This is a genomic window from Hymenobacter sp., from assembly GCF_036388155.1.
Taxonomy (GTDB): domain Bacteria; phylum Bacteroidota; class Bacteroidia; order Cytophagales; family Hymenobacteraceae; genus Hymenobacter.
Map to the genome: position 1 here is coordinate 1 of NZ_DASVSI010000140.1, position 57671 is coordinate 57671.

At 62.2% G+C, this 57671-nt stretch carries 33 protein-coding genes and 1 riboswitch (1 of these 34 running past the window's edge); of the genes, 26 read left to right on the forward strand and 7 right to left on the reverse strand.

Annotated elements, in window-relative coordinates; genetic code table 11:
* Positions 1 to 71 precede the first annotated feature (71 nt).
* The 3 genes from VF629_RS19665 to VF629_RS19675 form a co-directional block, all read right to left on the reverse strand.
* Positions 72 to 1451 carry an O-acetylhomoserine aminocarboxypropyltransferase/cysteine synthase gene (locus VF629_RS19665; protein ID WP_331060212.1) on the reverse strand — a complete coding sequence of 460 codons (1380 nt, stop codon included), beginning with the start codon at positions 1449 to 1451 and terminating at the stop codon, positions 72 to 74.
* 84 nt (positions 1452 to 1535) lie between these two features.
* Positions 1536 to 2201: a peroxiredoxin-like family protein gene (locus VF629_RS19670; protein ID WP_331060213.1), complete on the reverse strand. Its 666-nt coding sequence runs from the start codon at positions 2199 to 2201 to the stop codon at positions 1536 to 1538.
* A gap of 357 nt (positions 2202 to 2558) precedes the next feature.
* A riboswitch (SAM riboswitch) is annotated at positions 2559 to 2675 on the reverse strand.
* A 368-nt stretch (positions 2676 to 3043) separates the two neighbouring features.
* Entirely contained in the window at positions 3044 to 3328 is a 285-nt protein-coding gene (locus VF629_RS19675; protein ID WP_331060214.1) for a LysM peptidoglycan-binding domain-containing protein, read from the reverse strand.
* A 184-nt stretch (positions 3329 to 3512) separates the two neighbouring features.
* On the opposite strand from VF629_RS19675, the gene VF629_RS19680 reads away from it, so the two are divergent.
* Together VF629_RS19680 and VF629_RS19685 are read left to right on the forward strand one after the other, a co-directional pair.
* The gene (locus VF629_RS19680; protein WP_331060215.1) at positions 3513 to 3932 is read left to right on the forward strand and encodes a hypothetical protein; all 420 of its coding nucleotides are present in this window, start codon (positions 3513 to 3515) and stop codon (positions 3930 to 3932) included.
* A 146-nt stretch (positions 3933 to 4078) separates the two neighbouring features.
* The gene (locus VF629_RS19685; protein WP_331060216.1) at positions 4079 to 6631 is read left to right on the forward strand and encodes an erythromycin esterase family protein; all 2553 of its coding nucleotides are present in this window, start codon (positions 4079 to 4081) and stop codon (positions 6629 to 6631) included.
* Positions 6632 to 6773: 142 nt separating this feature from the next.
* Here the strand turns inward: VF629_RS19685 and VF629_RS19690 are convergent, their stop codons facing one another.
* On the reverse strand, positions 6774 to 7862 hold the full coding sequence (locus VF629_RS19690) for a lysylphosphatidylglycerol synthase transmembrane domain-containing protein (RefSeq protein ID WP_331060217.1): 1089 nt from the start codon (positions 7860 to 7862) through the stop codon (positions 6774 to 6776).
* 631 nt (positions 7863 to 8493) lie between these two features.
* Here VF629_RS19690 and VF629_RS19695 point away from each other — a divergent pair.
* From VF629_RS19695 to VF629_RS19725, 7 genes are all read left to right on the forward strand, one after another.
* Positions 8494 to 9918 carry an AMP-binding protein gene (locus VF629_RS19695; RefSeq protein WP_331060218.1) on the forward strand — a complete coding sequence of 475 codons (1425 nt, stop codon included), beginning with the start codon at positions 8494 to 8496 and terminating at the stop codon, positions 9916 to 9918.
* A gap of 114 nt (positions 9919 to 10032) precedes the next feature.
* The gene (locus VF629_RS19700) at positions 10033 to 11193 is read left to right on the forward strand and encodes a DUF3419 family protein (RefSeq protein ID WP_331060219.1); all 1161 of its coding nucleotides are present in this window, start codon (positions 10033 to 10035) and stop codon (positions 11191 to 11193) included.
* Positions 11190 to 12572: an aminoglycoside phosphotransferase family protein gene (locus VF629_RS19705; protein ID WP_331060220.1), complete on the forward strand. Its 1383-nt coding sequence runs from the start codon at positions 11190 to 11192 to the stop codon at positions 12570 to 12572. Before VF629_RS19700 ends, VF629_RS19705 begins: the two co-directional genes overlap by 4 nt.
* Complete coding sequence (locus tag VF629_RS19710) at positions 12569 to 13465, forward strand: hypothetical protein (protein WP_331060221.1); 897 nt, start codon at positions 12569 to 12571, stop codon at positions 13463 to 13465. The genes VF629_RS19705 and VF629_RS19710 overlap by 4 nt, the downstream gene beginning before the upstream one ends.
* A gap of 252 nt (positions 13466 to 13717) precedes the next feature.
* Positions 13718 to 16357 (forward strand): PEP/pyruvate-binding domain-containing protein, encoded by a 2640-nt coding sequence (locus tag VF629_RS19715; protein ID WP_331060222.1) that lies wholly within the window; start codon positions 13718 to 13720, stop codon positions 16355 to 16357.
* Between the two features lie 189 nt (positions 16358 to 16546).
* Complete coding sequence (locus VF629_RS19720; protein WP_331060223.1) at positions 16547 to 17611, forward strand: hypothetical protein; 1065 nt, start codon at positions 16547 to 16549, stop codon at positions 17609 to 17611.
* Positions 17612 to 17778: 167 nt separating this feature from the next.
* Entirely contained in the window at positions 17779 to 20022 is a 2244-nt protein-coding gene (locus tag VF629_RS19725; RefSeq protein ID WP_331060224.1) for an efflux RND transporter permease subunit, read from the forward strand.
* 77 nt (positions 20023 to 20099) lie between these two features.
* On the opposite strand, the gene VF629_RS19730 is transcribed toward VF629_RS19725, so the two are convergent.
* Positions 20100 to 23123, reverse strand: coding sequence for a TonB-dependent receptor domain-containing protein (locus tag VF629_RS19730; protein ID WP_331060225.1), 3024 nt, complete (start codon positions 23121 to 23123; stop codon positions 20100 to 20102).
* 308 nt (positions 23124 to 23431) lie between these two features.
* On the opposite strand from VF629_RS19730, the gene dxs reads away from it, so the two are divergent.
* Complete coding sequence (gene dxs, locus VF629_RS19735; protein WP_331060226.1) at positions 23432 to 25378, forward strand: 1-deoxy-D-xylulose-5-phosphate synthase; 1947 nt, start codon at positions 23432 to 23434, stop codon at positions 25376 to 25378.
* Positions 25379 to 25445: 67 nt separating this feature from the next.
* Here dxs and darG read toward each other — a convergent pair whose 3' ends face one another.
* Positions 25446 to 26495, reverse strand: coding sequence for a type II toxin-antitoxin system antitoxin DNA ADP-ribosyl glycohydrolase DarG (gene darG, locus VF629_RS19740; RefSeq protein WP_331060227.1), 1050 nt, complete (start codon positions 26493 to 26495; stop codon positions 25446 to 25448).
* Positions 26492 to 27151, reverse strand: a complete 660-nt coding sequence (gene darT / locus VF629_RS19745) for a type II toxin-antitoxin system toxin DNA ADP-ribosyl transferase DarT (protein WP_331060228.1) — start codon at positions 27149 to 27151, stop codon at positions 26492 to 26494. The genes darG and darT overlap by 4 nt, the downstream gene beginning before the upstream one ends.
* A 178-nt stretch (positions 27152 to 27329) precedes the next feature.
* Here darT and VF629_RS19750 point away from each other — a divergent pair, with 178 nt between their 5' ends.
* From VF629_RS19750 to VF629_RS19825, 16 genes are all read left to right on the forward strand, one after another.
* Positions 27330 to 28196: an aldo/keto reductase gene (locus tag VF629_RS19750; RefSeq protein WP_331060229.1), complete on the forward strand. Its 867-nt coding sequence runs from the start codon at positions 27330 to 27332 to the stop codon at positions 28194 to 28196.
* 372 nt (positions 28197 to 28568) lie between these two features.
* Positions 28569 to 30779 carry a T9SS type A sorting domain-containing protein gene (locus VF629_RS19755; protein WP_331060230.1) on the forward strand — a complete coding sequence of 737 codons (2211 nt, stop codon included), beginning with the start codon at positions 28569 to 28571 and terminating at the stop codon, positions 30777 to 30779.
* A 511-nt stretch (positions 30780 to 31290) separates the two neighbouring features.
* Positions 31291 to 34461 (forward strand): TonB-dependent receptor, encoded by a 3171-nt coding sequence (locus VF629_RS19760; protein WP_331060231.1) that lies wholly within the window; start codon positions 31291 to 31293, stop codon positions 34459 to 34461.
* A 45-nt stretch (positions 34462 to 34506) separates the two neighbouring features.
* Entirely contained in the window at positions 34507 to 36033 is a 1527-nt protein-coding gene (locus tag VF629_RS19765) for a RagB/SusD family nutrient uptake outer membrane protein (protein WP_331060232.1), read from the forward strand.
* A gap of 35 nt (positions 36034 to 36068) precedes the next feature.
* Positions 36069 to 37157: a glycoside hydrolase family 43 protein gene (locus VF629_RS19770; RefSeq protein ID WP_331060233.1), complete on the forward strand. Its 1089-nt coding sequence runs from the start codon at positions 36069 to 36071 to the stop codon at positions 37155 to 37157.
* A 64-nt stretch (positions 37158 to 37221) separates the two neighbouring features.
* The gene (locus VF629_RS19775; RefSeq protein ID WP_331060234.1) at positions 37222 to 38928 is read left to right on the forward strand and encodes a family 43 glycosylhydrolase; all 1707 of its coding nucleotides are present in this window, start codon (positions 37222 to 37224) and stop codon (positions 38926 to 38928) included.
* A 62-nt stretch (positions 38929 to 38990) separates the two neighbouring features.
* Positions 38991 to 40196 carry an aldose epimerase family protein gene (locus tag VF629_RS19780; RefSeq protein ID WP_331060235.1) on the forward strand — a complete coding sequence of 402 codons (1206 nt, stop codon included), beginning with the start codon at positions 38991 to 38993 and terminating at the stop codon, positions 40194 to 40196.
* A 133-nt stretch (positions 40197 to 40329) separates the two neighbouring features.
* Complete coding sequence (locus VF629_RS19785; RefSeq protein WP_331060236.1) at positions 40330 to 42051, forward strand: ribulokinase; 1722 nt, start codon at positions 40330 to 40332, stop codon at positions 42049 to 42051.
* Positions 42052 to 42175: 124 nt separating this feature from the next.
* Positions 42176 to 42877: an L-ribulose-5-phosphate 4-epimerase gene (locus VF629_RS19790; RefSeq protein WP_331060237.1), complete on the forward strand. Its 702-nt coding sequence runs from the start codon at positions 42176 to 42178 to the stop codon at positions 42875 to 42877.
* Between the two features lie 133 nt (positions 42878 to 43010).
* Entirely contained in the window at positions 43011 to 44498 is a 1488-nt protein-coding gene (gene araA, locus VF629_RS19795; protein WP_331060238.1) for an L-arabinose isomerase, read from the forward strand.
* A gap of 148 nt (positions 44499 to 44646) precedes the next feature.
* The gene (locus VF629_RS19800; protein ID WP_331060239.1) at positions 44647 to 46728 is read left to right on the forward strand and encodes an alpha-L-arabinofuranosidase C-terminal domain-containing protein; all 2082 of its coding nucleotides are present in this window, start codon (positions 44647 to 44649) and stop codon (positions 46726 to 46728) included.
* Between the two features lie 184 nt (positions 46729 to 46912).
* Positions 46913 to 48700, forward strand: a complete 1788-nt coding sequence (locus VF629_RS19805) for a family 43 glycosylhydrolase (RefSeq protein WP_331060240.1) — start codon at positions 46913 to 46915, stop codon at positions 48698 to 48700.
* A 10-nt stretch (positions 48701 to 48710) separates the two neighbouring features.
* The gene (locus VF629_RS19810) at positions 48711 to 50564 is read left to right on the forward strand and encodes an NPCBM/NEW2 domain-containing protein (RefSeq protein ID WP_331060241.1); all 1854 of its coding nucleotides are present in this window, start codon (positions 48711 to 48713) and stop codon (positions 50562 to 50564) included.
* Positions 50565 to 50673: 109 nt separating this feature from the next.
* Positions 50674 to 52722: a glycoside hydrolase family 127 protein gene (locus VF629_RS19815; RefSeq protein WP_331060242.1), complete on the forward strand. Its 2049-nt coding sequence runs from the start codon at positions 50674 to 50676 to the stop codon at positions 52720 to 52722.
* Between the two features lie 167 nt (positions 52723 to 52889).
* Positions 52890 to 54605, forward strand: coding sequence for a GH39 family glycosyl hydrolase (locus VF629_RS19820; RefSeq protein ID WP_331060243.1), 1716 nt, complete (start codon positions 52890 to 52892; stop codon positions 54603 to 54605).
* Between the two features lie 620 nt (positions 54606 to 55225).
* A protein-coding gene (locus VF629_RS19825; RefSeq protein ID WP_331060244.1) for a beta strand repeat-containing protein crosses the window boundary here: on the forward strand, positions 55226 to 57671 show its 5' portion. 1529 nt of this gene lie beyond the right edge of the window; only the first 2446 of its 3975 coding nucleotides appear in the window; the start codon lies at positions 55226 to 55228; the stop codon falls past the right edge of the window.

Here is a 57671-nt window from a genome sequence, read left to right on the forward strand (position 1 = left end):
CAGAGGTTTTCGCGGAGGTCGTCACTGCGGACCTCCGCGAAAACCTCTGCGGACCTCCGCGAGAAATTCATCTATACTTCCAGCGGCTGGGCGTGCTCCAACTCGGGCTCGCCTACTTCTTGGCCCTCAGTCGGAAGCGAAGCCGTGTTGCCAACGGCATCAAACGCAGCCTGCAAGTCGGCCTTGATGTCCTCAAAATGCTCGATGCCCAGCGAGAGGCGCAGCGAAGTGGGCGTCACGCCGGCGGCCGCTTGCTCTTGCTCGCTCAACTGCTGGTGCGTGGTGGCGGCGGGCTGAATGATGAGCGTTTTGGCATCGCCCACGTTGGCCAAGTGGCTGATGAGCTTTAGGTTGTCAATAAATTGCGTAGCGGTTTCCTTGCTGCCCTTGATGCGGAAGCTGAGCACGCCGCCGAAGCCGCGCTTCAGGTATTTCTGGGCCAGGGCGTGGTAAGGGCTGCTGGCCAGGCCGGGGTAGTTCACGCTTTCCACCTGCGGGTGCTGCTCCAGCCAGTTGGCAATTTTGAGGGCGTTTTCCACGGTGCGCTCCACGCGTAAGCTCAGGGTTTCGAGGCCGATGAGCAGCTGGAAGGAGTTGAATGGGCTGATGGCCGGACCAAAGTCGCGCAGGCCTTCTACTCGGGCGCGGATAATGAAGGCGATGTTGCCAAACGGCCCGCCCTTGCCAAACACGTCGTTGAACACCAAGCCGTGGTAGCCTTCGCTGGGCTCGGTGAACTGCGGAAACTTGCCGTTGCCGAAGTCGTAGGTGCCGCCGTCCACAATCACGCCGCCAATGCTGGTGCCGTGGCCGCCAATCCACTTCGTGGCCGACTCCACCACAACGTGCGCGCCGTGCTCCAAGGGCCGGAACAGGTAGCCACCCGCGCCGAAGGTGTTGTCCACAATCAGGGGCAGGTCGTGCTTGTTGGCAATGGCCGCGATGGCCTCAAAGTCTGGAATGCTGAAGCTGGGGTTGCCAATGGTTTCCAGGTAAAGGGCCTTGGTCTTGTCGTCAATCAGCGCTTCAAAGCTGGCCGGATTGTCGCCGTCGGCGAAGCGAGCCTCGATGCCCAAGCGCTTGAACGCTACCTTAAACTGGTTGTAGGTACCGCCGTAGAGGAAGGCCGTGCTCACGAAGTTGTCGCCGGCTTGCAGGATGTTGTTCAGGGCAATGAACTGCGCCGCCTGGCCCGAACCCGTGGCCAACGCCGCCACACCGCCTTCCAAGGCCGCCACGCGTTGCTCAAACACGTCGGTGGTCGGATTCATCAGGCGGGTGTAGATGTTGCCGAACTCCTTCAGGGCAAATAGGTTGGCGCCGTGCTCGGCGCTCTTGAACACGTAGGAAGTAGTTTGATGGATGGGCACGGCGCGCGAACCGGTCGTGGGGTCGGGCTGCTGGCCGGCGTGGAGTTGCAGCGTTTCGAAGTGCAAGGGTTGTGCAGACATGGTGGTTGAAGTGAAAAAGTGAATAGTTGTTGGGTGTTTAGCTGCGGCACAACCTGCTAACAGGCGGCGCAACTGGCAATTAGATTAGAGCCGGGTAAGTGCTTCCAACAGCACGGCCGGGTCGGGGCGCAGCTTGAAGTTGGCCTCGGTGGCGGCCCAGGCCACGCGCCCGTTTTGGGCAATCACGAACGTGCCTGTCAGGGGCAGCTCGCCGCTGTCGTCGCCGTTGTAGGCGGCCAGGTCGATGCCCACGCCGTGCAAAGCGCCGTACAAGGCCTCGCCCACCTGGTAGGCCAGCCCGTACTGCTGGGCCACGGCATTGCCCACGTCGCTGAGCACCGGAAAGCGCAGCTCTTTTTCTTCGGCCGTGAGCCGGGTCAGGTCCGGTGTTTGGGGCGAAACGGCCACCAGCGTGGCTCCGTACGCCCGAATTTGGTCCAAAGCTTGGTTGTAAGCCCGCAGCTGCACGCTGCAATAGGGGCACCAGTTGCCGCGGTAAAACACCAGCACCACCGGCCCCGAAACCAGCAGCGAGGCCAGCGAAACGAACCGGCCCGCAGCATCGGGCAACGCAAAATCGGGAGCAGTCTGGCCGACGCGGAGGCTGCGCTGGGCCAGGCCCGTGGCGTGCACGGCGGCAATGCCGGCATCGATGGTGTGGCTGGCGTCGGCGGGGAGCACCGTGGCCAAGTGTTGGGCCGTAGTGGCCAGTTCGTGCTGAAACGAAGAAGTTGCGGTGGACGTGGACATGCGCAAGCGAAAATGAAGAAAAGGGAGGGACTTCTTCGCGGGTCTACTCGGCGTTGCCAGTAGCTCAAGCACTTGCGGCTGGCTCTGGGCGTAGCCAGAAGCATCGGAGCAGCCTGTAAGCCGACGCGACCAATCGGCACGCTTCAGCGTAAGGGGATTCCCACGAAGAAAGAAGGGGTTAAGCCGAAATCAGCTTAGCAACAACACGGACGACAACAGCATATTCGCATTCGCGCGGGGCACGAAGCATGCAATAGGCCGCCTTGGGCCAACACGAAAAAGTCCGAAACCAAGGCGCGTGCAGCCGGGGCAGTCGGACTAAAAGAAACGTAAGCAGCAGAGTTTTCCATGGCACTCGAGTCATATGTCCCGCCGTGGTCGAAACCGCCGGTGGGTAGGAATTGGCACCTTTCGCATAGTGGAGGGTTGCCAGCGGGTCAGGGAGCCTAGTCTCTCGCCGCTTCTGTATAAAACTTATAAACTACTCGCCGTTAGCGAGGAGTACCGGGTAGGTGAGGCAAATGTACGCGAATAATTTTTTTATGGGCAAGCGGTGAGCTACGTTTTTTCAAAATAGCCGGTCATGCAGAGCATCTCGCTGGCGCCGCTTGCCATCCTGAGCGCAGCGAAGGACCTTGTCGAACACCAACCGTCATTCCACGGTGAGAAGGTCCTTCGCTGCGCTCAGGATGACAGACGGTTGAAGTTACTACCCCGAGCGAGATGCTTCGCTGCGCGCTGCATGACACTAAGCCAGCCATAAATCGAGCGAAACCATAAGACACAAAAAAGCCACCCTGAAACAGAGTGGCTTTTCTCACCTTTTTTCTGCAAAAAAGTACCTAGAGACTAGGTAGGGTCAACACCTGGCCCACTTCAATGTGGTCAGGGTTGGTGCCGATGATGGCCTTGTTGGCCTCGTATATCTGATGCCACTTGGCCGCGTCGCCGTAGTGGTTTTTAGCAATTTTGGAGAGCGAGTCGCCGCTCACTACGGTATATGAATCACCGGAAGCCGCTGAATTGTTTGCGTTTCCGAAAAAATCGGTAGCGCCGGCAGCCGGTTTTGCCGCGGGCTCTACGGGTTTTTGCTCGCCCTTGTCGCTGAGAAAATCAAGTAGTCCCATGGTTTGGTTCAGTTTGAATGAAAAAGAGAGTAAAAAAGTTCGTCTGCGAGCAGGCTAACAGGGGCCATATACGGGGGAGTTAAGGCGGGGTTACGCTCCCAACTCTTTTGCGCATTGGCCGTAAGCCGCCTAGCCCGTCCTGCGGAGCTTGTTCTTCATTCTTTCACCTTTACTTCTTGTGCCCATGAAACCTCAGTCAATCTTTTCGCTCCGTTACGTTGCCAGCCTGCTGGTTCTGCTGACCTTGTTTGCCACCGCTTGCGGCAGCGACAAAGGCAAGGTAGAAGGCGTAAACATGCTGTATGGCACCGACAGCAAAGTTTGGAAAACTGCTAAAGAAACCGATACAGCTGGCGACAAAGTGAAGCAAACCGACGCGCAAAAGCAAGAGGAGTTGCGCATTTTTGCCAACGGCACCTACAACATGACCGGCGCCACCGGCGCCATCTCCGGCAAATACACCTTCGACCAAGCCGGCAAAACCATCACCATGACGCCCGACGGCGCCACCACCAGCAACACCTTCAACGTGGAAACCCTCACTGACGACAAGCTCACGCTGAAGTCGGCCGACGGCGCCGCTCTGATGCTGGAAGCTGAATAAATAGCTTTCGACTAACGCGTTACGAAAAACCCGAACCCTTGTGGTTCGGGTTTTTTTGTGCGCAACGCATTCAATGAATGGTTAGAGTAGCTTGCAGCCTTTCGAGCCAACTGCCACTCTTTGTTCACACTTTTCTTCTGCCATTCGTGCGTACTGCTTTTCTGTTGTTGCTCGCTCTTATTTTCGGGTGGGCCGGCCCTGTGCCCGCCACAGCCCAATCTACCACGCCGCTGCCGGTGCACGCGGTGCGCAGCATCAGCCCAGCCGACGCTGATTTTCGAGACTTGGAGTTTTTGACCCAGGAAATAGGCGGGGCGCGGGTCGTGATGCTCGGCGAGCCCACCCACGGCGAAGGCAACGTATTCGAGGCCAAAATCCGCCTGTTGCGCTTTTTGCAGGAGAAAATGGGGTTCACCACGGTGGCTTTTGAAAGTGGTTTTTACGACTTGCACCGGGCGCAACAGGCGCTGGAAGCGGGCACGTCGGCGCAGGAGGCCATCGGCAACAGCGTATTCAACATCTGGACCAGCACTCAGGAATTTCAGGCGGTGCTGCCGCTGCTGGGCAAAGGCAAGCTCCGCGTGGCCGGGTTCGACCCGCAGCTGAGCGGGGGGTACGGCGGCGACGTGGTGGACGAGCTGCAAGCGTTTCTGGCGTCGGAGAAGGGCGCGGCGGCCCTGAACTATGACTACCTGGACGAAGTCATCAGCCTGATGGCCGACCAGTTTATGTTTCCGCCCACCGGCCGCTTGGCTGATTTTGAGCGGGAGGTGGCCAAGACCGCGCGCCTGCTCGACAAGCCCGCCGCGGGCACCGACGCCCCGCGCCGCGCCGAGGCCGCGTTCTGGCAGCAGAGCCTGCGCAGCCTGCTGGCACAGGCCCGCGACTACGCCACCCACGACCCCACTGCCAAAGACGAAGCCGAGTTCAAAGCCACCGACAGCAACCCGCGCGACGCGCAAATGGCCGATAACCTGCTCTGGTACCTGCGGGCGCACCCGCAGGAAAAGGTGGTTTGCTGGGCCGCGCTGCCGCACGTGGCCAACCGGGTAGAGGTGCTCGGTGCCAGCGAGCTACAGGCATTCCGGCCGATGGGCCGCGCCGTGAAAGCGGCCCTGGGAGCCGACCAAGTTTATGTATTGGGCACGCTGGCGGGCGGGGGTAGCTACCAAGCCCGAAGCGTGTTGCCCGTGCCCGTCCCGGCCGCCGGCACGCTGGAAGCCGAACTGCTGGCCCAGCCGGCCGACCACGCTTTCGTGAGTTTGAAGCACGACGCGCCCGGCCGGCAGCTCACTACCTACGCCTTCCAGTACCAGCCCCTGACGGGCCCCTGGAGCGAGGTGGTGGACGGTTTCCTGTTTTTGCGAAGCGTAAACCCGCCGCACGGCGCGCAGTTTGCGGCGAGCCAGCAGGAAGTGGCAGCCGATACGGCCGTGACGGCGCGCCCGGCGGCTTCGGTCCTAAACCCGGCGACGCGGCCCCGGCGGGTGAGCGCGGCCCCCACTGGCCAAACCTTGCGCGGCACCGTGCTCGACCGCAAAACCGGCCAGCCGGTACCCTACGCCTCGGTTTCGGTGCCGGACCAGGGCATCGGGACGGTGGCCGACGGGCAGGGCCGCTTCGCGCTGAAGGTGAACGGGGTGGGGCCGCTGCAAGTCAGCAGCGTGGGCTACGGCCCGGCGAGCGTGGCCGTGCCCGCCGCAGGGGCCGCCGCGCTGCTCACGGTGCGGCTGGCGCCGGCCGCCTACGAACTGCAGGGCGTGCAGGTACGCGGCGAAAGCCTAGACCCGCGCCGCATCATGAAGAAAGTGGTGGCTGCCATCGCGCAAAACTACGAGCAGCAGGATTACATGACGGAGGTGTACACCCACCGCCAAATCAGCAACTTCGACACCGTGCGAGCCGAGGTAGAGTATGTGAGCACCCTGCTGACCCCGGCTGGGCAGCGCGACCTGCACGGCGGCTTCTTGGCGCGCCAGCCGATGGGGCAGCACCGGGTCCGCGAGGCGCGAGTGCTACGCGAGGACAAGGCCGCGCGCGGGTTGGGTGTGATTAGCGTGGAGGGCCATGGGCAGGGGTTTTATACCGGCGGCGCCGACCCCGTGCGCACTTCGCCGTTGTTCAAAGCGCGCTGGCGTAAGTTCAATCTGGAGCTTGATACCGTGCTGGAACAGGGCGGCGAAACGGTGTACGTCATCCGCTTCGCGGCCAAGCGCGCCAGCCACCGCAGCACCGGCACGTACTTGCAGGCGGGCTATTCGGGCCGGTGCTGGGTGCAGCAGCGCGACTACGCCGTGACGCACTACGAGGCGCAGTGGCAGGGCGACACGCTCACCCAAAATGCCGTGGCCCGAAAGCACCTGGGTCGCGGCAACCTGCTTTCGCGGCTCTATTCGAACGTGTACACCGCCGAGCACAACGACCACGTGGTGGATTACGCCCGCGCGCCCAACGGCCGCTACCAGGTGCGCCGCAGCATGGGCCAGGGCCTCGACGCCGGCCGGGTGCTGAAAACCGGCCGCCCGTTCTACGTGCAACGCTCCTGCGAGCAGATTTTTACGCCCCTACCGGCCGATGCCCCGCTGCCGCCACCCAACCCGAAGGCCGACCCGCGCTGGAGCGGCCAGGAAACGCACCAGTTGCAATTCACGGACTACCGCCCGGCGTTCTGGCAGGCATATCGGCGGCCGGTGAAGTGAGGCAGGTAGTTAAGAAGTCGTCTGTCATCCTGAGCGCAGCGAAGGACCTTATTACGGGTGAACAGTTTGCATTAATTCACTGATTAGTGCTCGTTAAGTTGTGAAAAGGTCCTTCGCTGCGCTCAGGATGACAGACGACTTCTTAACTTTTAACTTCCGCCACAGGCTGCTTGACGAACACCCGCGCCACCCAGCGCGGCAGAAACACCATGCCCAGCACCAGATATAGGTAATACGTCACCACGCGGTAAAGCAGTACCATGAAGCTGGTCATGGTGGCCGTGCCGATGAACTTGCCGAAAAACGTAGGGAAAGCTCCCTCGGCAATGCCCGCGCCACCCGGCGTGATGGCAATGAGCAGGATGACTTTGTAGGTGATGTTGCGAGCGAAAATGAACAGGAACGTGCCCATGTCCATCGGTACGAAGGCGGCAATGAGGCAGCCGATGATGGCGTAGCGCGCCGTCCAGACGAAGGCCGTGCTCACGGCCGCGTGCCACCAGTAGCGGGGCCCGTTGCCGCGCAGCTGCACCGACGCCAGCACCATTTCCTGCCCGTGCTGGTACGCCTTGCGCCGCCAACGCCGCAAAAACGGGAAGGAAAACAGCCGCACCATCAGCCGCCGCACGGCCCGTGGGTTCACGAAAATGGCGTACAGCATCAGCCCGGCGTAGAGCGTTACGAAGATATAGCTTACCCCAAAGGCCACCCGCAGCGTGGCCACAAAGCCCGTTTGCATGGCCTCGTGCGGGTACAGCCCGGCACCGGCTATTAGCAACACCAACGGCACCATCAGCACGTAGTAAATATTGTCGAGCAGTGCCGTGACCATGATGTAAGCCAAGCCTTTACCCAACGGAATGCCTTCTTTTTCTAGAATAAACGGGGCCACCGCCGTGCCGCCCTGGCCCGAGGGCAGCACGCAGGAAGCAAACTCCCAAATCATGATGACGTCCAGCGACTGCCGCCAGCTCAGGGCGCCTTCGGCCAGGTGGCGAATGCGGTAGATGTAGCCCAGGTCGCGGGCGGCCAGCACCAGCAGGGCTACCAGCAGCCAGCGCCAGTCGGCGTTGGCCAGCGGGGCGAGGTCGCCGGGCTTGTAGCTGCGGTAAAACAGAAAGCCCACCACGGCCAACCCAATGACGACGGGCAGGATGAGGCGCGAAGGCCGCAGTCGCTGCAAAAAATTGGCGTCGTCCGGGGGGAGAGCACCGGGGAAATTGTCGGACATCGGACGTGAGCAAGGGGATGACGCCGACAAAAGTAGACAGCGAGTGGGCGGCGGTTGGCTTGGGGCAATGCGCGGGGCGAGAAGCACGCTTACCTGCCTGCTCCAGCGGCGGGGAAGGGCAGATAGACAACCATAGGGTAATGAAAGGGTATTGTTAGCTTTTTCGTGCGCCGGTCGTCCAGAGCACAACGAAGGACTTTTTCGCGTTCAGAAGGTTTTAAAACTTGGCCCATACAGGCGTGAGAAGGCCCTTACCTCCGCTCCGCACGACTGGCACTTGGCCCTATCAAACGGCCTGCACTTCTTGAATACTCAGGAACGGCAACATGAGTTGAGTTTCCAGAAGCGCGGCTTCGCTCGCAGCAGGACGTTGGCCCTTCCAACTTGCGGAACTACAACGGGGAGCTTTTCAGCAGTTAGGTCATGCCGCAACGATGGATTTGCTAGATTGAATTAAGATAAAAGCTAATATTCTGAAAGTCGAATGTTTTCATTGCAATTTGCTGTTTTACATAATTTTATGTGATTAGAAATGTTTGATGAAGAGTCTGTTGAAACTAATGATTGGCTTGCCTGCCCATAGGGTGCCCAGCACCTTTGCTCACCGCCTTCTCCTGCGGTTTGCCAGGCCATGTACCCCAATTTTTTCGAGCTCATTCGCACCACCCTCCAGCGGCTCCCCGAGGTGCCGCTGCTGGTGTGGCCGAATGGGCCCGCCGGGCGCACCGCATACACCGGCGCCGCTATCCTAAGCCGCGTCCAGGCCCTGCGCGAAGCTTTGGCGTCGGCTGGCGTGCGGCCCACCGAGCCGGTGCTGCTGGCCCTGCCCGTGAGCCAGGATTTGGTGGGGGCCCTGCTCGCCATTCAGGCTCTGGGCGCGGTGCCGGTGCTGCCACCCGCCGCCCTCAAGCCGCGCCCGCTGCTGAAGCTGCTGCGGCGCCACGGCATCCGCACGGCGGTGGTGGCGCGGGCCGGGTGGCGGCTGCGGCTGCTGGCGCGCCTGTTGCGCCTGCGCCTGGTGGCGGCCGATGCCGTGGGGGAGGCTCAGGAGGCTCCGGCCGCCGCCGTGGCGGTGGGGCCGGAGCAGGCGGCGCTGGTGTCGCACAGTTCGGGCTCAACCGGGCAGCCCAAGGCCATCCGGCGCGGGCACGCGGTGCTGCGGGCCCAGCACGAGGCCATAAAAGAGGTGTTTCCGCCGTGGGCGGGGCAGCGGGATTTTCCGCTGTTTCCGAACCTGATGCTGCACAACCTGGCGGCGGGCGTGACGAGCATCCTGCCCGACCTGGCCAAAGCTGGTGACGCGCCAGACCCCGCCCGCTTGGTGGCGCAGCTCCGGCGCGAGCGGGTGCAAACGCTGACCGGCAACGTTCACTACTTCAACATGCTGCTCGGCTACCTGCGGCAGCACCCGGTGGGACTGCCCGACGTGGTGGGCGTGGGCGTGGGCGGCTCGCCGGTGCCTGAGGAGTTGGCGCAGGAACTGCGGGCTTGTTTCCCGGCGGCGGCGGTGCACGTCATCTACGGGTCGTCGGAGGCCGAACCCATTGCGGTGCGACGGGTTGACACCGTACTGCCTGACCCGCGGGCGGGCTACTGCGTGGGCTCCTTCCACCCGACGCTGGAGTGGCAGCTGCGTCCGTTGGGCGTGCTGACCTGCGGCCCGACCGCCGGCCACGCGGTGGGCGAAGTGCTGGTGCGGGGTGCCCACGTGGCCAGCGCCCGCCCCGACGAGTGGCTGGCCACCGGCGACTACGGCTACGTGGCCGGCGGCCAGCTGTTTCTGACCGGCCGGCAGGGAAACGAGCGCCTGCACCAAGGCGTGCAGCATTACCAAATTGAGCACGCGCTAAGCCAGGTGCCGGGCGTGCAGCGGGTAGCCGCCCGGGCCGGTGCCACCGATTTTACGGTGTACGTGCAGGGGCCCGCCACCCCGGCGGCGGTAGCAGCGGCGCTGGCCCAGAGCTTCCCCCCGGGCTTGTGCGGGGCCGTGCGGTTTCGGCCGAGCCTGCCCGTCGATGCCCGCCACCAATCCAAAATTCTTTACGACCAGCTATAGGTTTTTAGTTGTTAGTTGCTCGTTGTCAGTTGTTAGGCTTACAAAGCAAACTCCTGCCACCTAACAACTAACAACTACCAACTGACAACTGACAACTGACAACCGACAACTAAGATGGACTCTGCATTCGCCACCATTGCGCTGGACCAGGTGCGCTATTCGCTGGTTTGGGAAGACAGCCGGACGCTGTATGCGGGCCTGGCCATCGCGCCCACCGACCATGTGCTGGTCATCACCTCGGCCGGCTGCAACGTGCTCAACGCCCTGCTGGCCGCGCCGCGCCAAGTCACGGCCATCGACCTGAATCCGGTGCAGAACGCCTTGCTGCGCCTCAAGTGCCACCTCATTGCCTACTACGGGCCGGGGGCGCTGCGGGGGCTGATGGGCTTCGACGGGCCGGCGGCCGTGGCCCGGACTTGGCGGCGGGTGTCGGCGACGTTGCCCGTGGAACTGGCGGCGTATTGGGCGCCGTTTTTTGGGGCGCACCCGGCGGGCCTACTCACGGCCGGGCGGCTGGAGGGCTACGTCACGGGCTTCGTGCCCACGCTGCCGCCCGCCACGCAGGCGGCGCTGCGCCAGCTCCTGGCATTTGATAGCGTGGCGGCGCAGCAAGCGTTTTTTGCTGCTGAGCTGGATGGAGCGCCTTTTCGCGAGGCCTTCGTGGCTTGGTTCGACGCCGTGAACCTGAGCAAGGGGCGCGACCCGGCCCTGTTCCGCTACGCGCCGGTGTCGGGCGGGGCCACGTTCTACGCCCGCCTGCGGCAGACCATTGCCACCCAGCTGGTGCGCGACAACTTTTTCTTTCGCTTCTTCTTTTTCGGCCCCGAAGGCTTGCCCGAACGCCTGCTGCCGCCCTGCTACCAGCGCCGCTACCACGCCCGGCTGCGCCAGCTGCTGCCGCGCCTGCGCAGCGTCACGGGCGAGGCGGCGGCTTTCCTGGCCACCCCGGCCGGCCGCACCGTCAGCAAAGCCAGCCTCTCCAACATTTTCGAATACGCCAGTCCGGCCGAGTTCCGGCGGGTATGCGCGGAGCTGCGGGCCACCGCTGGCCCGCCCCTGCGCCTGCTCTACTGGAACCTGCTGCAGGACCAGCACTACTCCCCCGGCCCGGCCGAGGCTTCGGTGTCGGCGGCCGCCCAGGCCCGGCTGTCGCGGGAAGACGGCTGCTTCTTTTTCCGCAACGTGCGGGTGCTAGAGGCCCGTCCGGCGCTCCGGCCGACGGCGCTGCTGCCCGTTTCAGCTTCCTCTCACCTCCTTTCATCCTCCCTATCATGATGACCACTGCTGATTTTCTGCGCCCCGCTTTTCTGGAAAACATGATGCGGGCCCACGCGCCGGAGCGAAACATTCGGGTGCTCGCCGTGGCCCCGCTGCCGCTCGATAGCTCGGCCAGTATCCTGACCGCCCTCACGTCGGGCCAAACCGATAAGGCCATCGGGCACTTCGGCCTGGCCGTGACGCTGGAGGCCGACGGCCAGCCTCAAACCCAGCGCCTGGTGCTGAAAGTGAAGCCGCCCGGCCGCGAGATTTCGGCCATGCTCGGCAGCTTGGCCCAGGCCTGCGGCGAGCCCCTGGCCGCGGTGTACCCGGCCTTTTCTGCCCGTACCGGCTTTCACCACACCCACCACCGCGAGCTGGCCGCTTACCAACTGCCGGCGGCTGGCCTCACGCCCACCATTTGGGGTTTGTATGCCGATGAGGCGCAGGAAGCCTACTGCGTGCTGATGGAATACCTCGAAGACGTGAGCCTGCTGAACTCCATCATGGCGCCCGAGGCCTGGACCGACGCGCACATCCGTGCCGCGCTTACCCAGCTGGCCCAGTGGCACGCCCGCCACCTCACCAGCACGCCGCGGCAGGAGTTCGACGACCAACCCTCGGCCGCTCACATGCAGGCGCTGACGCCGCTATGGGAAGCCCTGCTGGCTAATGCGGCCGCCCACCATCCGGCCCTGTACCCGGCGGCGCGAGTGCACCTCCTGCGCACGGCCATTGCCCACATTCCGACCTACTGGGCCGCGCTGGAAAAGATGCCCAGAACCCTCATTCACAACGACCTCAACCCGCGCAACACCTGCTTCAAAACCGGGCCGGAGGGCCTGCGCCTCTGCGCTTACGACTGGGAGCTGGCCACCTGGCACGTCCCGCAATACGACGTGGTGGAGTTACTGAGCTTTGTGCTGGCCGAGGACCGGTACCACCTGCGCCTGGGCTACCTCGAGCATTACCGCCAGGCCCTGCACGCCCTCACCGGCCGCTACGCCGACGCCCAGGCTTTCCAACTCGGGGCTGGTTATGCGGCGCTCGACTTCGGGCTGCACCGCCTCGGCATGTACCTCATGGCGCATGCGGTGAGCCCCTACCCGTTCCTGCCCCGCGTGGTGGACAGCTACTTCGATACCCTGGCGCAGCTGCAGCCGCCAGTGCTGCGGGCTGGCTCAGAGAAGGTTGCTAGGGTTGAGGCAGCTCTACCGGCCGACCTTGCTTTCGACTCTTCGCTGCTTGATGCACAACAGTTTCTGAGCGAGGAGCGTCGGTCGTCTGCTATGCCAGAGCCCACCTCTTCCCCGGAAAAGCTAGGACACAGGTGGCGGGCGAATTGGTACGCTCGCCTGGACACGAATCTGTTGCCCGTCACGACACCTGCCTCATGAGCCTGACCAATTTCTGGGCCTACCTGCGCGAACGGTTTCCGGTGGTGAACATGGCGCTGTTTGCCATCCTGTTCGGCACGGTGTTCACGGTGGCGGGGCGCGTGGGGGGGCAGCCGCTGGGGCTGGGCTGGGGCGAAATCGTGGGCATGGCGGCCACCATCTCGTTCTTTTTCCGGCTGCGGGTGTTCGATGAAATCAAAGATTTTGCTTCCGATGCCGTGCTGCATCCCGGGCGGGTGCTGCAATCGGGGCGGGTGACGCTGGCGCCCCTGCGGGCGCTGGCCTGGGCGGGGGCGCTATTGGAGGTGGGCTGGTCGGCGAGCCGGGGCCTGCCTGCCGTGCTGGGCTGGGCCGCCCTGCTGGGCTACAGCCTGCTGATGCGCTACGAGTTCGGGGCGCCGGCCTGGCTGCGGGCGCGGCTGCTGCTCTACGCCTTCACCCACATGCTCATCATGCCGCTGGTGATTGGCTGGCTGTGGCTGGCGTACGCGCCGGCCGGCCGGTTCGGGGCCGAGGGGGGCAGCCTACTGGCCCTGCTGAGCTTGCTGGGCGGCTTCGCCTTCGAGCTGGCCCGCAAAATCCGCACCCCTGCCGCCGAGCGGGCGGGCGTCGACTCCTATTCGCGCTCGCTGGGCTACGGCGGGGCGGTGGCGGCCGTGCTGGCCGTGCTGCTGGCCGGTGCCGGGGTGCAGGCCCAACTCCTGGCGCGGCTGGGCGCGGGCTGGGGCGCGTTTGGCCTGTTGGCGGCGCTGCTGCTGACCACCGTGGCCGCCTACGGCACGGCCCTGGCGCGCCCCCGCGAAGCGCTGGTGCGGGCCGCTGAGAAACTGGTGTCGCTGGCGCTGCTAACGAGCTACGTGGGGGTGATTGTGAGCGGGCAGCAGGTTTTGTAGCGATGCTCCGTATCGGCGCGGCCGCGTCAACCTCACCCCCTGACCCCTGCCGGGCACGGCCCCTCTCCAAAAAAGAGGGGGCACCGGGCTTGCTTCAATGGCATGTTGTTATAGCCTTTCGCTTTTCCTCTTTTCCCTCACATATCATCCACGTCTGCGCATTGCCGGTGCCCCTCTTTTTTGGAGAGGGGCCGTGCCCGGCAGGGGGCAGGGGGTGAGGTCAGACACGGACGACACCTGAAACGCCCCATTATGCTTCTCACTGCTGCTGAGCTTACGGCGAACCAGTCCTTAGGCGGTAAGGGCCACGGCTTGCGGCGCCTGCGTGCCGCCGGAGTCCCCGTGCCGGATTTTGCGGTGTTTCCGGCCGAAACCTTCGATGCTGCGCTGCGCGGGCTGCCGACGGACATTGCCGGGCTAGCCGAGCGGCGGGCCCGGCTGCTGGCCTTCGAGGTTTCGGCCGCCGATGCGCGGGCTTTGCGGGACTGCCTCGCGGGCTGGGGCTTCCCGGGACAGCCGGTGGTGGTGCGCTCCTCCGTGGCCGACGAGGACGGAAGCCAGACGGCTTTCGCGGGGCTGATGGATTCTTTCCTGAACCTGACCACGCTGCCGCAGGTGCTCGACGCCGTGGCCCGGTGCGCGGCCAGTACCTACTCTGACCGGGCCAACGCCTACCGGCAGCAGCGGGGCCTGCCCGTGGCGCGCCCGGCCGTGGTGGTGCAGCGGCAGGTGCTGCCCGTGGCCTGCGGCGTCATGTTCAGCACGCTGCCCGAGTTTCCGCAGGAGCTGGCCATTCATGCCGTGTGGGGCTTCGGCGAAGGGCTGGTGGGGGGCGAATTACAGCCCGATGAATTCTATTTCACGCGCAAAACCGGCCTGCTGTCCCGCCAGAATATTGCGCACAAAACGGAGCAGTATGTAGCCGCCGGTGATGGTGTATTGCCGGCTTGTGCTGAAAACTGCCACCAGCCTCCGGGCCTGCGCCGCGCCCCTGTACCCGCGCCCGACCAAGACCGGGCCTGCCTCACGCCAGCTCAAGCTGCCGAGCTGTTTGGACTCGGCATGCGGCTGGAAAAAGCCATGGATAGGCCGCAGGATGTCGAGTTTGTAGTTGCGGCCGAGGGGATGTGGGTGGTGCAGACGCGGCCCATTACCCAGCCCATTGCCGAAGTGGTGGTCTACGACAACTCCAACATTCAGGAAAGCTACTGCGGGGTGACCACGCCACTCACGTTCAGCTTTGCTCAGCGGGCGTATGCCACCGTGTACCGGCAAACCATGCGGGTGCTGGGCGTGCCCCTGGCCCAAGTGGCCGCCCACGAGCCCGTGGTAGCCGAGCTCCTGGGGCTGGTGGGCGGCCGCATCTACTACAACATCAACAACTGGTATCGGGGCCTGCAGCTGCTGCCCTCTTTCCGGCAAAACAAGGCCGACATGGAGCGCATGATGGGCCTGGAAGAGCCCGTCGACTTCGTGACGGACCAGCGCAAGCCGCTGGCCGTCAGCCTGCGCCAATTGCCCCGCCTGGCTCTGAACCTGGGCCGGCTGCTCTGGGCCTTTGGGCGATTGAAAAAGCGCATTTCCGCCTTTCACACCCAGTTTCAACACCAGTACCAACGGTTCTACGCGCTGCCCTTGGCCGCGCTGAGCCCGGCCGAGCTGCTGCAAGAGAAAGCCAACCTCGACAACGAGCTGCTGAGCCGCTGGACCACGCCCATCGTGAACGATTTCTACGTGATGATGGCCAACGGCCGGGTGGCCCGCGCCCTGAAAAAGGCCGGCCTCGCCGACCCCGACGAGTTTCTGAGCCGCTACCTCACCGGCGATGCGCAGCTGGCCAGTACCCAGCCCACCCACCGCCTGCAAGCCCTGGCCTGGCTGGCCTGGCCCCGGCCACTGCTGCGCCAGTTGCTGGTGGCGTTGCCGCCTGATGTCCATGCCCAAGTGGCTGCCCTCGCCCCCGATTTTCACCGCGAAGTCGAGGCCTTTATTGCCCAATACGGCGACCGAACCGTGGGCGAGCTCAAGCTGGAAACCCGCACCATGCGCGTCGCACCCGTCGTTTTCTACCACTACCTGCGCAATTTCCTGCTCACCGAGCAAGCTCCGCCACCGGCCGCCGGCCCCGAAAACTCCCTGCGCCAGCAGGCCTGCGAGGAGCTCGCCGCCCTCCTCGCGGCCCGCCCTTTCTGGACGCGCCGCGCCACCTGGACGGCCCTGCGCCAGCTCCAGCGCGCCATTGGCTACCGGGAGGGGCTCCGCCTGGAGCGCACCCGCCTGTTTGGCATGTACCGCGCCCTCTACCTGGCAATGGGCCAGTATCTTACCAGGGAGCAGGCGTTGGCTGAGCCCGCGGAAATATTCTGGCTCACTGAGCCGGAAATAGCCGCTGCTGCTGCCGAAATACTGGTTGCCTCCGGGGCGACTTCCGCTGCCCTTCAGGCCCTCGCCGCGCTGGTGGCCCAGCGCCGCCGCGAGTTTGCCGCTTACGCCCTGGCGGACGTGCCCTCCCGCGTGACGGTGCCCAGCCCCCCGGCCAATGGAGCCGCAGCGTCGCCTGCCAGCCCCGGCGCGCTGCGCGGCACCGGCTGCTTCGCCGGCACGGCCGAGGGCGAGGTGCTCGTCATCACCGACCCCGGCGGCAGCCTCGACGTGAACGGCAAAATCGTGTGCGCCCTGCGCACCGACCCGGGTTGGGCGGCCCTATTTCCGATGTGCCGGGGCGTCATCATCGAGAAAGGCTCGTCGCTGTCGCACTCGGTCATTCTGCTGCGCGAGCTGGGCATTCCCACCATCATCAACGTGCCGGGCATAACCCGGCAGCTGCACTCCGGCCAGCACATTCGGCTGGATGGGCGGACGGGGGAGATTGAAGTGCTGGGGGAGCAGTAAGCTGATTCGCCTGTCATGCTCATCTGTCATCCTCATCTGGCGTCCGCGTAGCGAAGGACCTTATCACCGTTGAACGGCTTGCAGTACTCAAAAAATAAAACGTGATAAGGTATTTCACTGCGCGGACACCAGATGAGGATGACGGGCGGATTAGCTTACCTAATGGCTTCCAGAATACCACACCAACCCATGTCCTTCACCACGCATTTCTTCGCCGACGACCTGCCCAACTCGTTCTTCGAGATTCCGGTCGCCATCCACGCCGGTCAGCCCGCGCTACCCGTCGAAAACCCGTCGGCGGTGCTCGACTTATTCCGGGCCGAGGCGGTGCGGAATGACATCATCGTCCTCACCCATCCGGCCGGGCTGCGGGTGGCGGGCATCTTCCCGCACGAGGGGTCGGATGCTTATTTCGGCTTTTGGGAAACCATCGACGACGTGGCGCTGAACCGGGACGCCTTTGCCCGGCTGGCTTCCGAAGCCCGGCGGCGGGGCTATGGACGGCTACTGGGGCCGCTCAATTTCAATACGTTTCACGCTTATCGGCTGCGCCTGGGCCCGGCGCCCTCCTGGAACGTCTTCGACCGCGAGCCCCGCAACCCGGCCCACTACCCGGCCCTGCTGGCGCAGCTGGGTTTCTCGCCCGCCCTCACCTTCGAAAGCCGGCTGATTCGGGCCGATGCCGTGCCGGAAGCCTACGGGCAAAAAGCCGATTTGCTGGCTGCTTTCCAGCAGCTTCCCTACGACCTCATTCCGCTGAACCCGGACACCTGGGGCCCGCACGAAGCCGAGCTGCACGCCCTGGTCGACAACGTTTTCAGCGCCAACCCAGCCTACCGCCGGATTCCGCTGGCGCAATTCCGGCGGCAGTACAACGCCGGGTTTGCGGCCGGGCTGTGTCCGCACACGTCGGTGCTGTTTCGGGACCGGCCCACGGGTCAACTGGTGGCCTTCAGCTTCTGCCAGCCCAACTACGCACCGCTGGGTTTGGGCACCACGCCGCCCAATTTTGCGCGCGACTACCCGCGCCTGGCCCACAAAGTGCTGCTGGCCAAAACGGTGGGCGTGCACCCCGATTTCCGGCAGCAGCAGCTCATGAGCTTCCTCGGGGCCTACGGCATGATGAGCTTCCGCGAGCTCTACACCGAAATCATCTTCTGCTTGATGCGCTCCGACAATTTTTCCCGGCACTTCACCAATGGCCTGCCGATGGAAGTGGCGCACTACGCGCTGTTTGGGCAGGAGCTGGCGTGAGTAGCAGGTCCACAGGCATAAGCCGGTCATGCTGAGCGGAGTCGAAGCATCTCTACCGCGCAACTAATCAGAATTACAACTGCGGTAGAGATGCTTCGACAAGCTCAGCATGACGGCCTGTTTGCTGTCCTCTTCCCGCAATTCATCACATAAACCACCTCTTGCCTATGGCCTTCCTCTACAAAATCCGCCTGTTGCTGCTGGCGCTCGTCGGAGGGGCTTGCGTGGGGCTGTGGCCGGGCGTGCGGGCGGCTTTGGTGGTTGATAACAACTTGTCGGCCTGGTTCCTGCGTGACGACCCGGCCTTGGTCGCCTACCACGATTTTCAGGCGCGATTCGGCAACGATGAGGTGGTGGTAGTGGTGGTGAAGGACGAGCGTACCCTGCTCACGCCCGGCCATTTCGCCGCCCTGCGTGCCCTCACCGCCGAGCTGGCGGCCCTGCCGGAAGTGGCCCAGGTGCTGGGCGCTGGCAATGCCGAGCTGCCGGGCCGGGCCGGCCTGCTGGCCACGGCGGCCCCGCGGCCGCTGCTGCCGCCCGAGGCCACAGCGGGTTCTGTGCGGGCTGCTTTGGGCGCGCAGCCGACGCTGCGCGGGCAGCTGTTCAGTCCCGATTACCGAGCCATGCGCCTGCTGGTGGTGCTGCGCCAGCTGCCCGATTTCGACAACCGCCGGGGCGCCATTCTGGCGCGGGTGCGGGGCGTGGTGTACCGGCATTTTGCGCCCGGGCAGGCATTGCTGGGCGGGGTGGGGGTGGTATTTGCCGGGCTGAACGAGCTGTCGCAGCACGATTTTGGGTTTTTCCTGGGGCTGGGCTATTTGCTCATGTTTGCCGTTTTTCTGGGCATCTACCGCAACGGCTACCTGCTGCTCTACACGCTGGGCATCGTAGGCGTGGCGACCTACCTCACGCTGGGCGTGTATGGGGCTTTGGGGCACCGCCTCAACCTGCTCACGGTGCTGCTGCCCATCGTCATCATCCTGCTGGGCTTTCTCGACTCGATGCACGTGGTAAACGAGCGCAACCTCCTGCCGGACGCTGCCACCGCTTCGCCTCGGGCCAGCGCCCTGCAGGCCTTGCGGAATGTGTTTCAGCCCTGCCTGTTCACCATGACGACCACCGCGGCGGGCTTCCTGGCCCTGCTCACCAGCCCAATGGCCATTCTGCGCAATTTCGGCTTGTTTGCCGCGCTGGGGATTGTGTTGTGCTTGGGCCTCACGTTTTTGCTGGGCGTGGTGCTGCTGCCGCTCACCCGCCCCCGGCCCCGGGCCACCCGCGCCACCGGCGGCAGCGTACTGCGCTTCTACGAGTGGGTGCTGCGGCACCGCCGGGCCTGCGCGGCCGTGTCGGTGGCCCTCGTGCTGGGGCTGCTGGCGGGCACGCTGCGCCTGCGCAACGACACCTATACCCTGGGCTACCTGCCCCCCGACTACGTGGTGGTGACCGACCACGGGGCCATTGAAGCCGCCTGGGGCCCCTACATGCCGCTGGAGCTGCTGGTGCGCCCCCGGCCGGGCCTCACCCTCGACAGCGGCCGGGTGCTGCGGGCCGCCGTGGCCTTCGCCGATTCGGTGCAAACCCTGCCGGGCGCCGGGCGTGGGTTCGGGTTTCAGTCGCTCTACCTGGCGGCGCTGGAGGCGCAGTTTGGCCCCAAAGCCCGCCGGGCGCTGCGCAGCCAAGGCGTGCTGACGGCCGTGCATCAGCAGCTGGGAGCCCGCTACCCGGCCCTGGCCCGGCAGTACCTGCACGAGCCCAGCCAGACGGGCCGCATCACGGTGGCCGGCCAGATGCTCCCCGCACGGCAGCTTGGCGCGCGGATGGACACCGTGCTGGGCATTGCGCGGGCCACCCTGGGGCCGGTGGCGGAGGTGGCGCCCGCCGGGTACCAGCCCATGTACGCCCGCATCACGGCCTACGTCACGGCATCGCAAACCAACAGCCTGCTCACTTCCTTCGGACTGGTGTTTCTGCTGACGTGGGCGTTTATCCGCAATTTTCGGCTGGCGGTGCTGGCCGTGGTGCCCAACCTGTTTCCGGTGCTGGCGCTGTTGGGCATCATGGGCTGGGCCGGCATTCCCCTCGATACGGCCACGGCCAGCATTGCCGCCATCGTGCTCAGCTTTTGCACCGATGACAGCATCCATTTCATTCACGCCTACCAACAGCAACGGCTGCGCGGCGCCCTGCCCGCGGCGGCGCGGCGGGCCACGGTGGCCCACGTAGGTCCCACGGTGGTGCTCACCAGCGTCATTCTGTTTCTGGGGTATGCCGTCATGCTGCTGGCTTCGCTGAAAACCGTGCAGCTGTTTGGGGCGCTCACGGCGCTGGCCATTGTGGGGGCGGTGTTTGGCGAGCTGGTAATTTTTCCGCTGGTGCTGGCTCGGTTCGACCGTAAGCCTACGCTTGCCTGACGCCTGATAATGAAAACGAAGAGGGGAGCACTGCCAGCGGCAATGCTCCCCTCGTTCAAGTCCGATTCATTCGCTCGTTAGGGGCGGCCGCCGGGGCTGCCGGCCGGCGTGATGCCCCCCGGCGTGGTGGTGCCGGGCGACGGCGCATTGGCCGGCGAGTTGATGGGATTAACCGGAGTGTTGACCGGGGCCGTGGGCCGCTGGCGCGTGGAGTCGGCGGGCTGCGCGGTGGGGCGGGGCAGGGCAGGCGTGGCGCCCGGTACCGTGGCCGGCAGCGTTTTGGCCGAGTCGGTTGTGGTGCTGTCGGCCGGCGCCGTCACCGGTTGCGAGCCGGGAACAGCGGCTGGCGCCGCGCCCGCCGGTGCGCCGGGAGTGCCAGGAGCACCCGTCGGCGCATCCGGCGCTCCAGCCGGGCGGGCACCGGGGGCGCCGCCTGGACGAGCGCCGGGGGCACCACCGCCCGGACGAGCCCCGCCCGTGCCAGCGGCGCCACCCGCAGGAGCGTCGCCCCCGCCGCCAAGGTCGCCTCCGCCTCCGTCACCTTTCAAGTCGTCGTTGTTGACGCCGCGGCGGCGGCGCGGGCGCTGGTCGGCCGAGAGCTGGCCGATGCGGTAGCTCGCGTTCACCTGGAAGCTCAGCTGGCGCCGCTCGTTGACGCTGGACTGCACCAGCAAAGGCGTGCGAATTTCATTGCGGATGTTGATGGACGGGGTCACGAAGTTTTGCGCGCCAAAGCCGAAGCTGCCTTTCTTGTTGGCAAAGTCGCGCCGCACGCTCAGGCCGTAGAAGCCGAAACCACTCTGCTCGCCCTGCAACTGCACTTCTCGGCCGCGGTAGAAGCCAAAGGCCTGCAAGCCCCACAGGTCGGTGATTTTGTACGAGCCAAACAGTCGGCCGCTGATGACAAAGCCTTCGTTCGAGGCATTGTAGAGGCGGTCCGATACGTTGTTGCGCAGCACGGCGTAGTACACGTCGACGCCGCTGTTCAAGCTCAGCTTCTTGCCGTTGAGGGAGGCAAACACGTTGCCGCCATAAGCGTTTTCCTCGCCAATGTTGCCGAAGCTAACCAGCTGCGCACCGGGGACCAGCTGGGCCTCAGCACTCAGCTGGGCATTCAGGGCAGTGCGCAGTTCTTCGGGCAGGGGGCTGCGCACCGTTTGGATGGAGCCGGTGGTGTTGCGGGCAAAGGCCGTAAAATTCAGGTTGACTTGCTTGACCAGCGTGCTGTAGCCCAGCTCAAAGTTGTTGGTGAACTCAGGCTCTAGCTCGGGGTTGCCTTGGTTCACAATCAGCGAGTTGGAAAACTGCGGGGCGGGGTTCAGGAATTGCAGCGAGGGGCGCTGGAGGCGTCGGTTATAAGCTGCTTTCACCACGTTGCCGTTCTGCAGGCGGCGCGACAGGTTCACGCTGGGCACCAGGGCTCCGTATTTGGGGATGTCCACCGCTTGGTCGGTGTTGCTGAAGTCGGCCGTGATGGTGGTGTACTCGTAGCGCACGCCGGGCTTAAGCGTGATGTTTTTCGGCAAGCTCAGCGTGTAAGTGGCGTAGGCGGCGGCCACGTTCTGGCGGTAATCAAAACCGTTGTTCAACGCCCCGCCGGTGGCCCGGACAAAGTCGCCGTCGGAACCAGGCGCCGTGAACAAGGCGAAGTCGCTGTTCACGCGGCGCAGAATGTCCTTGGCTCCGAATTCCAGCAGCTGGTTTTTGCCCACCGGCGACTGGTAGTCGGCCTGCACCGTGAATTCCTCGTTGGCGCTGGGGTTTTCGTTGCGCAGCCGGCTGGTGGTGTTGAAGTTGCTGACGTCCAGAATCGAGTTGGTGAAATCGTTCTGGCGGTCGTTGCGGCTGTACTGCGTCAGCAGGCTGAACTCCTGCTGCGGCTTCTCAAACAGGTGCGTGTAGTTCAGGCTAGCATCCAGCGAGTTGGACCGGTCCTCTACGTCCACGTTGCGCACATCCAGCGGCACGCCCGACGAGGAAAGCAGGTTGATGCGGGTCAGCCGGTCTTGCTGGGTGTTCGACGCGCGCAGGCCATACGTGAGCGAAGCTTGCAGCGAGTTTTGCTTGTTGATGTCGTAGTCCCAGGCCAGCGCCGTGCGCCCGCCACCCTGGCTCTGGCGGTTTTGGGCCGTTTGCAACGTCGAGCGGATGTCCGAAGCGTTGGTGGGGCTGATGGTCGTCTGGCGGTTTTCGAAACGGCCGCGGATGTTGTAGCCGGCCCGGCCGCCCGCGTTCAGCGAGAAGCCCATTTTGCCGGTGCGGTAGCTGCCGTTCAGGCCCAGGTTGGCGCTGCGGGTGCCCGCGCTCACGTCCACGCCCAGCGTGCCGCCGCGCAGGGTGTTGGTTTTGGTGATGATGTTGATGATGCCGCCCGAGCCTTCGGCGTCGTACTTGGCCGAGGGCGAGGTAATCACCTCCACGGTCTTAATCTGGTCGGCCGGAATCTGGCGCAGGGCGTCGGCAATGCTGCTGGCCGCAATGGCCGAGGGCTTGTTGTTGATGAGCACCCGGATGTTGGAGCTGCCGCGCAGGCTCACGTTGCCGTCGAGGTCCACGCTCAGCAGCGGCACCCGGCGCAGCACGTCGGAAGCGTCGCCGCCCTTGGTGGTCTGGTCGTTTTCGGCATTGTACACGGTGCGGTCCACGCGCTCCTCAATCAGGGCTTTTTGGCCGGTTACTACTACTTCGCCCAGCTTTTGGGCGGCGGCGGCCAGGGCCAGGGTGCCCAGGTCGGTGGGGTTGCCGCCGACCACGGCCACGCCCGTGCGCTCCTCGTTTTTAAAGCCCAGGAAGCTAACCTGCACGGTATAGGTGCCGGCTGGAATGCCGGCCAGTACGAACTTGCCGTCGTCGCCGGCCACGCCGCCGTTCACCACTTTGCCGCCGGCGTCAAGCACGGCCACGGTGGCGTACGACACGGGCTTGCCGGAGCCCGCCTCCGTCACGGTGCCAGTAATGCGCCCGGTGGCGGCGCGGGGCGTAGCGGGCGTAGTAGCCGGCGCGGTAGGCCGGCCGCCGGGGCCCTGCTGGCCCGAAGCCAAGTGAGTGGCGCCCAACAGGGTGCTCAACAATACGGCAGTAGCCGGTAATTTTCTTTTCATACAATACATAGCGGCCAAAGTGCCACAACTTGTGCCGGAGGTTGCATCCGGCATTCCTCATTTTGGGGTTGAAACCGGTACAACCGACAGCCGGACTGGTTAGCTTAATTCGATACGCAAATTTCCCTATGAATGCAGCCTTTCTCAGAGGAAACTAGATTATCCCAGCGTAAACCCCGACCAAGGCCCTAATTCCTTCGCGGCGAACAACCGCACTTGGTCCGGCGTCGTACCTTTGTGCCGACTCGACAATCTTTTAGCGGGTCAGGCGGTTACACACCGTCACCCATCCCACCACGCCTGCCCCGATGATAGTTGAACCCGGCCCGCTTCTGGCGGCGATTGACTCGCCCGATGACCTCAAAAAGCTCGCGCCTGAGCAGTTAGTCCAGCTCAGCACTGAATTGCGGGACTTTATCATCGACTCGGTCAGCATCTACGGCGGGCACTTCGGCGCCTCGCTGGGCGTGGTTGAGCTCACAGTGGCGCTGCACTACGTCTTCAACACCCCCTACGACCAGCTGGTGTGGGACGTGGGCCACCAGGCTTACGGCCACAAAATTCTGACCGGCCGGCGCGACAAATTCCCGACCAACCGCCGCTATCACGGCATGTCGGGCTTCCCCAAGCGCAGCGAAAGCGAGTACGACGCCTTTGGCGTGGGCCACAGCAGCACCAGCATCGGCGCGGCTCTGGGTATGGCGGTGGCTTCCGACTATAAAGGGGAAAAGGACCGGCAGCACATTGCCGTGATTGGCGACGGCGCCATGACGGCCGGTATGGCCTTCGAGGCCCTCAACCACGCCGGCGTGGCCAACTCCAACCTGCTGGTTATCCTCAACGACAACTGCATGAGCATTGACCCCAACGTGGGCGCGCTCAAGGAATACCTCACCGACATCACCACCTCCCGCACCTACAATAAGGTGCGCGACGAGCTGTGGAACGTGCTGGGCAAGCTCAGCAAGTTCGGCCCCAACCCGCAGCACATTGCCCGCAAAGTAGAGGCCGCCATGAAGGCCACGCTGCTCAAGCAAAGCAACCTGTTTGAGGCGTTGAAGTTCCGATACTTCGGGCCTGTGGACGGGCACGACGTGCAGCACTTGGTGGAAGTGCTCAATGACTTGAAGGAAATTCCCGGTCCCAAGCTGCTGCACTGCGTGACCGTGAAAGGCAAGGGCTACGCGCTGGCCGAGAAAGACCAGACCCTGTGGCACGCGCCGGGCTTGTTTGATAAAATCACGGGCGAGATTTACAAAAAGGTGCCCACCGCGCCCCAGTCGCCTAAGTATCAGGACGTATTTGGCCATACGTTGGTGGAACTGGCTGAAGCCAACGACAAAATCATGGGCGTGACGCCGGCCATGCCGTCAGGCTCGTCGCTGAACATCATGATGGCCGCCATGCCCGACCGGGCCTTCGACGTGGGCATTGCCGAGCAGCACGCCGTGACGTTTTCGGCCGGCCTGGCCACGCAGGGGCTGGTGCCGTTCTGCAACATCTACTCCTCGTTTATGCAGCGCGCCTACGACCAGGTGGTGCACGACGTGGCCCTGCAAAATCTGCACGTGGTGTTTTGCCTCGACCGCGCCGGTTTCGCGGGCGCCGACGGCCCCACTCACCACGGCTGCTACGACCTGGCTTACATGCGCTGCATTCCCAACATGGTGGTGGCCGCCCCCATGAACGAGCAGGAACTGCGCAACCTGATGTACACCGCCCAACTGCCCGAAAACGCGGGCCCCTTCAGCATCCGCTATCCGCGCGGCGAGGGCGTGATGCCGCAGTGGCGCACGCCGCTGCAGCGCGTGGCCATCGGCACAGGCCGCGTGGTGCGCGAAGGAGAGGAGGGAGGCGTGGCCATTCTCAGCATTGGCCACATCGGCAACTACGCCGTGAAGGCCACCGCAACCCTGGCCTCCGAAGGCCTCGACGCGGGCCATTACGACATGCGCTTCTGCAAACCGCTGGACGAGGAAATGCTGCGCGACATTGCCCGCCGCTACCGCGCCATCGTGACCGTGGAAGACGGCTCACTGCCCGGCGGCTTCGGCTCGGCCGTGGTGGAATTCCTCACCGACCACGGCTTCCACCTGCCAGTGCGTCGCCTGGGCATCCCTGACCGCGTGGTAGAGCACGGCTCGCAAGACGAACTCTACAAAGAGTGTGGCTTCGATGCGGCTGGCATTGCCGCCGCTGTGCGCGAACTGAGCCAGAAAGTGACCGCCGCTGCCCGCGCCACGGCGGTGGGGTAGGTTCGCCAGTTGCTGAAGAAACAGAAAAAAGCCCCCGTAGCTGATGCTGCGGGGGCTTCTCTCGTTTCTAGGCAAGTAGTGAAGCGTGGTGCTTGTACTGTTGCAGATGGTTGTAAGAAACCTGCACGTGGTACTCAGAAACCAGGCGACGCTTGCGTGCTGACCATTCTTGTAGTCGGGTGTATAACTGCTGGGGAGACTGCTGTGAGTCCTCCGTTTGAAGGAAGTCTACGGATGCCAGTACTTCCAATGATAAAGCGGATTGAAATCCGTCAATCAGTTTCAACAGATTGTTGAGCCGGAGCTGCTGTTCAGGGTTGAGGTTACGGGCAATGTACATGACAACCTCTTCCAAGCAGTCGTAATTCAACGTCAACGCCTCAAAAGCCTTCGCTTCGTTTTGCTCCAATCCTTGCAGATACTTTCCATTAAGGTGATACAGCACGTGCTGAACGGCCGGAGAATAGGGGCCGTAATGGTGGGCGTGGAACTTGAGCTTGAGTGGTTCGCCTAACCGTTGCAGGAAATAGGCCAGTTTGTTGGCCGCAAATACGCTGGCTTCTTCCCCCAAGCTCTCGTAGGCAAACAGGCTATACAACAGCATTGCCCGAGCAGGAGTCAGGTGGGACGTGACGGGCGCTTGCTGAAGCACGGCCCGCACGGCCTCGCTCGGTTCGTACACCATGACGGCAGTGCCATCTAAAGAACCCAGATGCTGCTCAATAAGCGGTTTTACCCTGCACCATTCCAGCCCACCATGCCCGCAGCCCAGCGGTGGTAGCGCCACGCTGCTAAGTTGACGTTCCGTGATTAAAGTGGCTAACGCTTGCAGGCCGGTTTCTATATAGGCATAAGTAGACTTGCGCCGCCAATCTGTTTTCGTGGGGAAATTGATGATGAGTTGCGGACCGTGAGCGGTGAGTTCCTCCACCGCAAGCAAATGGCCAGGCACTAGCTCACCGGCCTTGCAGGTGCGCAGGTACACGGCGTAGTTGTGCTTGAACCGCTCCCGAAACTGAAGCGCGATGCCTTTGCCCATCACCCCTACCGTGTTGACGGTGTTCACCAACGCCTGGGCTGGGGCGTCGAGCAGGTTGCCGGTATGGTAGGTTATCATTCGTGAAAGTAAAAATTGTCGGGGTTCACCTCCAACGCTGCGGAATGGCCAGCGGCTTTCAGTAACCCGGAAACGAAAGTACGTTGCGCCTCATCAAACACGATTATGCGGCTAATGCATTCCGGCGCCACGTATTCTTTTACCAAGCATTCGGCTTGCTTGCGTCGCTGGCGGTCATTGTCTTCCTCATCCGTCCAATAGCGTAGCCTGATTGTAGGCCAATCCAACTGGTCTATATCGGCGGGGTCCTGAAAAAAGCGTGAGGTACGCGCCGTCGCGTGCCCATCTGTGAAAACAACGGGCCGAGGGTGCGCTTGCACATCAACCAGCCGACAGCACAGGTAGACGATGTCGCGTTGCGGCCGTTGGGTGATGCCCCGCCAGCCCGTTTTGATGTTCAACAGCATCGGCGAGAGCGGCCAAAAGTAGAAAGGCACGTAATCACCGAGGGCCCCTGCATTGGGTAGCGGGATGGGCGCATCGTGCCGGATGGAGGTCAGCGCGCCATCACCGATGAAAATATAGTTGGGGTCTTGATGCGGGTGGTTACGAGTAAATAAGCCGTGTCGCAACGCATAGGCGACGTTGTCAACGTGCAGAATACGAAACAACCAAATTTCGGAGGGCGGCTTGGCCATATAGGCAATAGAATGCATGAATGCAGTACCCCAAAAGTAACACGCGGCGGCCCCGGCCTCAGTAGCTGCTACGTGGCGTTTCTACTTAGGGCCTGAGCCGGCTCACGCTAAAACATTTGCTGGCGTCGACCGTCTGCTACTGCGCCACTGCGGAGCCCTAGCGCTGCTGTGAGCTTCACGGGTCATCTTTCCTCCAATGTCAACCAACACCACATCCACCTATTCCCCCACTTTCGCCCTTGGTGGCGACCTTACCGTGAACCGTCTCGGCTATGGGGCTATGCGCATCACTGGCCAAGGCATCTGGGGCCCGCCAGCCGACCACAATGAATCCATCCGGGTGCTGCAGCGCGCCGTGGAACTCGGCGTAAACTTTATCGACACGGCAGACAGCTACGGCCCCAATGTGTCGGAAGAGCTGATTGCCGAAGCTTTGCATCCCTACAAAAACGACTTGGTGATAGGCACCAAGGGCGGCCTGCTGCGCACCGGCCCCAACGAGTGGCCCATCGACGCGAGCCCCAAGCACCTCGAAGCCGCGTTGCACGGCAGTCTGCAGCGCCTCAAACTCGACCGCATTGACCTGTACCAGTTGCACCGCATCGACCCCAACGTGCCGTTCGAGCAAACCCTGGAGTTTTTGCAAAAAGCGCGGGAAGAAGGGTTAATTAAGCACATTGGCCTTTCAGAAGTCACCGTTGAGCAGATTAAAAAGGCCCAGGAATACGTGCCCGTGGTGTCGGTGCAGAACATGTACAGCGTCGACAACCGCAAGTGGGAAGCGGAATTGACTTACACCCGCGAGCAGGGCATGGCCTTCATCCCGTGGTACCCGCTGGCCGGCGGCAATCAGGACGCTTTGACCGCCCTGAACCAAATGGCCCAACGGCATCAGGCCACGCCTCAGCAGATTGCCCTGAGTTGGCTGCTTCATCACTCGCCCAACATTCTGCTCATCCCCGGCACTTCCAAGGTGAAGCACCTGGAAGAGAACATGAAAACCGCGAACCTCCGCCTTACACCCGAAGACTTGGCCACGCTCGACAGCATCAGCCCCGGTTAATTCGCGGGCACGTCTGAATGTGTGATTATAATTTGAGAGGCCCTGCAACACTAGTTGCAGGGCCTCTTTCTTTTTCATAGAACAGTGTGCAGCTCGCCACAAGGCAGGACAAGGAGAAGTATGCAGAACTCAATCACTAATAAATTACGAGTGATATTTTATGTATTTAAATATAAATTTAGTAATAAATAATTCGATGCACTTGGCTTATAATAAAATTTTATTTACTGGAATAATATAAATGATTGACCTTTTGTTGCGGTTTAAAACAAATAATTGCGCCAATATGTTCTAAAACACATCAATGGCATTAGCTTTGAAATGTATTGAAGAAGATTGTACTAATTTAATAACAATTAACTGCACACTACCATGAAAACAGCATTTACTTTATGGGGTTCTCTGGCCTTGTCATTGCTGCTGGCACCGCTCACCGGATACAGCCAGACCTGCTCCAACCAGATAACGGTTAGCTACTACGACAATGGCGTGTTGAAATCGACCACGGTCAACAACGGGCAAAGCGGCTCGGGAGCAGCCGTGTGCCCGACCGCGGGCGCCCAGTACACCTTCAGCGCTGTGTCGACTTCCAATGCCGTGCTAAGCTGGGAGCGGGTGATTAGCCGCGCTGCCAGGAGCGAAAACGACGTAGTGGCCCCAGTGACCAGCGCCACGGCGCCGGCCGGTGCGGTGCTCGAGGCAACGGTTTCGTTCACCACGACCACGGAGTTTCGCATCCGCTCCAACGCAGACGTTTACCCGAGCTCATCCTGCAACAAAGACGGGTTTCTGTACATGACCTTCCGACCGGCGCTGACGCTGGCTTCGTCGGGCACCAGTGCCTCGGCGGGGGTGTGCTCGGGCGCAGGCGTTACGCTCACGGCCGCCGGCGCGACCGGTGATTACACGTGGAGGGCCAACGGCGCAATCATCCCGAACCAAACCAGCGGCACGCTCACGGTGACCCCCACCGTGACCACGACCTACCTGGTTTCGGCCACTACCGACTGCGGCACCAGCTCGCAGCAAGTAACCATACCGGTGAAAGACGTCACGGTTACTCCCAGTGCTCCATTTATTTGCGCCAACCAGCCCACCATGATTAGCGCCACCTACAACGGGACCAGCGCCACGTACCAGTGGTTTGTGAAAGGCCAGCCCGGCGCGATTTCGTTGGGTAGCAGCGCGACGGTGACCCCGGCGGTCACCACCACGTACCAAGTGGTGGCCACCACTTCAGATTGCAGCACCATCACGAAAGAGGTGGTCGTGACGGTGGGCCCGGCGGGCTTGCGCGTGGCGCCCACGGCCGCCACCATCTGCGCGGGCGGGAGCATCGACCTGCAAGGCACTTCTGACAACCCGGCCGCCACGTATGCTTGGTCGCCGAGCACCGGCCTCAGCGCCACCACCGGCGCCACCGTCACGGCCAGCCCGTCGGCTACCACCACGTACACGGTTACGGCCACCACGCCCTGCGGAGACGTCACCGCCAGTCAAGTGGAAGTAGTGGTAGTGCCCGCACCGACTTACTCGGTTACGCCCAGTGCCCCCGCAATATGCGCCGGCGATGCCGTGGCCTTGACGGCTAGCTCTGGCATCACAAACACTGCCTACCGCTGGTACCGGACCAGCGACCTCGGTACGCTGCTCTCGACGGCTGCCACCCTGACGGTTGCGCCCTCCACCACCACCACGTACCGGGTGTTGACCACCTCCCCCTGTGGCGCGACCAACACCCAAGACGTGACCGTGACCGTAGGCTCCCGGCCGGTGGTTGCCGTGAGCCCAACCGCCGCCACAATAGCGGTTGGCGGTTCGACTACGCTGACCGCAAGCGGAGCTTCTACTTACAGCTGGACCGCCACCACCGGCGGCGTGACCACCAACTTGGCGGCAACAACTGCCTCGATTACGGTGTCCCCCGCATACACGACCACCTACGCGGCCACCGGAAGCGTTGGCAGCTGCAGCAACACGGCCCAAGCTACAGTGGCCGTGTCGCGCCCCTTGCCCGTCGAATTGGTTGACTTCTTGGCCATTTGGAGCGGCAATGGCGCCCAACTATCGTGGGCCACGGCTTCTGAAAAGAACAACGCCTATTTCGTGGTGGAGCGCAGCTTCGACGGCAAAACCTTTACGGAAATTGGCAAGCGTGAAGGCACGGGCACCACTTCTGCCCGGTCGACTTACCAGTTCAACGATGCCGGCTTGTCGCGTTCGGCCGCTGCCACGGCGTACTACCGCTTGCGTCAGGTAGACACCAACGGTGAATACCGCCACTCGCCGGTGCGGACGGTGTCGATAGGTGCGGCTTCAGCGGCACTCAAAGCCACGGTGTTCCCCAACCCCTACGGCGATGGCGTCAACGCCACGGTGCGCTTGCATGCGGCCGGAACGGACGCCATCACGCTCACCGTGCGCAACGTACTGGGCCAAACCATGCATACTGAAACCATCACCCGCACGGCCGGTGTGCACGATGTCGAACTGCCGCGTGCCAACGCTTGGCCGGCGGGGGTGTACTACCTAACCGTTGGCCAAGGTGGCCAGCAACAGGTGCTGTCCCTCAGCCACCGCTAGTCGGAGCCAATGCTAACCGCTAACCTCTACAAAAGCCGGCACCTTCACGGGTGCCGGCTTTTGTAATTACCAAGATTGCCGACGGAGGAATCAACTGCTCATAGTAAGCCACTCTGACGATGGTTGACTGCCGACTCCTGAGCCTCTTTCCGCAACCGATTGCGGTTGCCTGCTTACGTTTACTAACAAGTTGGGTGGTAGCTGAAGAATTATTCCGTAAATTTCAAGAAAAAAACAATCGATAAATTGATGATTCAAACAATTTCCACTAACATTGCTTAAATTATAGTGACTTAAGGCAAGAAGCTTTTCCAGGTCCAAGTATGTCAGCTGCGTTCAAAAAAATCATCCTAGAGCTTGAAATCGCCTATTTGACGGCTTTAAAAGCTCGGAAATATCAGTTGCTTCCACCCTTCCCACTTGCTTCTGAACGTGTGATGCGCCGGCTTTTTTCTGGCCTCATTGCACAATCGATTGTGTTTGCTCTTACCAATTCCCACTACGTTCATTTATGAAAAAGTCAGTACCCAAGTTGCATGGGCTTGCAGTGCCAGCCTTGCTGGGTGGCATGCTGCTGCTGCCGGCAGTCAGCCAAGCCACCGTTGAGTCAAACGCCAGCGCCGTGTCCGTGGCGTGGCAAGCCGCCGACACCCCCATTTCCGGGCGCATCACCGACGCCAGCGGCGCGGGCATTCCCGGGGTGACCGTGTTGGTGAAAGGCACCACCAACGGCACCCAAACCGACGCCGACGGGCGCTACACCATCTCGGCCCCAACGGGAGCTACGTTGGTGTTCTCCTTCGTGGGCTACGCCACGCAGGAAGTAGCGGTGGGCGGCCGCACCTCCGTGGATGCGCAACTGGCGGTAGATGCCCAGGGTCTGTCGGAAGTGGTGGTGGTGGGCTACCTCACCCAGGACCGCCAGAACGTGACCAGTGCGGTGAGCAGCGTGGACACAAGAGAAGCCGCCAAAACGCCGGTGCCGACGTTGTCGCAGGCCATTCAGGGCCGGGTGGCGGGGGTGCAGGTAATTGGGTCGGGCGCGCCGGGCGCCGTGCCCAGCATTGCCATTCGGGGCGTGGGTAGCCTCAACGGAGGCAGCCAGCCGCTGTACGTTATTGATGGGTTGTGGACGGACAATATTCGGGATTTGAGCCCCACAGACATTGAGTCGGCCACGGTGCTGAAAGACGCCTCTTCTACGGCCGTGTACGGCTCGCGCGGGGCCAACGGCGTGGTGCTCATCACCACCAAGCGCGGCCAGGCGGGCGAGCCAAAAATCAGCTTCAATGGCTATACCGGCGTGGAAAGCATTTATAAGCGCTACGAGCTCACCAACCACAGCGAGTGGGCCGACCGCGCTACTGCCGCGTGGGTGAATGCAGGCCTAAACCCGAGCGACCCGCTAAACATGCCCGGCGCGGTGAAAGGCACGCCGGCTTACCGCAATAATATCGACACGGATTGGCAAAAAGAGTTTTTTCAAAACGGCCGGGTGCAGGACTACAACCTGACGTTCTCGGGCGGCAGCAACACTGGCAAAAGCGCTACGAACTTTCTAATATCGGGCGGCTACTTCAACCAAGAAGGCATTGTGAAAGGCCCAAAATTTGAGCGCTACAGCGCGCGCCTGAATTCGGGCCTGACGCGGGGCAAGCTCAAGGTGAGCCAAAGTGCCCTGCTGACGCACATCAACACGACTTTGCTCAACGAGGTGCCGTTCATTGACGTGCTGACCATGCTGCCCGGCATTGCGGTGTACGACCCGGCCAACGTGGGCGGCTTCGGGTATGGGAGCAACGGCTACCTGTTTACGTACTCCACGAACCCGATTGGGGCCCAGCGCATTCGGTCGCAAACGCAGAAAAATAACCGCCTCCAAGGGAGCATCAACGGAGATTTCGCCTTTACCAACTTCCTCTCGTACCGCCTAAACCTCGGCTTGGAAGTGCATGATTTCAACGACCAGGACTTTCGCAAAAACGGATTCATTCGCTTAGGCGAGGCCTCTAACCCGAACAATACCTACCTGTTTGAAAACCGGGGCACGTCCATGACGACCATCGTGGAAAATACTTTGAATTTTAACAAGCGTTTTGGCGACCATGGCGTGAACGCCGTGCTGGGCTATTCGGAGCAAACAGCAAACGTCAACAACGCCACAGCGCGCGCCACGCTCTTTTTGGAGCAACCGCAATATTTTCCGGTGCTGAACGCCAGCACGGCATCCACGGGCGCAGTGGGCGGCACCAAGGACGAATACAACAAACGGTCGTATTTCTCGCAGCTGAACTACGACTTCAAAAACCGGTACCTGATTACGGGCAGCTTCCGCCGCGACGGCTCGTCCCGTTTCGACCCCACTCGCGTCTACGGTAACTTCGGCGCTGGTTCGGTGGGCTGGCGCATCAGTGAAGAAAACTTCTTCAAAGATGCACTTCCTCAAGTGAGCAACCTGAAGGTGAGGGCCAGCTATGGCGTGAATGGCAACGATAACTTAATTGCCCCCGGCCAGATTACCTCATACCTCTACCAGGGCATCGTGAACCAGAACGTGACCTACCCGCTAGGTACGGGCACCCCCCAGACGTTCGTCAACGGTGCCATTCAAACGCAGTTGGAGAGCCGCGATATCCGCTGGGAATCGCGCTACACCACCAACGTGGGCCTGGACATGGGCTTGCTCGACAACCGAGTGACTCTTTCGGCCGATTATTATATCTCAACGACCAAAGACGCCCTGGTGAACCCGCCCCTCCCCGCCTACCTGGGCGTAGCGGGCTCAATTAATCCTTATACCAACTTGGGCGAAATTCAGAACCGAGGCTTTGAATTTGCCTTGGGGTACCACGAAAACCGCAAAGCTTTTACTTACGGAGCCGACCTAGCCCTGACCACGCTGAAAAACGAAGTGCTCAAACTCTCCGAGTTGCAGCCCAACGTGGTGGGGCCATTCGGCGTGACCCGTACCACGGTGGGCCAGCCCATTGGCCGGCTGTATCTGGTGGAAATGCTGGGCATTTTCCAGAGCCAAGCGGAAGTTGACAACTACAAAAGCGCCGATGGCCAGGTTATCCAACCCTTGGCCAAACCCGGCGACGTGAAGTACAAAGACTTCAACGGCGACGGCCAAATCAGCGCCGATACGGACCGCGAGTTTGTGGGCAACCCGTTCCCCACGCTGCAGTTCGGTCTCAACCTGACGGCGGCCTTCAAAGGCGTTGACGCAAGCATCTTCTTTCAGGGCGTGACCGGCAACGACATCTACAACAACACCCGCGCCGTGCTCGACCAATTGAACGGCGTGAACAACTACCGCAGCGACATTTCGCCCTGGACCCCGGAAAACCCCTCTACCACCACGCCCCGCATGTTGCAGGGCGGCGGCGGCGGTGCCGTGAATAACAACAACCCCATCACCACCCGCTGGGTGGAAGACGGCAGTTACCTGCGCCTGCGCAACGTGCAGGTGGGCTACACCTTCCCCAAAACCTTGGCGAACAAGGTGCCCGGCCTAGGCAGTGTGCGGGTGTACGTGACTGGTCGCAACGTGTTCACGCTCACCAAGTACCTCGGATTCGACCCGGAAACCACCGGCCAGGGCGTGTACGGCCCCGGCATCGACAACTCGAGCTACCCGAACGTGCGCGCCTTCACGGGCGGCCTGCAGGTGAATTTCTAATGCGTCGCGGCTTTCGGACTGTTCCCACCTCCTCATTTTACTTCGATGAAATTTTCTAGATTTTTAAAAGTGGCCTTCGCCGGCGGTTTATTGGCCACCACCAGCAGTTGCGACAAGGACCTGCTGAAGACAGTGAACCCCAACGCACCCAGCACCGCGCAGTTTTGGCAAACCGAGAGCGACGCCATACGGGCTTCGACGGCTTTGTACTCGCCGCTGCAGTACTTCTCAACCTACAGCCTGGGCTGGCACTTTGCCACCGAAGGGCGCTCCGACGAAAGCTGGACCCGCACCCCCGCCCTGGACCTTAATCAGTTCCTGACTTTCCGCCAGGCCAATACCACCGACCGCTCGGCGGTGATATGGAATGACTTTTACCGTGCCGTTTTCCGTTGCAACCAAGTGCTGGACAGAGTGCCCGCCATTCAAATGAATGAGGAGGTGAAAAAACGGGTGTTGGGACAGGCGTACTTCGTGCGGGCCCTGTGCTATTACGACCTCGGCCTGCTGTTTGGCAACGTGCCGCTGGTGACCACCCTGGCCGACGCCAGCACCCGCGTAACCCAGGGCACCGTGGCACAGGTACAAGAACAGGTAATCGCCGATTTGCTGGCCGCCAAGCCCAACTTGCCTCTGGCCAGCGAGTGGGGCACCGGCGACAAGGGCCGCGCCACGCGCGGAGCGGCCACTGCCCTGCTGGGCAAGGTATACATGCAGCGGAAGGAATGGGCCTTGGCCTCGGCGCAATTTGCTGAGGTAATTGCCTCCGGGCAGTATTCGCTGGTGAACAACTACCGGGACAATTTTACCGAAGCCAACGAAAACAATAGCGAGTCAATTTTTGAGGTTCAGTTCGACGGTACCAGCAAGGTGCCCGCTGTCGGCGTCGACATTATCGGCGGCTCGGAAGGGCAGGAGCGCTCGCAGTTCTGGGGCCCTCCTGGCTTCGGCTTCACCGACGTGGAAGTGCGTCCGTGGGTGTTTCGGGAGTTCACCGACCGCACGGCCGGCGGGGCCGTTGACCCCCGCCGCGACGTGACCATGTTTAGTGCTGTGGGCACCCCGTTGGTGTACAACCGTCCCTACACCGACCCTAACCGATTCCTCTGGCGCAAGTACCAGAACGACGTGCTGCGCGGCACGCCCGCCACGTATTTCGAAGACTTCCACTCCGGCATCAACATCCGGCTCATTCGCTACGCTGACGTGCTGCTGATGCAGGCCGAGGCCTTGAACGAGCAGGGGCAGACGGCCGCCGCTCTGCCGCTCATCAACCAGGTGCGGGCCCGGCCCAGCGTGAACGTGGTGCCGCTAACCGGCGCGTTCACCCAGGAAACCATGCGCCTGCAATTACGCCACGAGCGCGTGACCGAACTGGCTGGCGAAGGCATGCGCTGGAGCGACATCAACCGCTACGGCTTGCTCGATAGCCAGGTCGAAGTAAACCAGCTGGCTCGCGCCGACCGCGACCCGGACTTTGCCAATTTCGTGGTGGGCAAAAACCGCTATTTGCCCATTCCGCAAACCGAACTCGACATCGACCGCAACCTCAAGCAGAATCCCGGTTTCTAACGCATTTATCGCGCGCTCCTTGAGTCTGCTTGCTGATGAACCAAAAAACACGCTTTCTGTGCCACGTAGTCGTCTTTGGGGCGGGGCTGCTGGCCACTGCGGCTTGCAGCAAAAGCAAGACCGCGCCCTTCGTGCCCGTCGTGGTGCCGTCGACCAACACGGCCACTACGTTTCAGAACCCGCTGCTGTCGTCCGGCCCCGACCCGTGGGTATATCAAAAGGATGGATTTTACTACTATCTGCACACGCTGAACAACCGACTGGCCATCTGGAAAACCGCTAAAATGTCGGACCTGTCTACGGCTGCCAGCCGAGTGGTATGGACCCCGCCGGCCACAGGGCCTGCCTCAGGCAACTTGTGGGCCCCGGAACTGCATTTCTTCGACGGCAAGTGGTACATCTATTATTCGGCGGGCCCCGAGGGCCCTGGGCTGGGTCTGCAGCGCACCTGGGTGCTGGAGAATTCGGCGTCGGACCCCACCGCCGGCACCTGGACGGATAAAGGCCGCCTCTACACGCCCACGGCCGATTATTGGCAGATTGACGGGACTGCTTTTGAGCAAAATGGCAACCGCTACTTTGTCTTTTCGGGGCACAACGGCGCGGATGCTGTGCAGCGCCTGTTCATTTCGCGCATGAGCAACCCCTGGACGCTCACGGGCCCGCGCATAGAGCTTTCGCGCCCCGAGTTTGCCTGGGAAAACGTCACCTTTGCCAATGGTCCGCTGGTGAACGAGGGGCCTGAAATCATCAAGCATGGCGCCAAAACCAACTTGGTGTATTCGGCCAGCTATTGCGCCACCGACCAGTACGCGCTGGGGCTCCTCACTTGCTCAACCATGGCCGACCCCATGCTGCCGGCTTCCTGGACCAAATCGCCTCAGCCGCTGTTTACCCAAAACCCGGCCGGCCGCGCCTATGCCACGGGGCACAATTCCTTCTTCAAATCAAAAGACGGGCAAGAAGACTGGCTGATTTACCACGCCAACTCCAACGCCGGCGAAGGCTGTGTTGACAAGCGCAACCCGCGCATGCAGAAATTCACTTGGAAGACCGACGACACGCCGAATTTCGGGGCTCCGCTTCCCATCAACACGGCCATCATTAAGCCATCCGGCGAATAATGTACCGCGAGCGCTGCGCTTCACTAACTTGAATTTGTTGACTATGAATCTTATTGTGCCTCTTGTGCTTCCGCAAACTGCCGCCGCGGTGCCAACCTCGGCCTCGTCGGCCCGCCGGGTTTTGGGCTTATTTTGGCTACTGATGTTTATTGCTTGGCCGGGGTTTCGGGCTCACGCGCTGCGTGGCAACGTGGGCGCCCATGACCCTTCCACCATCGTGAAAGACGGCAACAAATACTGGGTTTTCACTACCGGGCCGGGCATTCCCAGCAAGTACTCAACCGACTTGCTGCACTGGACGGCCGCGTCCCGTTCGGTGTTCACCGTGGCCACACGCCCTGGCTGGATTGCCGGCAAAGTGCCGGGCTTTGTGAACGAGTATTGGGCCCCAGAGTGCGTCTTCATGAATGGCAAATTCTACCTCTATTATTCCTGCTCCACGTTTGGCTCGAAAGTGTCGGGCATTGGCTTGGCCACCAACGTCACGCTCGACCCGGCCAGCCCCAACTACAATTGGGTGGACGAGGGCGAGGTGATTTCCTCAAATGCAAGCAGCTCGTCCAACGCCATCGACCCGGCCGTGTACCGCGACGCCAGCAACAACGTGTGGTTCATCTACGGGTCGTTTTTCGGAGGCATTCGCCTTTTCCAACTCGATGCCACCACCGGAAAGCCCCTAAGCGGCGCCCCGCAATACGTAGTGGCCAACGGCAACGTGGAAGCGGCCTATGTGAAGCAACGCGGGAGCTTCTACTACTTGTTCATTAACCGGGGTAACTGCTGCCAGGGCGCCAACAGCACCTATTACATGCAGGTGGGCCGCTCTACTTCGCCCTCGGGTCCGTTTTTGGACAAAAATGGGGCGAACCTTAATAACAACGGCGGCTCGTCCTTGCTCAGCACAGCAGGGCGCTACATTGGGCCCGGCCACGCCGGCATATTTGAAGAAAACGGCGTGAATTATTTTTCTCATCACTACTATGACGGCGACGACGGCGGGGCCCCCAAGCTGGACATTTCCCGCCTAACATGGGACGCCGACGAATGGCCAGTGGTGAGCCGCAACTGGGTGGCCCCGGGGCGGTATACTGTTGCCAACACTGGTAGTAGTTTGCGGTGGGAGGCCCAGGGATGCGCGGCAGCGACGAACCTGCGCATCGTGCAAAATGCGGGCAGTGGCCTCGCTTGCCAGCTGTGGGACGTGACAACACTCGGCGACAATGTTTACCAACTGGTGAACGTGTTGACAGGCCAATCGGCGGGCACCGAAAACTGCGCTACTACTTCCGGCTCGGCTCTACAAATGGAGCCCACGTCCGGGTCCATTTGTCAAGAGTTTCGGTTAGAGCGTGCCATTGACGGGAGCTTTATCGTGAGTTTCTTCGGCCGCCCGGTGGAGGCAGCCGCCGCGTCGACGGCGGCCGGCGCGCAACTCCAGCTTGGCTCTTACAGTGCCGGCAGCGCCTCGCAACGCTGGTTGCTGGCCCAGGCCTCCCCGTTGGCCGTGGCCTCTAGCCCGAAGCTTACCGGCGTGAGCATGTACCCCGTGCCGGCCGAGCGTGGCGCATTCACCATTGAATTGGGTGCCGCGAAAAGCGCCGAAGCCACCACGGTGCAAGTGTTCAACTCGTTGGGACAGTTAGTGCGACGCCAAGTGTACGAACCCCAGCAGACCAAGCTCGCGGTGGCCGCTGGCTTGGCGCCAGGCATCTACCAGGTGCGGGTGCAGCGGGGCAACGCCGCCGTTACCCAAAAACAGACCGTGCAGTAGGGTGCAGAATGGTTTACCTTTCGGCTGCATCTAGTTTCACGCTCTCATCTCATTCTTTCCCCATGATTTCATCTTGCCGTTTTGGGCTTCGGGCCGTACAATTCTCCAGCCTGCTGTTGCTGGCCGCCTGCGGGTCCAACAAATCCGCCGACCAAACCACGACCGAAGCCGGGGCCAGTGCCTCGGCCGACTCTACCCAAACGACTACCGCTGCCATGCCCACCTCCACCTCCTTTGGCAAAACCACCGACGGCACCGAAGTGCAACTCTTCACCCTGACCAACCCCAACGGCGTGAAGGCCACCATCACCAACTACGGCGGCATCCTTACCAGCCTCGTGGTGCCCGACAAGGACGGCAAGCTGGGCGACGTCATCCTCGGCTTCGACAACGTGAGCGGCTACCAGAGCCCCGAGTACCTGAAGTCGGGCCCCTACTTCGGGGCCCTGATTGGCCGTTACGGCAACCGCATCAAGGGCGGCAAATTCACGCTCGATGGCAAGACCTACACCCTAGCCAAAAACAATGGCCCGAACACCCTGCACGGCGGCAAAAAAGGCTTCGACAAGGTGATATGGACGGCCGAGCCGCTTGCTTCGGCCGACGGCCAGAGCCTGAAGTTGAGCTACGTGAGCAAGGACGGCGAGGAAGGCTACCCCGGCACCCTGAACGTGGCCGTGGTGTATACCCTCACCAACGACAACGCCCTCAAAATTGACTACACGGCCACGACCGACAAGGCCACGCCCATCAACCTCACCAACCACGCCTACTTCAACCTGAACCACGGCGCCGGCAAGGACATCCTGGGTCACGAAGTAACCCTGCCCGCCGACCGCTACACCGTGGTCGATGCCACGCTGATTCCGACCGGTGAGCTGCGCCCCGTGAAAGGCACGCCGTTTGATTTCACCACGCCTCACGCCGTCGGCGAGCGCATCGCGCAGGTGCCCGGCGGCTACGACCACAACTGGGTGCTGAACAACCCCACCGGCAACCATGCCGCTGCCACCGTGTACGAGCCCACCACGGGCCGCACCCTGCAAGTGACCACCGACGAGCCCGGCATCCAGTTCTACACCGGCAATTTCCTTGACGGCACCCTCAAGGGCAAAGGCGGCACGGTGTACGGCAAAAACGCCGGCTTCTGCCTCGAAACCCAGCACTTCCCCGACTCGCCCAACCAGCCCAAATTCCCGAACACGGTGCTGAAGCCGGGCGAGACCTTTCATTCCGTGAGCACCTACAAGTTCGGCGTGCGGAAGTAGGAGGGAGTTAAAAAGCCCGTCAGGCAGCGCGCAGCGAAGCATCTCGCGTGATAGCAGTAATTAGTTAGAGCACGCGAGATGCTTCGCTGCGCGCTGCCTGACGGCCAAGCTTCAACATTCATCATCAACCACTGTGGAAACCCAAGCCACCACCCCCGCCTACGTCATCGGCGTTGACTACGGCACTGACTCCGTGCGCGCCGTGCTGGTCGACGCCCGCACCGGCGCCGAACGCGCCCAGGCCGTGCACCACTACGCCCGCTGGAAAAACCTGCACTACTGCAACCCCGCCCGCAACCAGTTCCGCCAGCACCCGCTCGACCACATTGAGGGCCTGGAGGCCGTGGTGCGCCGCGTGGCCCAGCAGGTGCCCGCCGCCCAGGTCGTCGGCCTCGCCGTGGACACCACCGGCTCGACGCCCGGGCCTGTGAATGCGCAGGGCGTGGCCCTGGGCCTGCTGCCCGAGTTTGCCGAAAACCCCAACGCCCTGTTCGTGCTCTGGAAGGACCACACGGCCCTGGACGAGGCCGCCGAAATCAACCACAAAGCCCGCACCTGGGGCGGCGAGGACTACACCAAGTTCGAAGGCGGCATTTATTCCTCTGAGTGGTTTTGGGCGAAAATCATGCACGTGGTGCGCGAAGACGAGGCCGTGGCGCAAGCCGCTCATTCCTGGATGGAGCACTGCGACTGGCTTACCCTGCTGCTGACCGGCGGGGACCTGGCCAGCTTCAAGCGCAGCCGTTGCGCCGCCGGCCACAAAGCCATGTGGCACGAGAGCTGGGGCGGCCTGCCCTCCGAAGAATTCCTGACCCACCTCGAGCCCAAATTAGCCGGCCTGCGTGACCGCCTCTTCACCGAAACCTACACCGCCGACGAAGTGGCCGGCCACCTCTCCGAAGAGTGGGCCCAACGCCTAGGCCTGACCACCGACACCGTGGTGGCCGTGGGCTCTTTTGACGCCCACGCCGGCGCCGTGGCAGGCGAAATCGAAGCCTATTCCATGGTGAAGGTGATGGGCACCAGCACCTGCGACATTGTGGTGGCCCCCACCAGCGAAGTGGGCAGCCACCTCGTAGCCGGCATTTGCGGGCAAGTGGACGGTTCCGTAATCCCCGGCATGCTGGGGTTGGAGGCCGGGCAGTCGGCTTTCGGCGACTTGCTGGCCTGGTTCCGCCAGATGCTGGAGTGGCCCTTACAGCACGTGCTGCCGCACTCCAAAGTGCTGACGGCTGAGCAGCAAGCCGCCCTGCGCGAAGAAATGAGCGACACCCTACTGGTGCAGCTCAGCGAAGCCGCCGCGGCGGTGGACCCCGCCCAGTCGCACGTGCTGGCCCTGGACTGGGTAAACGGCCGCCGCACCCCCGATGCCAACCAGGCCCTCAAAGGCGCGTTGATGAACCTGACCATGGGCACCAGCGCCCCGCAAGTTTTCCGGGCATTAGTGGAAGCCATTTGCTACGGCTCGAAGCAGATTGTGGAGCGGTTCGAGCAGGAAGGCATTCCCGTGAAGCAGGTCATCGGCATTGGGGGCGTGGCCAAGAAGTCGCAGTTTGTGATGCAAACCCTGGCCGACGTACTCAACCGCCCCATTAAAATTGCAGTGTCGGAGCAGGCGCCTGCTTTGGGTGCGGCCATGTATGCCGCCGTTGCCGCGGGCGTGTACCCCGATGTGCTCACGGCGCAAAAGGCCATGGGCAGCGGCTTTGCCGAAACCTACGAGCCCAACCCGGCGCGTGTAGCCGACTATCAAGCCCGCTACGAGCAATACCAAGCCTTCGGCAAGTTCGTGGAAACCGTCACTGTGGGCGGCGAGAAGGAAGCCAAGGAAACCCGCGAGCCCGCCCACGCCTAACAGAGCGTCATGCAGAGCGGCGCGCAGCATCTCGCGTGCCACCAGTAATCCTGACGATTGAGTTACTGCCACACGCAAGATGCTGCGCGGCGCGCTGCATGACGACCTTTCGACAACCTTTTAAATGAGCCAGTACCAAGACCTAAAACAGGCGTGCTACGACGCCAACATGCAGCTGCCCAAGCTGGGCCTGGTGCTCTTCACCTTCGGCAACGCCAGCGTGGTCGACCGCTCCGCCGGCGTGTTCGCCATCAAGCCCAGCGGCGTGCCCTACGACACGCTGAAGACCGAGGACATTGTCATTCTCGACTTTGCCAACAACGTGCTGGAAGGGGAGAAGCGGCCCTCGTCGGACACCAAAACCCACGCCGTGCTCTACTCGCACTGGGAGCACATTGGCGGCATTGTGCACACGCACAGCACCTACGCCACGGCCTGGGCCCAGGCGCAACTGGATATCCCCATTTTGGGCACCACCCACGCCGACCACCTCACCGCCGACGTGCCCTGCGCACCGCCCATGGACGACGCCATGATTGCCGGCGACTACGAGCACCAGACCGGTTGGCAAATCCTCAACGAGTTCCAGCGCCGCGGCCTCTCGCCCACGGAAGTGGAAATGGTGCTGCTGGCCAACCACGCCCCCTTCACCTGGGGCAACACCGTGGAAAAAGCCGTCTACAACAGCGCTGTGCTCGAAGAAGTGGCCCGCATGGCTTACCTCAGCTGCACCCTACGCCCGGAGGTGCCGCGCCTGAAGGATGCCCTCATCCGCAAGCACTACGAGCGCAAGCACGGCGTGAATTCTTACTACGGACAGTCGTGATGTAACGCGGGCTTTTAGTCCGCGCGCAGAAAACACAAAGCAATTTAGGCGCGGACTAAAAGTCCGCGCTACTTTTCGACCAACTTAGATTAACGATTGTGTAAGCTTCGGCTTCCCCTAATTCCACCCATTTATGATTGACATCTCCCACTACGAAGCCTGGTTTATCACTGGCACCCAGCACCTCTACGGGCCCGAAACGCTGGAGGAAGTAGCCCTGCACTCCCAGGAAATTGCCCGGGAGCTGGGTACTAAGCTGCCCATCAAAATTGTCTACAAGCCCATTCTGAAAACCCCGCAGGAGATATACAAGCTCATGCAGGAAGCCAACACGGCCGAAAACTGCGTGGGCCTGATTGCCTGGATGCACACGTTTTCCCCCGCCAAAATGTGGATAAACGGGTTGAAAATTCTACAAAAGCCGCTGGCGCATTTGCACACCCAGTTCAACCGCGACATACCGTGGGCCGACATCGACATGGACTTCATGAACACCAACCAATCGGCGCACGGCGACCGGGAGTTTGGGTTCATCGGCACCCGCATGCGCCTAAACCGCAAGGTGGTAGTAGGCCACTGGCAGAGCGCCGCCGTGCAGGAAAGCCTGAGCATCTGGAGCCGAGTGGCCTGCGCCTGGGCCGACTGGCAATCTGCCAAATTCGTGCGCTTCGGCGATAACATGCGCTACGTGGCCGTGACCGAAGGCGACAAAGTGGAAGCCGAAATCAAGTTTGGCTACGAGGTAAATACCTATGGCATCGGCGACTTGGTGGCCGTGGTGAATGAAATCAGCGACGCGCAAATTGACGAGCTGCTGGCTACCTACGAGCAGGAATACGAGCTGGCCGACGACCTGAAAGCCGGCGGCGCCCAGCGCGACAGCCTGCGCGAAGCCGCCCGCATCGAAGCCGGCCTGCGCCAGTTCCTGCAAGACAAAGGCGCCAAAGGCTTCACCGACACCTTCGAGGACTTGCACGGCATGGCCCAGCTGCCCGGCATCGCCACGCAGCGGCTGATGGCCGAAGGCTACGGCTTTGGCGGCGAGGGCGACTGGAAAACCTCGGCCCTGGTGCGCGCCATGAAGGTGATGGGGGCCGGCCTGCCCGGCGGCAACTCTTTTATGGAGGATTATACCTACCACTTCGAGCCCGGCAACGAGCAGGTGCTTGGCTCGCACATGCTGGAAATCTGCCCCACCATTGCCACCGGCAAAGTGAAAGTGGAAGTGCACCCGCTGGGCATCGGCGGCAAGGCCGACCCCGCCCGCCTCGTGTTCAACTGCCCCGCCGGCCCGGCCCTGAACGCCACCATCGTGGACCTCGGCAACCGCTTCCGCATGATAGTAAACGAGGTGGAAGCCGTGCTGCCCGCACAGGACCTGCCCAAGCTGCCCGTAGCCCGCGTGCTCTGGAAAGTGCAGCCCAGCCTGGCCGTGGGCGCGGCCGCCTGGATACTGGCCGGCGGTGCCCACCACACCGGCTACAGCCAAAACCTGACCGCCGAATACCTGGAAGATTTCGCCGAAATGGCCGGCATCGAATTCGTCATCATCGACGCCGACACCAAGCTGCGCACCTTCAAAAACGAGCTGCGCTACAACGAAGTGGCTTTCCGGGGCTAAAAAGAACGGGGTAGAGACGCAACATTTTGCGTCTCGCCGTCTGCGCCGTTCGGGTGTCGTTGGTCATTACCGTTCAACGACGAGACGCAAAATGTTGCGTCTCTACCCCGTTCTGAGCAACAACTACAAGCAACCAATTCCCACCACAATGACCCTTTCTAATTCCCGATTCCTATTCAGTGCTGCTGGCCTGGCCCTAGCCAGCTTGCTGCCGGAGCAGGCAGCCATTGCTCAAAGTGCGGCCCCGGCCACCATCACCGTGCAGGTGAACAAGCCCGGCGGGGCCATCCCGAAAAACATGTACGGCTTGTTTTTCGAGGACATCAACTTCGCGGCCGACGGCGGCCTGTACCCCGAACTGGTGAAGAACAAGTCCTTCGAAACCGACGACCACCTCATCGGCTGGAAGGCAGTGAAGGGCGCGGCGGGCCTGGAGAGCTACATCGTATCGAGCGACCGGCCCATCAGCGCCACCAACAACCACTTCCTACGCCTCAGCGCCAAGGCGGGCGGTGCCGACGCTGGCTTCGTGAACGAAGGCTTCCGCGGCATGGGCGTGAAGCAGAATGCGGAGTACACCTTCTCGGTTTACGCCCGGCGCGGCCCCGGCAGCGTGAGCGGCATGACCGTGACGCTGGAGGAAACCCGCCGCCCCGGTCCCGGCCCCGAAACGCCGCCCTCGGGCCAAGCGCTGGCTCAAGCCCAAATCACGGGCCTGACCAATGAGTGGAAGAAGTACACCGTGGTGCTGAAGCCCTCGGCCACGGCTGCCCGGGCCCGCCTGAAGCTGACGCTGGACGGCGCCGGCACCGCCGACATCGACGTGGTGTCGCTCTTCCCCAAAGACACCTGGATGAACCGCGAAAACGGCCTGCGCCCCGACATCGTGCAGCTGCTCAAGGATATGAAGCCGGGCTTCTTGCGCTTCCCGGGCGGCTGCATCGTGGAGGGCATCACGCTGGACAACCGCTACCAATGGAAGGAAACCATCGGGGACGTGGCCGCGCGCAAGCCCATCATTAACCGCTGGAACAAGGAGTTCAAGCACCGCTACACGCCCGACTATTACCAGTCGTTCGGCCTCGGCTTCTTCGAGTATTTCCAATTGTCGGAGGATATTGGCGCCGAGCCGCTCCCGATTCTGAACGTGGGCATGGCCTGCCAGTTCAACTCGGCCGAACTGGCGCCCATCAGCGCCGCCAAGGGCCCGAATGCCGCTGGCCAGGGCGACGAGCCCACGCTGGAAACTTTCATTCAGGACGCCCTCGACTTGATTGAGTTTGCCAACGGCCCGGCCACCAGCACCTGGGGCGCCAAGCGCGTGGCCATGGGCCACCCCGCGCCCTTCAACCTGAAGATGATTGGCATCGGCAACGAGCAGTGGGGGCCGCAGTACTTGGAGCGCTACGAGCCGTTTTCGAAAGCCGTGAAGGCGAAATACCCCAACATCCAGCTCGTGTCGAGCGTGGGGCCCTCGCCCGACGGCGACCTGTTCGACAAGGCCACGTTCAAGATGCGCGAGCTGAAGGCCGAATTCATCGACGAGCACTACTACGCCAAGCCCGAGTGGTTCCGCCAAAACGCCAGCCGCTACGACAAGTACCCGCGCTCGGGCCCCAAAATCTTCGCCGGCGAATACGCCGCCCAGAGCGTGGCCATCGCCAGCCCCGACAACAAGAACAGCTGGGATTGCGCCATTTCGGAAGCCGCGTTTATGACCGGCCTCGAACGCAATTCCGACGTGGTGGGCATGGCCTCCTACGCGCCCATGCTGGCCCATGTGGACGCCTGGCAATGGACGCCCAACATGATTTGGTTTGACAACCTGAACGTGTACGGCACGGTGAACTACTACGTGCAGCTGCTTTTCAGCCAGAACAAAGGCACCAGCATGCTGCCCGTGCAGCTGCCTGGCAACGCCAAAAACGGCGCCGACAACCTCTTTACCAGCGCCGTGACCGACGCCCCCACCGGCGACGTGATTGTGAAGCTGGTGAACTACTCCACCACGCCGCGCGCCGTGAAAGTGAACCTGGCCGGCGCCAAAAAAGTGGGCAAAACCGGCCGCGCCCTCGTCATGGCCTGCGACGACCTCAGCGTTCAAAACAGCATCCAGGAACCCAAGAAGCTCGCGCCAAAAGAAGGCCAATTCGCCGTATCGGGTTCGACGGTGAACTACACGCTGGCCCCGAATTCCTTCACGGTGTTGCGCATTCCCGCGAAGAAGTAAGCCGGAGAAAGGGCAGCTGTTCGAGGCTGCCCTTTCTTTTTACAATCCCTCACAATCGTTTGTGTTGGTGATTTAACAAAAAACTACACGCCCTTCTCATATCCCGGCTGCTGCCTTGCCACGCGTCGCCGGGACCCTTTTTTCTGGCTGTCGACTCGCATTTTCACCCTTCAATTCCCACTTTATGAAAAGCAGTTTTACATCCGTTCCGGTACTTGGGCCGTCCGCCGCCCGCCTTCCCGTTGCCACCCGTCGCGCTTTTGCGGCCTGGCCCCGTTGGTGGAGCGGGCTGGCGCTTTTGTTGTTGCTGGTGCTCAGCAACCAGCGCAGCTTTGCTTTGCAAGGCAACGACAATTGCCACGACCCGTCCAGCATCATCAAAGACGGCAACAAGTACTGGGTTTTCACCACGGGCCGGGACATCTACGCCATGTTTTCCACCGATTTGGTGACCTGGCAGTCGGGCCCGCGCAGCGTGTTCAACGGCGCCCGTCCGGCTTGGATAGCCGGGCGCGTGCCAAATTTTGCCGGCGAATACTGGGCGCCGGAGTGCATCTACCGCAACGGCAAGTACTACCTCTACTATTCCTGCTCCACGTTCGGCTCCAACGTGTCGGCCATCGGTCTGGCTACCAACGTTACCCTGGACCCCGCCAATCCCAACTACAATTGGGTGGACCAAGGCGAAGTGGTGTCGAGCACCTCAAGCAGCGCCATCAACGCCATCGACCCGGCCATCGTGACCGACGCCGCGGGCGGCTTGTGGATGAGCTACGGCTCGTTCTTCAAGGGCCTCGGTTTGATTAAGCTGGACGGCGTCACCGGCAAACGGTCAGGTACCGGCTTCAACTGGCTGGCTGGCAACGTGGCCGCCGACGGCGTGACCCGCAACAACAGCGGCAGCGAGGCGCCCTACATCGTGCGCAACGGCTCGTACTACTACCTGTTCATCAACAAGGGCGCCTGCTGCAAGGGTGCCAGCAGCACGTACTACATCCAAATCGGGCGCTCCACGAGCATTACCGGACCCTACCTCGACAAGAACGGCGTGGACCTGAACAAGAACGGCGGCACCACCCTCATTGCCACTTCGGGCAACTACGTGGGGCCCGGGCACGCCGGCTTGTTTGTGGAAAACGGCGCCAACTATTTCAGTCACCACTACTACGACGCCAACCAGAACGGCCGTGCCCGCCTGAGCGTGGCCAACATGGGCTGGGACAGCGCGGGCTGGCCGTTCATCACCCGCGACTGGCTGGCCACCGGCCTCTACACCCTCACCAACGGCAATTCGGGCAAGGTCTGGGACGCCTGGGGCTGCACCGGGGCGCAGTTCCAGGCCGTGGCGCAGGGCACCGCGGCCAGCGTCAACTGCCAGAAGTGGCGCCTCACGCCCGTCGGCAACGGCGAGTACAGAATCACCTCGGCGGTGGGCGCCGGACTGGCGGCCGAAGTGGCGGCCAACAACCCCAACAACGGCGCCCTGCTGCAGCTCAACAACTACACCGGCACGGCCAGCCAGCGCTTCAAGATTGAGCGCGCCAACACCGGCCGCTACGTGCTGGCTTCGGTGAACGGCAACCGCGTGGTGGAGGTGCCCGGCTGCTCGACCACGGCGGGCGTCACCCTGGCCCTCTACGACTACCTCGCCAATGCCTGCCAGCAGTGGAGCATTGCCCCCACGGCCCTGGCCCGCACCGCCCTGGCCACGGAGGCTCCTGTTTCGCCTTCTTCGCAGCTGAGCATCGCGCCAAACCCCTCGCAAGGGCGGTTCGTGGTGGCGCTGGGCAGTGAGCTGTCCATCGGCCTCGTAACGATTACGGTTTCCGACATGCAGGGCCGCCGCGTGCTGAGCCGTACCAGCATCGGCCAGTCTGCGCTGCCCATCGAAGCCAAGCTACCAGCCGGCATGTACCTGGTGCAAGCACGCGGCACGCTGGGCACCTTCACGCAGAAAATTGTGGTTGAATAGGCTGCTACTTATGGATGCTCTTCGTCGGTTCGCTTTTGGTAGCGCGTGGCTTTTAAGCACGGGGCTGACCGCCCACGCCCAAAAAGCCGCGCCCAAAACCGACTTCCACCAATGGGCCGCCACGCCTCCCATGGGCTGGAACAGCTGGGACTGCTACGGCCCCACCGTGACCGAAGCTGAGGTACGCGCCAACGCCGACTACATGGCGAAAAACCTCAAAAGCAGCGGTTGGGAGTACGTGGTGGTGGACATTCGCTGGTACGTGGGCAACGACACCGCCCACGGCTACAACGAGAAAAACCCGGATTTCAACCTGGACCCATACGGCCGTTTCGTGCCGGCCGTGAACCGGTTTCCGTCGGCGGCCGGCGGGAAGGGCTTCAAGCCGCTGGCTGATTACATGCACGCCAAGGGCCTAAAATTTGGCATCCACATCATGCGCGGCGTGCCGGTGGTGGCGGTGCAGCGCAAGCTGCCCATCTTCGGCAGCAAGGCCACGGCCGCCGACATTTACAGCAAGGAAGGCCAGGCCGGCTGGCTGCACGACATGTACACCGTGGTGGCCGGCCGGCCCGGCGCGCAGGAGTACTACGATTCGCTGTTTAAGCTCTACGCGGCCTGGGGCGTGGATTTTGTGAAAGTCGACGACTTGTCCTCGCCCTACCACGCGCCGGAAGTGGAGATGATTCGCAAGGCCATTAACCGTTCGGGCCGCCGAATCGTGCTCAGCACCTCGCCCGGCGAAACGCCCATTGCCCAAGCCAGGCACGTGGCCGCCCACGCCAACATGTGGCGCACCGTAGGCGACTTCTGGGACAGTTGGGAGCAGCTGAAGGAACATTTTGAGGTGTGCGAGCGGTGGGCGCCGCACATTGCGCCCGGCGCCTGGCCCGATGCCGACATGCTGCCCCTGGGCCGCCTGGGCATCCGCGCCGAGCGAGGCGACGACCGCATGACCCGCTTCACCCGCGACGAACAACTCACGCTGATGACGCTGTGGAGCATCTTCCGCTCGCCGCTCATGTTTGGGGGCGACCTGCCCAGCAACGACGCCTTCACGCTGAGCCTGCTTACCAATAAAAACGTGCTGGCCGTGCACCGCAACAGCACCCGCAACCGCCAGCTGTTTCGCCGCGACAACCTGGTGGCCTGGACCGCCGACGACCCCGCCACCGGCGACAAATTCCTGGCCCTCTTCAACGCCCAGGACCAGGAGCTAGCCCCCGAAAGCGAAGCCGCCTGGGCCAGCGGCCTGATAACTCGCCAAACCCCCGGCCAAAGCAAAGCCGCCGACATCGACATCACCAGCGCCACCAAGCTCTACCTGAACGTGCGCAACGGCGGCGACGACAGCGCCTGGGACCACGCCGACTGGCTGAACCCCGTGCTCACCGGCAGCGGTAAAAGCACTCCCCTGGGCACGCTGCCCTGGAAAAGCGCCACCGCTGGTTGGGGCAAGGTCACCATCAACAAAAGCGTGTCGGGCGCCGACCTGATGGTGGGAGGGAAGCGGTACGAGGCCGGCATCGGCACGCACTCCAACTCCATTATTGAGTACGATTTGCCGGCGGGCTACACCCGCTTCAGCACCACCGTGGGCCTGGACCAGGCTGGGGCGGTCCAGAATACGGGCGGCACGCTCAGCTTCCTGGTGTTTACCAAAAACCCCTACCGCCCCGCGCCGGCTGATTCGCTGCAGGTGCCCGTAGCGCTGCAGGAGTTGGGCGTGGTCGCCGGCGCCACCGTGCAGGACTTGTGGACGGGCCGGGAAGTAGCGAAAGTTTCAGGTGAGTTTGCGCCTTATATCCGGCGGCATGGCGCCAAGCTGTATCGCATTTCAAAAGCCAAAAGCATAATGAAGTAGAGACGCGTATTTGCGTCTCGGCGTTGAACGATTGTTGAACGATACACACGGCCCGGCCGACGAAACGCGAATACGCGTCTCTACACCGAAACATCAAACCCGAATTGTCATGCTAGCACCCAAGTCCTTTCTGCTCGTTCTTGGCCTCTCGGCGAGCCTTTCGGCCGCGGCCCAGCAGCGGGCCGACTACCCCATTCAGGCGGTGCCTTTCACTAAAGTGAGGCTGGCCGATAACTTCTGGCAGCCGCGCCTGAAAACCAACACCACCGTCACCATTCCGGCGTCGTTCCAGCGCTGCGAGGCCACCAATCGGGTGAAGAATTTTGAGATGGCGGCGGCTAAATCGGGCAAGTTTGCCACCACGTTTCCCTTCGACGATACCGACATCTACAAGACGTTGGAGGGCGCTGCGTACTCACTCAGCCTGTACCCGGATAAGGAGCTGGAAGCCTACTTGGATGTGCTGATTGACAAAGTCGGCAAGGCCCAGGAGCCCGACGGCTACCTCTACACGGCCCGCACCATCGACCCCGCCCACCCGCACGACTGGGCCGGCCCCGAGCGCTGGGTGAAAGAGCGCGAACTCAGCCACGAGCTCTACAACGCCGGCCACCTGTACGAGGCCGCCGTGGCCCACTACCAAGCCACCGGCAAGAAGAACCTGCTCAACATCGCCCTGAAAAACGCTGACCTCGTGTGCTCGGTGTTTGGGCCGGGCAAGCGCAGCGTGGCGCCCGGGCACGAAATCGTGGAGATGGGCCTCGTGAAGCTGTACCGCGTGACCGGCAGGCCGGAATACTTGAGCACGGCCAAGTTTTTCCTGAACGCCCGCGGCCAATACAAGGGCTACGACCCCAAGAGCGCCGACCCGTGGAAAAACGGCTCTTACTGGCAGGACCACAAGCCCGTGGTGGCCCAGGCCGAAGCCGTGGGCCACGCCGTGCGCGCCGAATACCTTTACTCGGCCATGGCCGACGTAGCGGCCCTCACCAACGACAAGCAGCTGCTGACCGCCGTGGACAGCATTTGGAACAACATGGCTTCCCGGAAAATTTACGTGACGGGGGGCACCGGCGCGGTGCCGGGCGGCGAGCGGTTCGGGCGCAACTACGAGCTGCCCAACGCCACGGCCTACAACGAAACCTGCGCCTCGGTGGCCAACATCTACTGGAACCAGCGCATGTTCCAGCTGCACGGCGAGGCCAAGTACGCCGACCTCATCGAGAAGGTGCTCTACAACGGACTGCTCTCGGGCGTGGGCCTCGACGGCAAATCGTTCTTCTACTCCAACGCCATGCAGGTTAAAAACAGCGCCAGCTTCGCCCAAACCGAGCCGGCGCGGGCGGGCTGGTTCGAGTGCTCGTGCTGCCCCACCAACTTAGCGCGGCTATTTCCGTCGCTGCCCGGCTACGTTTATGGCCAAAATGGCAAGGACATTTACGTGAACCTCTTCGTGAGCGGCAGCGCCGATTTGGCCGTGCAGAAGAAGCCCGTGCGCCTCACCCAGGCCAATAATTACCCCTGGAACGGCGACCTGAAATTCACCGTCGAACAGGCTTCGACTGCAGATTTCAACCTGCTGGTGCGCATTCCAGGCTGGGCCCGCGAGCAAGCCATTCCGTCGGATTTGTACCGCTTTTCGCAGCCTTCCAGCGCAAAAGCAACCATCAGGGTGAACGGCAAGCCCGCCGAATACAAGATGAAAAACGGCTACGCCGTGCTGGCCCGCAAGTGGAAGAAGAACGACGTGGTGGAAGTGAGCCTTCCCATGGAAACGCGCACCGTGGTGGCCCACCCCAACGTGCAGGACAACGTGGGCAAAGTGGCCCTGCAGCGCGGCCCGGTTATTTACTGCGCCGAGTGGAAGGACAACCAGGGCAAAGCCAGCAATATCATCGTGCCCCACGGCACCACCTTCACCGCCACCTTCAAGCCCGACGTGCTCAACGGCATCACCGAACTCACGGCCACCGTGCCCGTGGTGAAAGTGGACGGCGCCAGCAATACCATCAGCACCGTGCAGCAAACCCTGACGGCCATTCCGTACTACGCCTGGGCCAACCGCGGCAAGGGCGAAATGACCGTCTGGTTTCCCCAGCGCGTGCTGGACGTGGACCTGGTGACGCGCCAAGCCGCCGAAGCGACGCACGCGAAGTAGGTGGCGGTTCAAAGGCTAAACAACAATTTAGAACGTCATGCTGAGCGGAGTCGAAGCATCTCTACTGCAACAGTAAATCTGATTAGTTGCGCGGGAGAGATGCTTCGACTCCGCTCAGCATGACGGTTTAGTGCGGAGTTAATACACACCCTTCTTCCCCAGATGGCATGCAAACCGTAGCTTCACTTTTCACCGCTGCTCCTGCCCGTTTCTGCGGCATCTTATTGGCGCTGCTAGCCACTGCCTCTACACCTAGTTTGGCCCAAACCACTCCTGTTGCCATCACCGTTGATGTGACGAAGCAAGTAGGCCCCATGCAGCCGCTATGGGCCTTTTTCGGTTACGACGAACCCAACTACACCTACATGAAGGACGGCCAAAAGCTGCTCACCGAGCTGGCCGCCCTGAGCCCCGTGCCGGTGTACGTGCGCCCCCACAACCTGCTGACCACCGGCGACGGCACGCCCGGCCTGAAATGGGGCTCGAGTAACGCCTACACCGAGGACAAGAACGGCCGGCCCGTATACGACTGGACCATTGTGGACCGCATTTTCGACACCTACATCAAGCGGGGCATGAAGCCCATTGCCCAGATTGGCTTCATGCCCGAAGCCATGTCCGTGAAGCCGGCGCCGTACCGGCACTACTGGAAACCCGGCGACAACTACAACGACATTTACACCGGCTGGGCCTACCCGCCCAAGGACTACAGAAAGTGGGGCGAGCTGGTGTACCAATGGGTGAAGCACAGCGTGGCCCGCTACGGCGCCGCCGAAGTAAAAACCTGGCGCTGGGAACTCTGGAACGAGCCCAACATCGGCTATTGGAAAGGCACCCCGGCCGAGTACAGCGAGCTGTATGACCACACCGAAGCCGCCGTGCACCGCGCCCTGCCCGAAGCCCTGCTCGGCGGCCCCGAAACCACCGGCCCGCGCTGGGACAAGGCCGCTGATTACTTGAAAGGCTTCCTGGAACACTGCCGCAGCGGCAAAAACTACGTCACCGGCAAAACCGGCACCCGCCTCGACTTCATCACCTTCCACGCCAAGGGCGCGCCCAAGCTGGTGGACGGCCACGTGCGCATGAACATGGGCGCCCAGCTCGACGACATCACCGAAGGCTTCAAAATTGTGGCCTCGTTTCCGGAGTACCGCAAGCTGCCCATCATCATTGGCGAAAACGACCCCGAAGGTTGCGCCGCTTGCGGCGTGGCCACCAGCCCCGAAAACGCCTACCGCAACGGCACCATGTACTCCAGCTACACGGCCGCCGCCTACGCCCGCCTCTACGAGCTGGCCGACCTCTACCAGGCCAACGTGGAGGGCGCCGTCAGCTGGTCGTTTGAGTTCGAAAACCAGCCCTGGTTTGCCGGTTTCCGCGACCTGGCCACCAACGGCGTCGACAAGCCCGTGCTCAACGTCTTCCGTATGCTGGGCAAGATGACCGGCCCGCGCGTGGCCGTCGCCAACCCCACGGCCCTTACTTTGCCCGACATCCACAACCAAGCCCAAACCCAGCGCGCCGACATCAGTGCCCTGGCCTCCGCCGACGGCCACTCGGCGTCCGTCCTGGTTTGGAACTACCACAACGACCAATTGCCCGCGCCTGCCAGCGAGGTGGAGCTCACCCTTCGCGGCGTGCCCGCGAAGGCCAAACTGCAGCACTACCGCATCGACAACGAGCACAGCAACTCCTACACCGCCTGGCAAGCCCTGGGCTCACCGCAGCAAGTTTCGGATGCCCAACGCAAGGCGCTTGAAAAGGCCGGGCAACTGGCGCTCCTAACCAATTCGCCAGCCTCTGTCAGCGCAAAGAATGGTCAGTCGGTGCTGCGTTTTTCGCTGCCGCGCCAGGGCGTTTCGCTGCTGCGCCTGACCTGGTAGCACAGCCAAGTGAAGCAATGGAATCCGCACCGTGTGCCAGGCCCTGACGGCCATTCCCTGCTATGTCTGGGCTAACCGCAACAAGGGCGGAACAAAGGGTGTGATTTCCCGAAAAAATTACAACTATAAACTTAATTAACCAGCTTTTCATGCCTGAGACGACGATGGCAACAGAGCCGTTCGACGGGCTGCTAGCGAGGCGAAACCGACACGTCGGCGTAAGCATAGCAAAAAAATATGCTTTATTAAGTAAGGCGAAAACAACGAACAGTTACATATAATATAGAATGAATCAAACGACATATTTGAGGAATTATACTATATCAAAGTAAAGTAGGTAAATGCGGGTTTTAACACAATTAATCAAGATGTTAAGCTTGTGTTAGTACGGGTGGGAGGAGGGGCTGCCAAGGTTTTTTAATCCTTTATTTGCACTAGATTTCGGTGGTGTGTGCAGCACCTAGTGGGTACAAAGCCGGCGCCACGACCTTGCTGAATTTTTCCAGAAAACAGTGGGGGTGGGTTAAGCTGGGGCTGTTTTCCCAACTGCTGAAACTTCTTGGGGTCAACATTTTACTCCCCGCATGAACTTGGCTTCTTTCACATTTTAGTTCTATATTTTGAAAACACACTTATTCTACTCCTTGTGGGCGCTGCTGCTGGCGGGGCTGCTCTGCGCGACACCCGCCGCCGCCCAAAACCTATTGCCCAACCCCGGGTTTGAGGCCGGCAACACGGGTTTTAACACGGCCTACACTTACATCCCGCCGCCTACTGCTGACCCGGGTCCTGGCAATTACACCATTGGCACCGACAACCGGGCCTTCAACCCCAATTTTCTGGCCAGCTACGGCGACCACACCACGGGCACGGGCCGCTACATGATAGTAAACGCGTCTTTGGTGGCCACCACCAACGTGTGGCAGCGCAACGTGACCGGCCTGCAGCCTAACCAATCTTATCAGTTTTCCTTCTGGCTGCTCAACACGTTCCCGACGAGCAAGGCCCGCATTCAGGTGGCAATCAATGGCACGAACGTGGGTGCTCCTTTCACCAACCCCAACGACGGTGGAGTGTGGCAGCTAAATACGCTGACGGTAAACACCGGGGCCGGCACGTCGCTAGATATCCGGTTGCGCAACGTGAACACCGACAGCAATGGCAACGACTTCGGCTTGGACGATATGTCCCTGACCGCGCCACCGGTAGCCAACCCTCAACTCACGGTTAACGACGTGACGACGGCCAGCATCAGCACCACGGCTGTTTTCAACGCCACCCAAATCAGCCCACTCAGCGCCACCATCACCGGGCCGGCCGGTGCCACCGTGGCCACCTATACCTTGGCCAGTGTGCCCTCCGTGGGTACGTTGCGCGTGGGCAACGGCAACAGTCCGGCGCTCGCGGCCGGCGCCGTGCTCACGACCACCCAAGCCAGCCAGCTTTATTACACCCCAGGCAACGGCGCCACCCAGAACCTGACGTTTGCCTACAGCGCCACCGACAGCAACGGCAATTTTAGCGCTAACTCGGCTACCTACACCATTCCGCTGGTGAGCCCCGCCGCGCCCGTGGGCTGCGGCCCGGCGTACGGCGGCGGCCCCTCGTCGAGCGGCCTGGCCGCCGATTATTACCCGGGCTATTTTAACGACAACCTGGCTTTCTTCAACAGCACCGCGCCGGGCCTGACGCGCATCGACCCGCAGCTGAATTTTGCGAGCAGCTCCACCACGGCCGCCAACGGTTGGGGGACCATCATTCCGCCGGCAATCCAGGGCGCCACCGCCACCGACCCCGACCAGTTTTCGACCCGCCACCGCGGCAGCGTGTACATCCCCACCGCCGGGGCCTACACCTTCTACCTGACCTCCGACGACGCTTCTTACCTGTGGCTCGACGGGGCCGCCTTGGCCCCCACCCTCGCCAACGCCACCATCAACAACGGCGGCGCCCACGGGCCCCGACTCGTGCAGGCCACCGCGACGTTGTCGGCCGGCTTGCACAACATCCTCGTGTATTACGGCGAAGCCACGGGCGGCAACACCCTCACCTTGGAGTACAGCAGCGCGGCAGGCGCAGGCATCAGCCAGCAGATTATCCCCAACAGCGCGCTGTGCGCCGGGCCGAGCCCCCAGCCGCCAGTGGCCACAGCCGTCACCAACGCGCCGGCCATGCCCAGCACGAACGCGCCCACCGCCGTCCAGGCGCTGGCCGGCTCCGACCCCAACGCCGGCGGCTCGGTGACCAACTACCGCATTGCCAGCTTGCCTACTGCCGCCAGCGGCATCCTGTACCTGGACTTGGGCGCCACCGTGGTCACGGCCGGCCAAGTCCTGACGGCTGCCCAAGCCGCCGGGCTCAGCTTCGACCCCGAGCCGGGCTTCTCCGGCAACGCCACCTTTACCTTTTTCGCCATCAATAACGCGGGCATTGCCTCCAACCTGCCGGCTACCTACACCATCCCGGTGGTGGGCCCAGTGGCCGACGTGACCACCACCGTGAGCGGCCCCACTACCCTGGGCGCGGGCGTGTCGTCGGGCACGTTCACGGCCACCTTCACCAACAATGGCCCGCAGTCGGCCACCCAAGTAACCCAGCAGGTGCGCCTGCCCACGGGGGCCAGCATGACGGCTTCGCAACAGGCGGCGCTGCCTTCCACAGCCACGTACAACAGCGGCACCAACACCATCGTCTTCGCCACGGTGCCGGTGCTCAACAGCGGCGCTGCCAACACCAACACCTACACGTTTACCTTCACTTCGCCCACCACCCAGGGAGCCAACTCCCTAGTGAGCACCGTGGGCACCAGCACCAGCCAGGGCGCTAACGCGGCCGCCGACCAGGCCACGTTTAGCGTGAACGTGACGCCGGGCAACTTTTTCGTGACCAACGACGACAGCAACGAAATACCGGGCAATGCCTCCAAGTCGGGCAACGTCATCCTCAACGACGCCAACCCCGCCAACCTGGCCAACAGCGGCTTCACGGCCACCCGGGTCAGCAACCCGACCCACGGCACGCTGGTGTTCAACGCCGACGGCAGCTACGCCTACACGCCCACCAACG

Coding starts and splice junctions, on each gene's coding strand:
- VF629_RS19665 (WP_331060212.1), bottom strand. CDS start 1,451: ATGTCTGCACAACCCTTGCACTTCGAAACGCTGCAACTCCACGCCGGC.
- VF629_RS19670 (WP_331060213.1), bottom strand. CDS start 2,201: ATGTCCACGTCCACCGCAACTTCTTCGTTTCAGCACGAACTGGCCACT.
- VF629_RS19675 (WP_331060214.1), bottom strand. CDS start 3,328: ATGGGACTACTTGATTTTCTCAGCGACAAGGGCGAGCAAAAACCCGTA.
- VF629_RS19680 (WP_331060215.1), top strand. CDS start 3,513: ATGAAACCTCAGTCAATCTTTTCGCTCCGTTACGTTGCCAGCCTGCTG.
- VF629_RS19690 (WP_331060217.1), bottom strand. CDS start 7,862: ATGTCCGACAATTTCCCCGGTGCTCTCCCCCCGGACGACGCCAATTTT.
- VF629_RS19695 (WP_331060218.1), top strand. CDS start 8,494: ATGTACCCCAATTTTTTCGAGCTCATTCGCACCACCCTCCAGCGGCTC.
- VF629_RS19700 (WP_331060219.1), top strand. CDS start 10,033: ATGGACTCTGCATTCGCCACCATTGCGCTGGACCAGGTGCGCTATTCG.
- VF629_RS19705 (WP_331060220.1), top strand. CDS start 11,190: ATGATGACCACTGCTGATTTTCTGCGCCCCGCTTTTCTGGAAAACATG.
- VF629_RS19710 (WP_331060221.1), top strand. CDS start 12,569: ATGAGCCTGACCAATTTCTGGGCCTACCTGCGCGAACGGTTTCCGGTG.
- VF629_RS19715 (WP_331060222.1), top strand. CDS start 13,718: ATGCTTCTCACTGCTGCTGAGCTTACGGCGAACCAGTCCTTAGGCGGT.
- VF629_RS19720 (WP_331060223.1), top strand. CDS start 16,547: ATGTCCTTCACCACGCATTTCTTCGCCGACGACCTGCCCAACTCGTTC.
- VF629_RS19725 (WP_331060224.1), top strand. CDS start 17,779: ATGGCCTTCCTCTACAAAATCCGCCTGTTGCTGCTGGCGCTCGTCGGA.
- VF629_RS19730 (WP_331060225.1), bottom strand. CDS start 23,123: ATGAAAAGAAAATTACCGGCTACTGCCGTATTGTTGAGCACCCTGTTG.
- dxs (WP_331060226.1), top strand. CDS start 23,432: ATGATAGTTGAACCCGGCCCGCTTCTGGCGGCGATTGACTCGCCCGAT.
- darG (WP_331060227.1), bottom strand. CDS start 26,495: ATGATAACCTACCATACCGGCAACCTGCTCGACGCCCCAGCCCAGGCG.
- darT (WP_331060228.1), bottom strand. CDS start 27,151: ATGCATTCTATTGCCTATATGGCCAAGCCGCCCTCCGAAATTTGGTTG.
- VF629_RS19750 (WP_331060229.1), top strand. CDS start 27,330: ATGTCAACCAACACCACATCCACCTATTCCCCCACTTTCGCCCTTGGT.
- VF629_RS19755 (WP_331060230.1), top strand. CDS start 28,569: ATGAAAACAGCATTTACTTTATGGGGTTCTCTGGCCTTGTCATTGCTG.
- VF629_RS19760 (WP_331060231.1), top strand. CDS start 31,291: ATGAAAAAGTCAGTACCCAAGTTGCATGGGCTTGCAGTGCCAGCCTTG.
- VF629_RS19765 (WP_331060232.1), top strand. CDS start 34,507: ATGAAATTTTCTAGATTTTTAAAAGTGGCCTTCGCCGGCGGTTTATTG.
- VF629_RS19770 (WP_331060233.1), top strand. CDS start 36,069: ATGAACCAAAAAACACGCTTTCTGTGCCACGTAGTCGTCTTTGGGGCG.
- VF629_RS19780 (WP_331060235.1), top strand. CDS start 38,991: ATGATTTCATCTTGCCGTTTTGGGCTTCGGGCCGTACAATTCTCCAGC.
- VF629_RS19790 (WP_331060237.1), top strand. CDS start 42,176: ATGAGCCAGTACCAAGACCTAAAACAGGCGTGCTACGACGCCAACATG.
- araA (WP_331060238.1), top strand. CDS start 43,011: ATGATTGACATCTCCCACTACGAAGCCTGGTTTATCACTGGCACCCAG.
- VF629_RS19800 (WP_331060239.1), top strand. CDS start 44,647: ATGACCCTTTCTAATTCCCGATTCCTATTCAGTGCTGCTGGCCTGGCC.
- VF629_RS19805 (WP_331060240.1), top strand. CDS start 46,913: ATGAAAAGCAGTTTTACATCCGTTCCGGTACTTGGGCCGTCCGCCGCC.
- VF629_RS19810 (WP_331060241.1), top strand. CDS start 48,711: ATGGATGCTCTTCGTCGGTTCGCTTTTGGTAGCGCGTGGCTTTTAAGC.
- VF629_RS19815 (WP_331060242.1), top strand. CDS start 50,674: ATGCTAGCACCCAAGTCCTTTCTGCTCGTTCTTGGCCTCTCGGCGAGC.
- VF629_RS19820 (WP_331060243.1), top strand. CDS start 52,890: ATGCAAACCGTAGCTTCACTTTTCACCGCTGCTCCTGCCCGTTTCTGC.